We start from the raw sequence: 57,671 nt of genomic DNA, 5'->3' as shown, positions 1-57,671 counted from the left end.
TTAGAGATAATACCGTAACAAGGATAACATTCCTATAGATTAGTACTATACAAAATATGAAACTTAATAGAAAATAAAGTATTCATATGATTTTTTTAAAATCATTATATAAATGAATGTAATAAGAAGGAATGAAGATGGAAAATAAAACAGATAAAATAAAAATTTTAACAAAAGAATTAGCTGATATTAATTTGGCATTAAATGCTTCAACCATTGTAGCTATTACGGACCACCTAGGCACGATTACATTTGTAAATGATAAATTTTGTGAATTGTCTATGTACAATGAGGATGAGTTGATTGGACAAAATCATCGGATTTTAAAATCTGGTTACCATGCCAAAGAATTCTTTAGTGAAATGCGGAAAACCATAAGTAGCGGGAAAATATGGAAGGGTGAAATTCGAAATAAAGCCAAGGATGGTAGTTTTTACTGGGTAGATACGACGATCGTTCCATTCATAAACGACGAAGGTGAACCGTACCAGTATGTTAGCATTCGGACGGATATTACGAAGAGAGTTACCATGGAGATGGAATTGCAAGAGGCGATGAAAACTGATTTTATCCATACCGTGAAAAATCTTCAAAGAGAGCTTCAAGAAAATCAGCAACATTATCAACCTCTTTTTGAGCACAGTCAAGATTCCGTTTTTACATATGATAGGTCTGGAAAAATCATCAATATGAACCCTAGAGCAATAGAATTATTTGGAGACATAAATGAGACCCAAAATGAAGCAATGATTGTTAAAGAATATCTAGCTAAAAGGAATCACTGCTTTGAAATGGCGGTTAAAGGAACTCCCCAAAATTTTGAAATCGAAATGATAAATAAGAATGGACAAAGATTATTTTTTAATATTAACTTTCTACCTATATTTGTTGATAAACATATTAAAGGTGTATACTCGATTGCGAAAGATATCACCGAACAAAAGAAGATTCGAGATACGAATGCCTATTTGGCCCATCATGACGAATTAACAGGGCTTCCAAACAGAAGATGGATTGAACAAAAACTTAGTGAATCGTTAATGTTTGCAGATGAAAATAAACAGGAGCTAGCCGTTTTGTTTATTGATTTGGACCGCTTTAAATATATTAATGATACACTAGGACATTTTATTGGAGATCAACTTCTTAAACTCATCTCAGCACGACTGGTAGAGAGTATTGATAAAGATAGACATTTCGTTGCTCGGATGGGCGGAGATGAATTTATGCTTCTATGTCCTGACATCAACCATCATGAGGAAGCATCGCGTATTGCTTCAATCATTTTGCAAAATCTAACAAAACCTATTTATATTGAGGAATTTGAACTTTTTGTATCTGCCAGTATTGGAATTAGTATGTATCCAACCGCTGGGGAAAATGTTGTAGATTTAATGAAGAAAGCGGATATCGCCTTATATCGAGCAAAGGATCAAGGACGTAATACATATCAAATGTATTCTACTTCTATGGATGAAAGAAACTATCAATCGTTTCTTTTAGAAAGAAATTTAAGAAAAGCTATCATAAACAATGAGTTTATTGTTCATTTTCAACCGCAATTTGATGCGATTACTGGAAAAATAATAGGTGCTGAAGCCTTAATTAGATGGATGCACCCTGATTTAGGACTTGTTTCGCCAGGAGAATTTATTCCATTAGCTGAAGAATCTGGTCTTATTATTTCTATAGGAAAATGGATGAAAAAAAGAGTTTGTGAACAGCTAGTAACTTGGAGAGAGGCAGGTATTCCATTAATTCCGATCAGTGTTAATATAAGCTCGCAACGGTTTTTACAAAAGGATTTTCCAAATGAAGTCCGTCAGTTATTAGAAGAATACCATCTCGATGGAAAATGGATAAAATTTGAGATTACTGAAAACTCGCTTATGAAGCATGAAGAATATATCATTCAAACCATAAATGAACTAATGGACTTGGGAATCAAATTTTTTATCGATGACTTTGGAACCGGATATTCCTCGTTTAACTATTTAAAAATGTTTAAATTAGATGGTATTAAAATTGATCGTTCTTTTATTCATAATATCTCAAATGAGTCAGAAAACGCTGCTATTACAATCGCTATGATAAAAATGGCCCATCATCTAAAAATGAACGTCATTGCCGAAGGTGTCGAAACAAAAGAAGAATTTGCGTTTTTATTAGAACAGAATTGCCATTATATTCAGGGATTCTTATTCGGAAAGCCATGTGACAGTCAGGAATTTGAGCAAAAGTTCTTATGAGTGAATAAAGGCAAAAAACCTTCGATACTTTGAGTGGAGGTTTTTTGTTATTTTGCGGAACGTTAGATGCCAGCAGACAGAAAATGTAAACCATTCTATTTTTTAAATACATGTTGCCCAATAACCAGAGTAGTGACTCTTGTATCAAGCCAACGGCTGGTTGCAATGGTTGGATTGTAGAAAAATAAAGCACCTGGTGCCAATTGCCGTTGATCAGTTAAAGCTGCTGTCACTGCTAGAATGGATTCCTCATCTGCTGGTTTATTAATTTCACCATTTTTTATTGGCTGAAATTGACCGGGAGCATAGATGACTTCGTTAATAGTATCGGGAAATTGGGGACTTTCGACTCTATTAAGCACTACACAAGCGACCGCAATTTTTCCCACTAATGGCTCTGTTTGAGCCTCTGCTCTTACTAATCTCGCTAGTAAATCTATTTCTGAATCTGATAGGCTTATACTCATAGGTTCTGCTAATTTTGGTTCATTGGCCCTAATAGATTTAGTTGTATTAATGTTTTGTCCTATGTATATGAGATTAAGATTCGACACTTGTGGATTGGCATCCGTTAACTCTTGTAGTGATAAATTATGGTCTCTTGCGATTTTTGACATGGTGTCGCCTTGTTTAACGGTATAAGCAAAAGCAGGGGAAGTAAATAAAAGTGAAGCGGCCAAAGTTAATAGCATTATTAGTTTTTTCATAATTCTAGTCCTCCGAGTTGGGTTTTGGTATTTAAAACTATTACTATGAATAGAAAAAATAGATTAGTATTACAGTTAAGTTACATAGTTAAGACAATTAGAAGTCTCTATTGATTTGGAAGGTAATTCCAAGTTAGTAGAATGATAAGTGAATGTACATGAAAATGGTGCTTGGAAAAATTATGGTAAGAAAAGCATTTAAGTTTGTTTCTTTTATCCCGACTGTTACTATAGGAATGTATCCTAATGCAGAAAGGACTAATAAATTTATGCCACCATTTAACATACCTGTATCAGTTTTAAATCTAGCTCCAATTCGTCAAGGACAGAATTCACAACAAGCAATTGAAGCAATGGTAGATCTTGCTCAATCAACGGAAGAAATGGGCTATCAGCGTTACTGGATTGCCGAACACCACAATACGCCAACGCTTGTTAGTTCTGCAACGGCGATACTAATCAAGCACACCTTGGAGCATACCAAGACAATTAGGGTTGGTTCTGGCGGAATTATGTTGCCAAACCATTCTCCATTGGTCGTAGCGGAACAATTCGGAACAATGGCGACAATTTATCCCAATCGTGTAGAACTTGGTCTCGGCCGTGCACCAGGAACCGATATGATGACAGCAAGTGCTTTGAGACGTTCAAAAAATGATTCTGTTTATACTTTTCCGGATGACGTAAAGGCATTACTCACATATTTTGGACCAGAGGAGCATCAAGACTATGTAAGAGCGTATCCAGGTGTGGCAACGAATGTTCCGCTATATATTCTTGGATCCTCTACTGATTCGGCCTATTTAGCTGCTAGCTTAGGACTTCCATACGTATTTGCATCACATTTTGCACCAAAATTTATGGGACAAGCGATATCAATTTATCGGGAAAGATTCCAGCCTTCTGAGTACTTAGACAAGCCGTATATGATGGTATGTTTAAATGTAATTGCAGCAGAAACCGATGAAGAGGCCAAATTTCAACAAACAACGATGCAGCAGTTTTTCTTAAATGTCGTCCGTGGTACACGGAATCCGTTACAGCCACCGGTTGAAAGCATGGATGGGGTATGGAACCCGATGGAGGAAGAAATGTCTAAATCAATGTCTAGTGTTACTCTTTTGGGTAGTAAAGAATCCATTCGTCAGCAGTTGACTAATTTCCAAGAACATTATGCAGTAGATGAAATCATGGCAGTGTCATATATTTATGACGCTCGGAAACAAAAGCGTTCATATGAGTTATTTAAAGAAGTCATAGATGGGAAGTAATTATCCTTCTTAAAAAGGGAAAGCCATCCGGTTAGGATGGCTAGTTTTGTCTCATGACAATATAATAATGAAATGTTTCCTCAAAAGGGTTCATCTGTCACTCTATCCTTCCCTGGCTCATATACTATTTCTTTGCTGGTTCCATAGGTGGTTCACTGCGACATCTTTATATGTTTTGTTCCCACTATATGAAAGATGAATTGAACGAATATCGGGAGTTGATTATGTACATCTTCTATCCTATTTTCGCTACAGGAACTGCCGTTGTGGCTGTCACGTTAATTCAAAGTGGTATCTTGCTCATCGAGTTCGTAGACTTTGATAACACCCCATATGCCCAAATAAGCTTTGCATTTTTTGTTGGATTTGGATTCAATCGTTTTTTAAACAAACTTAACGCAGTATCTAAAAATATATTCCAAACCAATCAGCAGCAAACCACCAACACCAAAAAAGAAGAAAAACAACCAGAGTCCCTATAGAACTCTGGTTGTTAAATTTGTATATTTTTCCAAACTGTCCACCTGGGGTGGACAGTGTCCACGAGTGGTGACAGGCACCATTAGGCACTATTAAGCGTTCACAATTTTGACATATACTTTCAAATTCTTTGAAAAATAATTCGACATTAAACGCGAAGTTTATGTTTAATCCTCTTTTTACTTTACAATTTTAATTGAATGTTCAGTGAATTTTGTTAAACTAAGCCTAAATAAGTCGGACGTTTTGATTTTTCTTTAATTAATATGTTTGATAGACTGTAAATGATAACAGGGAAAATCTTATTTAAACGGGAAAACATGTAGAAATTAATAGAAATAAAAGAGTAAAAAATGTTTAATGATATCTATGGCTGTGCTAAAGCTGGAGCTACTTAAAGGAGGGCTTTATATTGTATTTCAAAGTAAAGTTCTGGAGAAGATTAACAAAAAAACAGAAATTAAGATTATTAAGACAAAGAGCTCACATAAATTCCGTTGGTAAAGGTTTTATTGCATAAGTGGAAACCTTGAATAATAGTTATAACCTTCAAAACGCCGTTGTACGGTGTTTTTTGTTTTAGTTAAGGGAAATTGGAGAGAAATAAATTTTCTTGGTATGATAGGTAAAGTGAATTAGGAAAAAAAGACGGAGGTTATCACATGTACAGCTTTAAAAATGATTATAGTGAAGGTGCACATCCTAGAATATTGAATGCATTACTTAATACCAATCTCGTCCAGGATGAAGGTTACGGGGAGGATAACTATAGCCGAAAAGCAATAGATCTGATCAAAGAAAAAATCGGAGACAATAACGTTGATATTCACTTCTTATCAGGTGGGACACAAACCAACCTAATAGCGATTTCAGCTTTCTTACGACCGCATGAAGCGGCCATCGCAGTTAGTTCCGGACATATTCTTGGGCATGAAACGGGCGCAATCGAAGCAACCGGACATAAAATCTTATCGGTAGAAGGAATAGATGGAAAAGTTACTCCGACAGATGTACAGGCTGTCCTTGATGGCCATCCCGATGAGCATATGGTGAAGCCGAAACTCGTATACATATCAAACTCTACTGAAATAGGGTCCATTTATACAAAGCAAGAACTTCAGGCTCTGCATGATTTCTGCCAACGTAACCAGCTAATTTTGTATATGGATGGTGCCAGACTTGGTTCTGCATTGCGTTCGGAAGGAAATGATCTTCAGTTAAGTGATCTTCCCAAACTAGTTGACGCTTTTTATATTGGTGGGACCAAGAATGGAGCACTGATAGGCGAAGCATTGGTGATATCCACAGATTCTTTAAAAGAAGATTTTCGTTATCATTTAAAACAAAAAGGTGCGCTTCTTGCAAAAGGACGATTGTTAGGAATACAGTTTTTTGAACTTTTCAGAGATAATTTGTTTTTTGAATTGGCTGATCATGCGAATAAGATGGCTGAGATTCTAAGAAAGGAAATTAACATTTTAAATTTTTCTTTTTTAACCCATTCTCCATCTAATCAAATATTCCCAATTTTACCAAATCCGGTAATCGCTGAACTTGAAAAAAAGTACTCCTTTCATACTTGGGAAAAAGTTGATTCAGATACTTCTGCCATTCGCCTTGTGACTTCTTGGGCAACGAATCAAGAAGAAGTAGTTGGATTCATTGAGGAACTAAAAAAGGCACTAAAATGCAGTACTGTTTGACCAATAAAAGCTCCAATACTCGCTAATTAAGTGGGTGTCGGAGTTTTTTTATTCTGCTTAGAATTTATTTTTAACAAAATCATCATAATAAATATATCGGAGGTGTAAATATGGGTTTTCTAGACAAACTATTTGGGAAACAAACGAAGGAGGAAAAAGTCATGACAACAGAAAAGTTAAACATTGGAATTATCTTAGGAAGCACACGTCAAGGACGCAATAGTCCACAAGTAGGAGAATGGGTTAAAGGGATTGCTGACAAACGCGGTGATGCTAATTATGAAATCGTGGATATCGCCGATTTCAATTTACCATTTTTAGGGACTACTGACGGTTCAGAAGGTGGACCTTGGAACGAAAAACTAGCAAATCTTGATGGATTTGTATTTATTGTTCAAGAATACAATCACAGCATTACAGGAGCTTTAAAAAATGCCTTAGACTTTGCTCGTGAAAATTGGTATAACAAAGCAGCAGGAATCGTAAGCTATGGCTCAACCGGTGGTGCACGAGCTGCTGAACATTTACGCGGGATTTGTGCGGAATTAAAAATCGCTGATGTTCGCACACACCCAACACTTTCATTATTCACAGATTTTGAAAATATGAGTGTTTTTAAACCAGCGGATTTACATCTTGACAATGTAAATGCTATGCTAGGTGAAGTGGTACAATGGGCCACAGCATTAAAAACGGTTAGATAAGATAAAGGAAAAAGACTAATAAAAGTGAAAAAGCACTTATGATGAGTGCTTTTTCTCTGTTCCAAGGAGAAACCAAAAGAAGGGATGAATGTGAGTGTATATTAATGATCTACATAAATGGGTGACCAAGCTGGGTCTAAAACCACATCCGGAGGGTGGCTATTACAAAAATACATATGTTTCTACGGAAAAGATTTCTGATAATGAGTTATCAGTGAGTTTTGACGGTCAGCGTAAGCTATATACGAGTATTTATTTTTTGTTAACGTCAGAGAATGTTTCCCATTTTCATCGGCTTAAATCAGATGAATTATGGTACTTTCATGGAGGGAGTCCTTTGACCGTTCACGTGATTCATGAAAATGGCGAATATCAAGAAATGAAATTGGGAATGAATCTTGACGAGGGAGAAGTACCACAAGTGTTAGTGAAGAAGAATGTAATCTTTGGATCTTCTGTAAAGGAAAAAGATACATTTTCCCTCGTAGGCTGTATGGTTTCCCCTGGGTTCGAATTCAAAGACTTTGAATTATTTTCACAGTCTGAACTATTGCAAAAATATCCACAGCACAAGGAAATAATTATGAAATTAGCATACAAGGAACTGCCTAACTAAGTTTTTTAATGGTTTGTTTGATCGTGGGTGATGTGAAAGCATTGTTCGAATAGCTTTGATTGGTAAGGATAGGATTATTTTTGAAGAAAGTTTATTAAATGTAGGGACTAAATTGAATCTATAAAAAAGTACAAATTGGAATCAGGACAACAATTCTAAACATAAATTCAAGCATGCAATCAACTCCTTTATATTGTATTTATATTATTAGTATAAAAGTGTTTTATTAAGCAGAAGTTTAAGTATTGTAAATTTATTGTCAATTTATACACATGCTGCCATAAATGTCATTTCTCTTCTGCCAAGTAAGTAATTTGATTTGAATATTTAGGATGAATGGTAAATCAAATTAAAGAATTTCAAGAGAAAAAAACATTTCACACGGAAAATGGCACATTTGTGTAATGTTTGTAGGCAGAAGATTAAATAGAAAACAACAAATATGATCTAAGCTTTGCTACAGAGTTTTCGAAGGAAATTGCCGAAAAGGTTGACGAGAAAAACAAGGATAAATAAACTAAAAGAGGTTTCTTTTCTATAAAAAATCAGGAAACTTGAGGGTGAAGGCAAATAGTATGGAACAAAAAGAACCTCTTTTATCATTTGAATTTGCAGATTCTAACGATAAAATAAATCCGCTTACTTTTCAAAATCCGCTACGTGTGATTACAGCTCATAAAATTGAGGATGTGTTGCCTAGTTTTCAACTTGTACAGGAGGCCGTTGAAATAGGGTATTATGCTGCTGGATTTTTATCCTATGAGAGTGCTCCTGCTTTCGATCCTGCATTTAGGGTTAAGAGTGGGAGCTCAATGCCGCTGCTTTGGTTTGGTATTTTTTCAGAGCCTAAGCACGAATATCTAAATAGTACAGGGGATTTTACAACATCAGAATGGAAACCTTCCATTACAATGGATACGTATGATCAAGCAATTAACTATATAAAACAATGTATTGAGAGCGGAGACACGTATCAAACCAACTATACAATCCGACTCCATTCGAAATTTAACGGAGATGGTTTAGCTTTTTATAATAGGTTGAAAAAAGCTCAATCCTCCCATTATTGTGCCTATATCCATACAGGTGAGCAGAGCATTTTGTCTGCATCACCGGAGTTGTTTTTCCATTTCCATAATGGGAAAATCACGACTCGCCCGATGAAAGGAACAGTTAAACGCGGGGCTTCGCATGAAGAAGATACTGCGAACGCGAATTGGCTTTATCATTCTGAAAAAGATCGCGCAGAAAATGTGATGATTGTTGATTTGCTTCGGAATGACCTAGGAATGATTGCTGAATCTGGAACCGTTACAGTAGATAAGCTTTTTGAAATCGAACAATACCCAACCGTTCATCAAATGACCTCTACGATTTCTGCTCAAGTTTCCGAAACGGCAAGTCTTGTTGATATATTTAAAGCACTTTTTCCCTGTGGGTCGATTACCGGTGCACCAAAAATTAGTACGATGAACATTATTGCAGAGTTAGAAAATGAACCACGGGAAGTTTATTGTGGGGCAATTGGATATATAACACCTAACAAAGAAGCGCTTTTTAATGTACCAATCAGGACGGTTTTAATTGATCACCGCTCTGGAGATGCTGTTTATGGAGTGGGTGGGGGAATTACCTGGGATTCCACTTCGATAGGGGAATATCACGAAATACTTGCAAAAGCAAAAGTATTGGAAGAGTCACCGGTGGAATTTGATCTGCTTGAAAGTTTATTACTAGACAATGGACAATATTTTTTACTGGAAGAACATTTGAAGCGAATGGGAAATTCAGCAGGTTATTTTGGTGTTAATTACGATGCAAAAAAAATAAAAAAAAACCTGAATGATTTTTCATATGAAAATAACTCAGGCTTGGTTAAGGTTCGCCTTCTTTTAGCAAGAAATGGAGAAGTAACGATTGAAGGCCAGCCGATTACCCAACAAGGAGCGGCAGTTGAGGTAGTCCTTGCGGGGGAAGCAGTGGATAAGAGTAATCCATTTTTATATCATAAAACAACCAATCGCGAGGTTTACACGAAGTTTCAAAAACAAATGCCTTCAGAAGCTTTTGATGTCCTGCTTTGGAATCAGGACGGTGAGTTAACCGAGTTTACAAATGGTAATGTAGTCTTGGAAATCAACGGAAAATTATGGACACCTCCTCTATCAAGCGGATTACTGGCGGGAACCTATCGGGACAGGTTAATAAAAACAGGGGAAATTTACGAAAAAACTCTTACACTCGCTGACTTAAAAATGGCCACTAAAATATTTTTTATCAATAGTGTCCGAAAATGGCGAGAGGTTCATTTACTATAATTGATAAGACAGGTACATACGAATTAATCTGTTCCACTGTTTGTGGGGCAACAAAAGGCCATGAAGCAATGAAAATCTCACTGAAAATAGTAGATTAAAATCTATATATGGAATGTTTTTAAGTGAGTTTTTTACTTAAGGTAACGTGGTATTAACCCCAAATGAAATGGCTCAGTCACATAAACTGAGCCATTTAAATTTATGAAAATTCAGGAATCATTCCAAAATTAGATGTAAAGGTTAGAACAAAAAAGAAATATAGCAATAACAGCAAAATCGCAAAAATGTACAACACCATAATGACCTTTCTTTTCGCAGTAAAGAAAGCTGGATGTTCTAGATATTTTTTCATCAGTGGATTTGATCCCATGATTTTATTCCAGATGATAGATAGCCAGTAATACATCATGAATAAATAACCGGAAAAAATAGTAACTTTTATCCAAATAGGAGGCAACAGGACAATGGCAAAGGTGGTAACATTAATCATGATAAGATACCCACTAACATACGAGTAATTTCTTAAAAAGACTTTTGTAAACAACTCGATAAAACCATTGCTTTGTGTACGTTCCTTAAATATTCGTTTAGAACGACGAAAGAAAAGTGGCTTCGTTCTTTTGGAAACAACAGGCTTTTCTATTTCAGGTGCCATCGCAAAAATAAGTTGAATATTCCCTGTCTTTCGCTTTTGTTCCATATCAATTTCATGGTCGGATGAACTCAATTTTTTTATTGCCCGAAAACTTAGATAGATTGAAACAGTCATTACAAGCGCGCCGGTAATAAAGATTGGGTACCATGTTCCTTTTATCCACAAGTAATAAATCAATTGGCTCAACCAGCTCATGATGATAAACGAGAAAATACTTAATGCAATTTTTTTCAATCTTGTTTCAATTTTCACCAACTGATACTTAACCAACATCAATCCTGTTTTTAAGGAAATGAAGTAAAATAAAAGTGCAGCTATTTGTTTCCATTCAAAATGATAATGTTTCAGAAGGAATGGGAGAAGAACGGATATCGCTCCTATCGTAATAACGGCTTGATAGAGTAATGAATAGCCAAACCCCCATTTTTTCATCCCCCAAAAGAGAGAAAATTTCTTTATTAAAAAGACTTTATCCGCACCCTCAACATATGTGCGAATGTTACCATTCCAAGAAATAAGATAGAGGAGAAAGAACAATAGAAAAAAGGGAACATTTTCAATCCAATTTGGAACATCGATCCACCATGAGCGATAAATTAATGCAAATATCGTTAAGGATGGGACAATAATGTACAACATTACGGTCCAATCGGCGATCGATTTAAACACTTTGTACTGATAAAGCCAGCTTTTAAGCAACCGTTTAATAAAAAGTTCGCTACTTCTCATTTTGATTTCCTTCTGAAATCTGATGGAAACAGTCATAAAGTGAGCCATTTTTAAGGTTACACTGTGTTCTAATTTCATCTAAGGTTCCAATTGCTTTCAGCTTTCCATTGTCAATAATAATGAATCGGTTACATACTTTTTCTGCGGTATCCAATACATGGGTAGACATAAGAATACCAGCGCCGCGAGAACGTTCTTTCTGGATAGAAGCTAGAAAAAGCTTCATCGCATTCGGGTCCAACCCAATAAATGGTTCATCAATAATATAAAAAGATGGATTTGTAATCATGGCCAAAATAAGCATCGCTTTTTGCTGCATTCCCTTTGAATACTTGATTGGAAATTCATGAGAATGATCAGCAAGATAATAAATTTCAAGCAATTCATTCGCCTTTTGTTTATATTCCTGGTCTGACAGTCCTTCAACTGCAGCGACAAAATCAAGGTGCTCCCATAGCGTTAGCTCATCATAAAAAATTGGCCGCTCCGGTATATAAGAATAGGTTTCCTTGCTGTCATATTTGACGGTTCCAACTAAATTATCTAGCAACCCTAAAATTGATTTAATGGTTGTACTTTTTCCAGCACCATTCGGACCAATCAATCCAACCAGCTCGCCTTTTTCTAATGTGAAGTTAATATCCTGAACGATTGCTATGTCTTTTTCATAGCCAGCTGATTGGATATCTACTTGTAATAAACTCATAATCATACCTCCTACACATAATCATACGATTAATCTTTGGAAAAGTTTTATGTATTTTTGGAAACACAAGAATTTTGCTGAGTGAATTTAAGTTCAGGCAGGTTTGTTTTGTGGAATGGTAGAACCGTGATAAAAGGTTCTTTTTTACATTTATCCTCTTTTTATCTTTTCGTCAATAAATGTCTACAATATTGAAATAGAAGTATATAGTTTCAAGAAGTTGAAAATGGTAAAATTAATAAATCTAGAGGAGAAAAAGAGGTCAATTAAATATGAACGAAATAGAAGTAATCGCCCGTAGAATACTAGGATGGAAATTAAATCGTTGGGATAGATGGTTTGATCCTGAGAAAAGTATTTTCATATATGATTTCCAGCCAGAGAAAAATATCCAACATGCGCTTTTAATCGTAGATAGGCTAAAAGAGTTCGGCTATACCTATACAACAAACGGAGATAAAGAGGTTTGTTTTAATGATGTTTGCGCAACTAGTGATACATTAGCACAAGCGATCACGAATGCAGCATTCTCACTAGCCGATAATAGTTCAATAGCAGAGGAATGGCTGTAGAAACTTGGGAATTTATTAAACTTATTGAAAGACAACTGTATAAAAATAAAGAACACCTCTCAAATAGCTGGAGGTGTTCTTTGCATATATATTACCTGCTTATATTCATCAATGGGTGATGGTGTGATTAAATTAACAGGTATGCACGTATAATGAAAAATTTTAGAGAAAAAAGGCTGTCGGAAAATAGTAAAAAGAGCTATCCTAGCTTAATAGACTACTTGTAAAATAAAATCAACGTATATCATTTAGGAGTGCATAGATTAATGAACCAAGAATTTCTTTATATCATCTTCATCGTTACCCTTGGGTATCTATTAAAAAGGTTTAAGATTTTACAAGAAAAAGATGGAGAAGTCATTGCAAAAATTATTTTTAAAATTACCCTACCTGCATTAGTCCTGGTTACATTCGATAAGGTGAAAATAGAAACTTCATTAATGCTGTTACCAATTATCGTCATCCTTTATGGAATCATTACAACATTTTTCGGTTTGCTATTTTTTAAAAATGAGGAAAGAGAACGGAAAGGTTCCTTTCTCATGCTATCTTCCGGATTTAATGTTGGATTATTTGCCTTTCCGCTCGTTTTTGCAATTTGGGGAATGAATGGATTAACATATTTTAGTATGTTTGATGTTGGAGCTTCCTTTATCGTCTTTGGAATCGCCTATATTTTGGGTAGTTATTTTTCGGAAGAAGGGTTAAACCTTAATCTAGTTGAAATTATTAAAAAACTTGGCAAGTCTATCCCATTAATGACCTATTTAATTGCGAGTATTTTAAATTTAAGCCAAATCCATTTACCAGAGATCTTGATTAATGTTGCCAATACACTATCAGGAGCCAATATGCCGTTATCGTTATTATTATTGGGCATTTACTTAAATTTTAATTTGGAAAAACAAAAGATTAAACCTGTATTAAAATATTTAACGTTCAGATATAGCTGTGGCTTGCTTTTTGGAATCGCCCTATTCTATTTTCTCCCCTACGATCAAATGTTTCGTTATACGGTGTTGATTGGACTATTACTACCTGCAGCAGCATCGGCAATCACCTTCGCAGTAGAATTTAAATATAGTACCGAATCTATTCGTTTAATCGCCACGATCTCAAATATCACAATCGTAATAAGTATCGTAATATTGTATATTTTTGCTAACATAATTTAATAAAATTAGTTTATTAAAAAGATGGCTTAGAGATAAATAAACTCTAAGCCATTATAAATTCAGGCTATAATCCCCAGTCTGATTTTAGTATTTCTTTCATGAATGTTACTTGTTTTTCCCCAATCTTTTCGGCGATTTTTTTTTCAATGGTTGCTTTTAGTGCCTCGTTTTTTTCAAAAAATTGCTCACCTAATAACGTTAACTGAATCCCTTTTTCTTTATTGTTATTCTTTACACTCATAATCTCAATTAATCCTTTTGACTCAAGACTTTTAATGAATTTATGAACGGCTTGCCGTGATATGTCTACATGCTTTGTTACATAGGAAATCGTTGTTTGCTTTTTATATATACGAGCCATGATAAACCATTCAGAATTTGCAATTTGAATATTACTGTTATCGTTCCACAATTCCTCAGATAATCTCCTAAGAAGAAGATGCCTCTCACTTAATAAATCAATTAAATCTAAGTTTTGTAATCCAGGATTCAAAGCTTTCACCCCAATAATCGTAATCGACTTAAATATACAAAATAGACAAAGGATTGTCAACTTAGTTGACGTAAAGATAGAGTTGTAGTAAAATTATCATAGTCAACCAAGTTGACAATTAGTAGAATGGGAGACACGATCATGTTTAATGTTGGCGACCTGATAATCTATTCATCACTTGGTATATGTCGAGTAGTTAATATATGTGAAAGAACATATAACGGAAACACTAGGAACTACTATGAAATTCAGCCGGTTGAAGATCACAATCTAACGATTCACAATCCAGTTGATAATGATAAAGTGGTCATGCTTGGCATTATTAATCGAAGCGAGGCAGAAGAAATTCTAGAATCCTTTAAACAACCTGGTATTCATTGGATAGTAAAGGGACACGACCGGACAAGAGAATATACTGAAATAGTAAAATTGGGTAACCGAAAAGAGATTTCAAAAATCGTTAACACATTAATGCGTAAGAAATATGAAGCTGATCGGAATGGGAAGAAATTTGGTGATCCGGACCGAAGACTTTTATTATCTGTTCAAAATATATTATTCAAAGAATTAGCCATCTCTTTGGATACTACGTTTGAGGAAATATTTGAAAAAACAATTAGATATATATCTGTTAAACATTGAAAAAGAAGGTAGCTGCTACTATCGCAGCTACCTTCCTTTTTTATGGTATTTTAGTAGAAAGCAGTAACTCTAGTTCCTCAATAAATAAGGCTAAAGATGGATTCTTATTAATTTTCTTCCAAGAGGCAAGAATATCCACTTTATGATCATCCCCTTCGATGTTGATAAAACGAAGAGTAGGAGATGCGGATGACTGAAAATATTTCGGAAGAATGGTTATGCCTATTCCAGCATCGACCATCATTAACACCGCTTCAATATGTGAAGCCGTATTTACTAAGTTTGGAGAAAAACCATGATTGTTACAGGCAGCCAGTAATAGGTCAAAACCTGGAGGTGATACTTCTCTTTCCAGCATGACAAAAGAATCCTTTGCCAATTCTGCGATATTGATACTCTTTCTATTAGCAAATGGGTGGTCTTGATGCATGATGATACAATGGGGCTGTGTCCATAACGTTTTATATTCCAGTCCACCAATACTTTGCAGTCCAAGTGAAAGGGTAAAAGCGATATCTAGTTGGTCGTCTTTTAATTTTTCAATGATTTTTCCAACATGATAATAGTTCAACCTAATCGTCACCTTTGGATATTTGCGTCTGAATTTTCGAATCAAAAGAGGTAAAAAATCCCTCACAGGTACGCTCAATAAGCCAATATTAATCGTACCAATTAACCCTTCCTCAGCATGATGGGCATTTTCAATAGACTCATCAAGCTTCCTTAAGACTTCCTTAGCATCCTTCAAAAAAACAGTACCAGCTTCTGTCAATTGCACGGAATGTTTCGTTCGATTGAATAGTTTTACACCTATTTTTTTTTCTAAATAGGCAATCTGTTGACTCACAGCAGGTTGTGCTACATAAAGCTGCCTCGAAGCTTCAGTGAAATTTAAATGTTCAGCAACTACAATGAAGTACCGTAATGGACGAAGGTCCATGAACATTCCCACCAATCCTATAAAAAGTTATGAATCTATTATAAAAGGAAACTCTAAAATGAACAAACGTTATAAGAAAAACCTTATTACGGAGACGGTTTTCTGATATTTCCAAAAATTTAGACGTTTTTATATGATAGTACTAACGGATGATCATATCGGAAGCGTCCAATTAACTAAACAAGGAGGTATTTATTTGAACCAAATATTGCAACAAATAACTCATGAAGAAGCTGTCGAACGTGCTCAAAAAATAGCAAACCAGATTAAACTACGGTTTAAATTAACAGAGGAAAATTGTTGTCAGCCACAAGAAACGATTTCCGACTATATCGGTGCTGGACTCATCCGTGCAATGATTCCGAAACGTTGGGGCGGACATGAGTTGGGATTTGATACATTATTTAGAACGGGAATAGAAATAGCGAAAGCCGATCCATCGGCGGGATGGTGCTACACGTTACTGGTCGTCCATTCATGGATGCTTGCCTACTTTCCGGAGGAGGCACAGCGAGAGGTTTGGGAGAAAAATCTAGATGCGACGATTGCTACTTCTTTTGCTTCGTTTCCCAAGAACGAAATTCTTTCCGTAGCAGATGGATATCAAATTAACGGTACATGGGGTTTTTCATCTGGGATTGATCATAGTGATTTTGTGATGATTCAAGGAAATATTGATGTTAATCAAGAAACCGGGTTAGCCAGAGAAGTTCTGTTGATGCTGGTATCAAAAGAAGATTTTGAAATTCAACATACATGGAAAACGATTGCTCAAAGGGGAACCGGCAGCAATAATATTTTACTTAAAAATGTATACGTTCCCAAACATCGAACCATTGATTTGGCTGCTTGGTGCCAAAGAGGGGAAGGCCCAGGAAGAGTGGAAAATACAAGTCTTCTATATAGCCACCCATTATATGCAGCGATGCCAGTCTGTTTAACATCTGCATTGCTAGGTGCTAGTATCGGTGCTTACGAACTTTGGAGAGATGGCTTGAAAAATAAAGTTAGTGCCAGAAATACAAAGGTGGCCGATTTTACCCATCAACAAATTCGGTTAACAGAAGTTTCTGGTTTATTAGCAGCTGCTGAAGCACTGTTAGAAAAAACGGTATCAAGACTTAGTACGGGGGAATCAATTGATAATTATGAAAAATTGCGTATTCGTAGAAATTACGGCTATGTGGCAAAAATGTGCAACCAAGCAGTCAAAACGATTGTAGATCATAGCGGTGCTGGCATTGTCTATGAAGGGAACCCAGTCAATCGTTATTGGAGAGATGTACAGGCATCATCTATGCATATTACTTTTAACATGGATTGGCTAGGCGAGATGTTTGGGAAGGTGGAGTTAGGCTTGCCACTTAGTCCAAAAGATTCATTAATATCATAATAATTAACAGTAAGGGGGTATTTATTTGAACCAAGTCACTGAGCAATTATCGAATGAAGAGGCAATCGAACAGGCTAGAAATTTGGCAAGTAAGATTAAACCGCGCTTTAAATTGACGGAGGAACTTTCTCGGCAGCCCGAAGAAACGATTCAGGACTTTATCGAATCCGGGTTAGTCCGTGTCATGACACCAAAACAGTGGGGTGGACATGAACTAGGTTTTCATACCCTGTCTAAAACGACCATGGAAATAGCGAAAGCCGATCCTTCGGCGGGCTGGTGTTACACGTTGCTGCTCATCCATTCATGGATGCTTGGCTACTTTCTGGAGGAGGTGCAGCGTGAGGTTTGGGAGAAAAATCCCGATGCGAGTATTGCTTCTTCTTTTAATCCCTTCCCAATGAACAAAGTGATTTCCGTAGAAGGTGGATATCAGTTGAACGGTGAATGGGGTTATTCATCCGGTATCGATCACGGGGAATGGGTCATGGTAATGGGATTTGTTGATGTAGATCCAGCTGATGGAATACCCAATGAGATATTGATGTTGATGGTACCCAAAGAAGATTTTGAAATTCAAAAAACATGGAAAACTGTTGCAACAAGGGGTACTGGCAGCAATAATATTACACTAAAAAATGTATACGTTCCCAAACATCGCGTTCTTGATATGATCGCCTGGTGTCAAAAGGGTGAGGGTCCTGGAAGAAAAACAAATAAAAGTCTACTATATAGTCACCCTTTATTTGCAGCGATGCCAGTCAGCTTATCATCGGCATTGCTAGGCGCGAGCCAGGGTGCTTATGAGCTATGGCGAGATACAATGAAAAATAAAGTAAGCGCAAAAAATGCTAAAGTAGCCGATTATACCCATCAACAAATTCGCGTGGCAGAAGTTTCTGCTATGTTAGCTGCTGCTGAAGCATTGTTAGAAAAGACGATAACAAGGCTTGGTACGGGGGAACCAATTGATACCCATGAAAAATTACGCCTTCGTCGAAATTACGGATTTATTGCAAAAATGTGCAACCAGGCAGTCAAACTGATGGTTGATTATAGTGGTGCAGGCATTATCTATGAAGCAAACCCTTTACAGCGTTATTGGCGGGATGTTCAAGGCTCCTCGATGCATTACGCATTTAACATGGATATGTTGGGAGAAATGTTTGGGAAAATGGAGTTAGGAATTACGCTTGATCCAAAAAGTATATTAATTTTATAAAATTAATCTGGAGGTTTTACTATGCGTTTAGCAACAGTAAGTGTGGAAGGTGAACAAAGGATTGCTACAGTGGTTAACGATAGCTATATCGATTTAAATAAGGCGTGCGAACTCTTATTTGAAAATAAGGGTCAAGCCCGGGCAAAGCAAATTGCAGAAGCTTACATTCCGCCTAATATGATTGGTTTTTTACAAGGCGGAGAGGATAGCCAGAATCTTGCAAAGGAAAGTATCAAATTCGTTCAAAACAATGAATTTTCCGATGAAGTAAATAGAAAGCTGTACTACAAAGGACGCCAAGTAAAGTTGGAGTCACCGATTCAAAAGCCTGAAAAAATCATTTGTGTGGGACTTAACTATCGGGAACATATTGAGGAAATGGGAAGAGAAATTCCAACCATTCCAGTTGTATTCGCAAAATATAATAATACGATTATTGCTAATGGAGATCCAATTTTAAAACCGAAAGTCTCTGACGATCTTGATCATGAGGCAGAATTGGTTGTGGTAATCGGGAAGAAAGGTAAATACATTCCTGAAGAGAACGCCATGGATTTCGTCGCAGGTTATACAATTGGCAATGAAGCTACTATTCGTGATTTCCAGAAGCGTACGAAAGAGTGGTTGCAAGGAAAAACGTTTGATACTACTCTACCATTGGGACCTCACCTTGTAACAAAAGAAAGCTTACCAAATCCACACAACTGTGATTTAGTGCTTACACTTAATGGAGAAGAACGTCAACGTTCAAATACTAAAAACCTAGTATTCAATATTCCATATCTAGTAAATTTCTTATCTAATATTATGACGCTAGAGGTGGGAGATATTATTTGTACGGGTACGCCTGGTGGAGTAGGACAGGCTAGAAAACCTGTTTCATGGATGAAGCATGGAGATATTGTACGCGTAGAAATCGAAGGTCTTGGCGTATTAGAAAATCCGATTGTTAACGAATAAATGAAAAGGGTGATGAGAAATGGCAGGTCCAGTTAAAGTTACTCCTGAAATGGATGCGTTTCATCAAGAAGTATCAAAAGATGCATTTGAACCATTATGGATGGCAGCACCTGAAGTAATGCACAGACAGCCTAAGTCGAAACCTATCCCATATATTTGGAAAAGAGAAGTAATTGAGCGCCATATGAATAAGGCGGCAGAAATAATTAATTTTAACAATGGCGGCGACCGCAGGGTATTGATGTTAATTAATCCAGGAATGAGAGATTTAGAGCCGTACGGCTGGGGAGCAACAACGCAAACATTGTCGGTATGCGTTCAGATCCTGCTGCCAGGTGAGGAAGCACCTCCTCACCGCCATACACAGACGGCACTTCGCTATATTGTAAAAGGTGAGGGTGCATACAGTGCAGTTGAAGGGGAAAAAGTGTACATGTCCGAGGGTGATTATGTTATTACACCAAAGGGTTTATGGCATGAGCACGAGCACGAAGGAACGGAACCGATGATGTGGATGGATTGTCTAGATACGCCACTAATATTCTATTTGCACGGTACGTTTTTTGAGCCACATGCACTAAAAAAGCAGCCAATAACAAGAAAACCAAGCATTAATAAATACCAGGGAGGTATGGTTAGACCACTAGCTGATCATTCACCAAGCCAGGCTCCACTGCCAGCATACAAATACAATACGACACTAGCCGCGCTCAAAGGTTTAAGCGATCATTACGATCCAGATTCCGTCGAAGGGTATGTAGTCGAATACATTAATCCATCTAATGGACAATCAGCGAATGAAAACATTGGAGCATGGCTGCAAAAGCTGCCAGTAGGCTTCCATGGGAAAGCACACCGCCATGTCAACAGCGTGGTGTACCATATTAAAGAAGGAAAAGGGTATTCGTTGATTGATGGAATACGATTTGATTGGGAAAAAGGGGACTACCTAGTCATTCCGACATGGGCTTTACATGAGCACGTAAATACATCTGATACTGAAGAGGCTATTCTGTTTTCTACAAATGATATTCCTATATTTGAAAGAATGGAACTGCAAAGAGTCGAGGAATATACAGAAAACGAAGGGTTTCAAGTGGAAGTTGGGCAATTTAGTCCTGTCCAAGTTAATGTATGAATGAAGAAATGAGGCATTCCATGAAACTTGGATATCGAATAAATCGTTCAGAACGTTATGTAAGTCCAGAAATCGTAAACGCATATGCGCAAATTCCCACCTCCATTATCAGTGATGGGATGGAAAGAATGTTTGCGATGGACAGCAGGATAAGACCTTTTCATGCTAAGCCAAGCATGGCAGGGCATGCACTAACCATACACTGTCCCCCTGGAGATAACTTGGTGCTTCAAAAAGCCATTGAAATGGCGGAGCCGGGAGACGTTTTAGTTTTGAATATGGGGGGAAATACCACACAAGCGCCTGTAGGTGAAATTGTGGTAAGCAATTGTATCAGGAGAGGTGCAGTCGGACTTGTAATCGATGGTGCAATCCGTGATAGCGATATTTTGCCAACACTCGAGATTCCCGTTTTTGCGAAAGGTGTTACCCATCGTGGCTGTTATAAAAACGGACCAGGAGAAATTAATGTACTTATCGCTTGTGGGGGTGTCGTCGTCCGACCTGGCGATATAGTGGTTGGAGATAACGATGGTGTAGTTATTGTTCCCTATGAAGAGGCAGAAGGGCTATTACCAAAATTGAGTAATTTGGTTGAAAAAGAAGTTCAAGTGCTCGAGCAAATTAAAAACAGGACTATCGATAGATCCTGGGTAGATAAAGAGCTGAAAAATAAAGGATTTACGATTTAGATGCAGAATTATTACAAGAGCTCAGGAAACTCTCCTGGGCTGTTTGTAAATATGGCGCTGTTGGAGTAGGTGATGACGATATTTGAAGTGGATCTTTACGTCCTGCTATTCATCTTGCTAGCTGGATTACTATCAGGTTTTGGAAAAACAACGGGGCTATCTGTACTAGGAATATTTACCGTTACGATGTTGAGTTTGATTTTTCCAGCGAAGGAAGCAGTGGGAATCTTGCTGCCGATTCTATTAATGGGTGACCTCATTGCTGTGACGTATTATCGAAGAACAGTAGTCTGGAAGCATTTGTTTTCCCTAGTGCCATGGATATTGGTTGGAATCGTAATCGGATATTTTGTATTGTTGAATATCGAAAATGAACAACTCAAAATCTTACTTGGATTTTTGATCATAGGTCTTAACCTATTTCAAATCATTCGAGATTTGTTTAGTTCTAGAATGGATCAGTCTTTACCAAATTCCATTTGGTTTATTGGAATGATTGGGATTCTAGCAGGCTTCGCTACCATGATTGGAAATGTTGCGGGAGCAGTGATGGCTGTTTATTTGTTATCGCGCCGGTTACCAAAGAATGAATTTGTCGGAACGGGTGCTTGGTTTTTCCTATTTGTAAACATAATTAAGATACCTTTTTATATTCAATTGGGGATGATTACTTCGGGTTCAATCTTAATCAATCTCATGGTGATTCCCGCCGTTTTAATCGGAACCTTTGTCGGTATTAAGGTGTTACCACTCATACCACAACAAATGTTCAAATCAATCATTCTCGCTCTAGGTACAATTGGAGCTATCAAATTAATTGTTCAAGATACATTTTATTTTATCTTGCTTGCAAGTGGAGTATGTCTGCTAGCAGGATTGCTTGTCATGCTTCTAAGGAACAGAAATGCGAATGTCCAGAAAAATAATCAACAAAATATTGAAGGCTAAATAAAAAGAAGAATAAATCATTAATTGGAGGAATTTTAGTATGGATGATCGTCAATTTAGAAACGCAATGGGTAAATTTGCAACTGGTGTAACTGTAATCGCAACTGAAGTGGCAGGCGAAGAGGTTCATGGTATGACTGCAAATGGGTTTATGTCCGTGTCACTGACTCCAAAGCTTGTTGTGATATCAATTGGGGATAAAGCGAAGATTCTACCGAAAATTAAAGAAAGCAACATCTTTACAGTGAATATTTTGGCAGCTAATCAACAAGAGCTTTCGATGATTTTTGCCGGACAATTAAAGGAACATAAGGAAGTAATCTTTGACCGTCTTGATGGCAAACCAGTCATTCCAGGTGCAATTGCACAGATTGCTTGTGAGGTTTCAGCTGAGCATGTTGAAGGTGATCATACACTATTTATTGGAAAAGTAACTGATATTCATCTTGAAGATGCAGAACCACTTGTTTTTTACAGCGGCCGCTACCGTTCATTAAAAGAAGACCTGCCTGTTACAGTGTAGGTGGCTGAAAGGGGTAATCGAATGCAAGTAGCTGAAGGAATAGGGATTATTGAATTACGTTCGGTCGTAAACAATCATGAAATGATTTTTCGTCCTACGGTGATTTGGGATGTTACGGATGTCATTCTAATTGATACGGGTTATCCTGGGCGGTTGAAAGCAATCAGCGACAACGTGGCAAAGCTGTCTAAGGGTAGATTAACCAAGATAATTATTACTCACCAAGATTATGATCATCTTGGCAGTTTATTTGAGATCATTAACGGTTCTAATCATAAAATTGAAGTATTTGCCCATGAGCATACCAAGCCATATATTCAAGGTGAAATAAAATTAATCAAAACGGGTGTTACTGTGCCAGGAATTCAGGTAGATCATACCCTTACAGACGGTCAGATATTGCCGTTTTGCGGTGGAATATCTGTCATTTTCACACCGGGACATACGCCAGACCATATCAGCTTGTATCATCATGCTACGAAAACCTTGATTACAGGAGATGCCCTCACTGCTGATCAAGGTCAATTACACGATCCTAATCCAATTTACACTCTAGATATGGAACAAGCCAAACAATCGATTAGTAGGTTCTTAGATTATGACATTGATAAGGTCATTTGTTTTCATGGTGGAATTTGTAAAGATCATGTTAAGGAAACTATCTCAGCGTTAGTTGAAGGGAAATAGGCACTTTAGAAATGAGGAATATGGGATGATGATTCAGGCGGTTCTCACTACACTCTACCAGGTTTTTATACCGTTATCCATCCCAGTTATTGCTGGCTGGTTACTCCAAAAATATCAAAAACTGGATACCAAACCATTTATATCACTAGCCTTATATATTTTAAGTCCTGCTCTTATTTTTGATGTCTTAACGAAATCACACGTTGCAACCGACGATACGGTGCTGACATTGGCTTTTTGTATCATTAATCTTTTGTTTCTATGGATGGCAGCCAATGTCTGGGGCCGTCTGTTAAAAATGTCATCCGCTGATTTAGCTGGACTTACATTAATTTCCTCCTTTACCAATAGTGTCAACTATGGTTTCCCGCTAGTGCTGTTAGCCTTGGGACAGTCTGGGATGGACTACGCTTCAGTTTATGTAATTATTCAAATGATCATTGTGAATATAATGGGTGTTTATTTTGCTGCACGGTCTCACTTCTCGATTAAACAAGCCATCAAGTCCGTATTTAGGCTCCCAGCGATTTATGCAGCAATTGCAGCCTTTTTGGTGCAAATGTTTGATTTTCAGGTTCCGACGGGAATAGATAAGGGGATATCACTACTGTCAGGAGCATATTCCCCTTTAGTGCTTTGTATCTTGGGCGCTCAAATGGCAAGTGTGCAGAAAGTAGGGTTGGCTCGAAATCAATTAAAAGCTTTTTGGAGCGGATTAAGCATGCGGCTGTTGATTGCGCCGCTGATAGCGTACTTTATTTTAGGTTTTTTAGACATCAAGGGAACGCAATTTTTGGTTCTTTTCATTTTGGCTTCGATGCCAGTTGCGGTTAATGCTGTTGTACTGGCAGAAAAATTCGATGCATCACCTAAAATTGTTTCTAAATGTATACTTTGGACGACATTGGCTTCCTTTATTGTTTTGCCAATCTTAATTACGATTTCAGGAAGAGGATGATGAAAGATGACAAAAGCCAGTTTCCATGTGGGAAATTGGCTTTTGTCATCGATACGGATAAGTTCTACTTTAACTTATTTTTTATTTCTTGTAGAAATTCTCTCGTTACTTTAGGCAAGTGGTTGGTTTTTGGCAGTACGCTAATTAAATAGGATTTACTATACTCTTTGTCATGATCAACATATGGAATCGTGACAATGTCTCCGTTTAACACTAATGGGTCATTCCTAATCCAAAATTCAGAATAGATACCCGTCGCAATGTTATTCGCGATTAGATTTTTAATGACGTCATGATTATTCGAATAAAAAACCACGTTTCCTTCTCCGTAATCTAAAAATAACTTATTCCAAAAACGATCGGCAAATTTTTCATTTCGTCTTACTAACGGTTGACGTATTAGTTCCTCAGGACCTACTGACGTGTTGTAAGCAAGAGGAGAATATTTACTAACGCAAACCACTAAACTAGACTGCAAAAGTACTTCATACGTTATTCTCGGATCTTCCATCTTCAATGTTTCGTCAGTCCCTAATACAAGTCCAATATCAAATAGATTACTCTTTACAGTTTCAATAATATTATGGGTATCATTTTCATGCATTTCAATTTGTACATAAGGAAAATTCTTTCTAAATGAATAAAGAAGTTCAGGAAGAAAGGTTGAAAAGTAAATGGCCGAGGCTGCAATTTTGAGATCGCCTTTTAGAAGTGTTGCTTCTTGTCCAATGGTCTTCATTTCCGCCAATTTATTCATAATCTCAAGGGATAATTTAATCACGGCTTTTCCTTCCATCGTACATTGGCTTCCAGCTCGCGAACGATTAAAGATCTTAGCACCCAGTTCAGATTCCATGTTGCCAATGGCTTGACTAATAGCAGAATGAGATACATGTAGGTTTTCCGCTGCCTTTGCAATCGTTCCCTGTTCAGATACTTCAATTATATATCGCAGATGTTCTGTATTCATTTATCAAACAACTCATTTCATTATTCTAGTAGATATTCTATTTTTATTGTAAGTTTTTCTTACGCAATTGTAAATATTCTGAACTTTATGTTTACTAAATAGTATCACATAATGTATATAAGTAGTTTAGGAAAGAAGATTACTAGAGGGGAGGGCAATCACGAATGATTACAAAAAACATTCGCATTCAATTTGTAGATACAGATCTGTCACAGCGTATCCATTACAGTTCAATATTTCGTTATTTTGAAATCATGGATCATGATTTTTTTAGACGGATTGGATACTCATATAAAAAGATTTTTCAACTAGGTTTGGATATGCCGCGTGTCCATGTGGAATGTAGTTATCTAGGAAATATAGAATACGATGACGAGTTGGAAGTGCAAGCATCGATTTCTAAAATTGGTAAGTCGTCCTACACGTTTTCATTTAGCTTTTACAAAGAAAATATTCTCGTGGCTAAGGGTGGCATTACCAACGTATTCATTGACCGTTCCACAGGAAAATCTGTCCCTATACCGGATTTTATAAGATCGGAATTACTTAAACATCATGACCCGGTTTCAGTTTAGATGGTTTTAATACTTACAATTCTATATACAGGAGGAATTCATTATGGCTAAAAGGAAAATAATTGTAACCGTTGCACCAACTAGTAACTTTCATGGGAAGGAAGCCAACCCTGCGCTTCCAGAGCAGCCAAAGGAAATTGCGGAGGATGTTTACCGCTGTTTAAATGCTGGAGCAGCGATTGCCCATATCCATGCCCGGGATATAAATGGGAGACCAACCAATGATGTGAATGTTTTTAAAGAAATTAAGGCTGAAGTCACGGCTAAAAGTAATATTATTACACAGTTTAGTACAGCACCAGCAATGGTTCCAGAAAGCCATATTGATGATGGATTACAGGTATTAGATGCCTATCCGGAAATGGCTTCACTTGATTGTGGATTGATGCAGGCATACACGGGGAAATTTATAAAACCTACTTTGTGGGATCGTGATTGGTTGATAAATGCGGCAAAAATCATGAAGGAACGCAATATTAAACCGGAATTAGAAATCTTTAACCATGCACAGCTTGAGGATGTGGTAAACATCTTTATGCCGATGGGAATCATCGATGGTCCGGCTTCTTTTAACTTTGTTTTTGGAATGCAGAAAATAAATCAGGGTTCCATTCAATTTAGTATGGAAAACTTAACCCACATGGTTCGGAAATTACCTTCTGGTGTGTTCTTTGGAGCAATGGGCATTGCAGCACAGCAGCATCAAGCGACCATTGCATCTCTACTGCTTGGCGGGAATGTCCGTGTTGGATTTGAAGATAACATTAATTTTAGAAAAGGTGAGCTAGCGACAAGCAATGCCCAGCTTGTTGAGAGAATCGTTGGCATCGCAACGGATTTAGGCTACGAGATTGCGTCTCCTGATGAAGCAAGGGAAATGTTAGGAATTAAGAAGGTTGAAGCTTCAAAAAGTATTTAAGAAGTTTACAAGAATCTTATAAATGGCAAATCGAAAGGAGGGAATTTTAAATGAAGTTATACGATTTGAGCGTTTATTGGGAAAGTAATTCTTTCGCCGAACCATGGCCACCTAAGGTTGAGTTTTCAAATAGTGCTGAAGAGGCAGTGAAGCTGGCTGACAAGCTTGATATACATCCTAGTGATTTTCAAGACGGTCTGGCGCTTGCAGTTGAGAATGTCAGCGCTCAAGTTTTTACCCATATTGGTACACACTGTGACGCTCCGATTCACTTTGGCCCGGTTACGGAGGGAAAACCCTCTCGTACGATTGATGAACTCCCCCTTGAGGAATTCTATGGCAATGGGGTGATTTTGGATATGCGCCATAAAGAACCCCGAAGCGGTATCACTGTGGAAGATGTTCAGAAAGCACTGGCAGATATGGATTATATCATTAAGCCGAGGGACATTGTATTGATTATGACCGGATTCGATAAGCACATCTATACGGAAAGTTACCTTAGGGATCAGCCAGGTATGACTGGTGAAGCTACGGAATGGCTGATTGATCAGGGGGTTAAGCTCATGGGTATTGACACGTATACCTTTGATCGACCTTTTGGTGCGATGGTGGCAGACGTAAAGGCTGGAAATAAGAGTGCTTTGTTTCCTGCTCATTTTATCGGACGTAAAAAAGAGTACTATCACATTGAGAAACTAGCAAACCTTGATAAGGTACCGGTAAAACATGGCTTTATATTTAGTGCATTTCCGATAAAAGTCAAAGGCGGTACAGCTGGTTCCGTTCGAGCAGTAGCAATTGTTGAATAAAGGTTTTGAGGAATTAATATAACTGGGAATTTTCATAAATAATATGCTAGTAAACTGTTATTTTACGAGGAGGATTTTATGGAAATTCGTCAATTACGTTATTTCATTGCTGTTGCGGAACATTTAAATTTCACAGAAGCAGCCAAAAAGCTGTTTGTAGCGCAGCCAGCGGTAAGCCAGCAAATTGCTAGTTTAGAAAAAGAAATCGGTTTTAAACTGTTTATTCGGGATAAACATTCGGTCCAATTGACCCACGCAGGCAGAGTTTTTTTAAACGATGCTTTGGAAATGTTAAATAAATCAGAAGCAGCGATTAAAAAAGCAAGAAAGGCTGCTATTGGTGAAGTTGGGCAAATAAGCATTGGTTTTTTAAATGCTCCGGTAAAAAAATTCCTTCCTGATTTAGTTAAGGAGTTTAGACGGAAGTACCCTGAGATTCAAATAAATCTTAATCATTATCAAACGGGACAAATTGTTGAAAGATTAAGAAACGCCGAAGACGATATTGCCTTTACGATGTCTTTCATTCCACAGGATAATACCGAATGGGAATTCAAAACATTATTTTCGCAGCCTTATGTTGTGTTTATGTATCAGGAACATCCTCTTGCCAGCAAAGATCGTATTTCTATCTTTGATCTTGTGGATGAACCATTTGTTATGCTTGAGAGAAAAGAAACTCCTCAAGGATATGACCATTTATTTAGGCTCTTTGCAAATCACGGATTTTTACCGAATATAGCGATCGAAAACACACGAATTGAAACCGTATTAATGATCGTTGAGGCAGGATTAGGCATAGCAGTTTTACCAAAGCACCTGGAAGTATACGCAAACCCTTCTCTTAAATATATGGAGATTGAAGAATGGAATCACACTGTGGATATTGTGGTTGCTTGGAAAAAAACAAATCTTAATCCATCTATTCCATTGTTTTTGAAAGAACTGGAATTGATGGATTGTCGGCAATAAGTGTAGCTTATAACGGAAATAAATTATTGATATTTCAAAATATTGTAAATGTAGAGTACTATATACCTAGTAAAGATGGTTTATTTTTAAAAATAATTAACAGAAAATTCTTGAAAAGTAGTGTATATTTGATAGAGTTAAACAGACTGGTTGGTATAAGAGAAGCGCTAGACAGTAATCTAAGTTCAAAAACAAATACTTATCTTTTTTAAAAAAGGGTGTGCTAAAGGACCCGTTGGAAGCGTTTCCTTTAGCGATGACCTTTCATAAGGGGACTGAAGATGAATGGGATGGTTAGAGGGGAAAGTTGCATTAATCACTGGCGGAGGCTCTGGGATCGGTCGAGCACTGATTGAGAGGTTTATTGAAGAGGGTGCCCGTATCGGTGTATTAGAACGTTCGCATGAAAAAGTAAAAGATTTGCAAGAACAGTTTGGGGATCATGTAGTGGTGGTACAAGGGGATGTAACACGAATAGAAGATAATGAAAGAGCAGTAGCAGAAACGGTCCGAGTGTTTGGTAAGATTGATACATTTATCGGCAACGCAGGCATCTTTGATTACTTTGTGACATTACTAGATTTGCCTAAGGAAAAGCTTGATAAATCATTTGATGAGCTTTTTGGCGTTAATGTAAAAGGCCCTCTTTACGGTGCGAAAGCCGTACTTCCTGAATTACTTAAAACACAAGGAAATATCATTTTTACTGTATCGAATGCAGGATTTTATCCTGCAGGCGGTGGCCCGCTTTACACGGCATCCAAACATGCTGTAGTAGGGCTGATCCGAGAATTAGCATATGAACTATCACCAAAAATTCGTGTTAATGGGGTTGCTCCTGGCGGTACGCTTACGGATTTAAGAGGGCCGGCTGCATTAGGTCAAGAAAGCCAAACGCAATCAAAAGTAGATAATATCGAGGATCTAATGAAGACAACGAATCCATTACATGTCGTACCTTCACCTAAACAACATACAAGTGCATATGTCTTGCTGGCATCTAACAAGGATTCAATGGCGATGACAGGTGTTATCATCAACAGCGATGGCGGGTTAGGCGTTCGGGGATTACACTCTGCTGCCGGGGGAGAGCATCTTTAAAAAAATGAAAGCGATTTCGAGCAAGGTTCTTCATAATTTTGGATTCAAATCTTTTCATAAAAAATTTAAAAAGGAGTTGTTTTTAGTGATCAATAAGGCTCTCAAAGAAACACAGCTCAGTGACGGCACAAAAATTAGTGATTTAGTGGATGCTGAAAAAGGTATAATCTCACCAAGAATCTTTTCAGACCAAGAAATTTATGATCTTGAACAGGAAAAAATATTTTCGAAGGTCTGGAATTTTGTCGCCCATGAAACGGAAATCCCGAACGTAGGTGACTATGTTACACGATTTGTTGCCAATGATCCAGTCATTGTGGTTCGTGAAGATGAGAATAAAATCAATGTACTATTAAATGTTTGTATGCATAAAGGGATGCACCTTTGCCGAACGGATAGTGGGAATACAAAGTCGTTCCGTTGCATCTACCATGGCTGGACCTACAAGGCTGATGGGGCCGTAATGGGAGCGCCTGCAGCAAAGGAAGCGTATAAAGGCGCTTTTGACAGAAATCAATTTAAATTGGTTAACGCCCGCGTAGAAAGATACGCAGGCCTGATTTTCGCCACTTTTAACCAAGATGCTCCATCATTAGATGAATATCTCGGCGATATGAAATGGTATATTGATTTGTATTTTAATCGTACACCACTAGGGATGGAAGTCATTGGAGAACCGGCACGCTGGATCATTAAAGCAAACTGGAAATCTGCTGCTGACAATTTTGCTTCAGATTCCTATCACACTGTCATGACACATTACTCTGGAGTGGAGTTAGGTCAGTTGCCACCGAATCCTATGTTTGCGAGTTTTGGTGTGCAGGTTGCAATGGAAAATGGTCATGGAATTGGGGTTATTGGTTCTCCTCCTAATTTTACATTACCTGAGTATTTAGCTTTACCACAGGAAATTGTCGAAGCAGCACACGCCAAGCTGACAGAACCACAATTGGAGGCATTAAGAAGATCGAATTTTGTTCCGGGAAATGTATTCCCCAATTTTTCTTTGCTAAATGTTATGCAGCTTCCTGGCTTGGAAGAAAACGAATACCCGATTCCATTTATGTCCATGCGGGTATGGCAGCCAAAAGGACCAAATGAAATTGAACTTCTCAGCTGGTTCCTTGTTGAAAAAGAAGCTCCTCAAGAGTTTAAAGATGCTAGCAGAGACAATTATATTCGTAATTTTGGTGCGAGTGGAATGTTTGAAGCGGATGATGCGGAAGTATGGAGTGGTATTGCCAGGGTTACAAAAGGGGTAACCGCGAAAAAAGAGTTAAAACTCCATTATATTATGGGATTGGATGCAGAACATGAACCAGGGAATTGGCCAGGACCAGGGAAAAAAATTGCTCAAACCACCTATACGGAGCAAAATTCACGCAATTTCTTCGGCTACTGGGCGCAATTGATGTCAAAGGAATCTTAAAATACCGATTTGCAGGAGGAGGGGTATAAATGAGCGGTCAAGTAAAAGCGAGCAGTATGTTTATTAATTTTAATGATCCTATCTATTTAGAAATCTACGGTTTTTTATTAACAGAGGCAGCTTTGTTAGATGGCAATCAATTTAGGGAATGGACAACACTGTTAAGTGAAGATTTACATTATACCATGCCAGTTCGGTCAACTCGTGAGAACTTTATTAAAACGCATTTTTCAAAAGAGATGTTTCATTTTAATGAAAACTATAAATCAATGATCCTACGTGTTAGACGTATGGAAACAGACTATGCATGGGCAGAAGACCCAGCCTCAAGAGCACGCCGATTCATTACAAATGTTCGTGTTTCAAGATTGGATGATAACCGCTTTGATGTAAAGAGTTATATCCTGATGACGCGGAACCGACTTGAAGCTGTAGAATATCAGCTCCTTTCAGCTGAACGGTGCGATATTATCGAAAAAACAGAAGATGGGCTGAAATTGGTGAAGCGGGAAATATTAGCAGATTCAACGATCATTGGAATGAAAAATCTGCAGCTTTTCCTATAAATTTTAGAATCTATGAATATAAGGCTGTTAGGTAATCGCTGTATTGATAGGGAGTGTTTTTAATGAGTCAACAACCTTTAGTAAGAAAAACTTTAGTAGGAACAAATGAGATCAATCAAATTTGCTTTGTTGTCAAGGATATTGAAGCATCTTCTAAATCATGGGCAAAGTTACTAGGTACTGTGGTTCCACAACCGTTTGTAACTGGCCCACAGGAATTTTCACAGGTTAAATATTATGGGGAGCCTTCCCCGGCAAGAAACAAATTGGTATTTTTTGAAACACCAGGTGTCCAAATTGAGCTTGTTGAGCCTGATTCCGTCCCAAATCTAATGCACGAGTGTCTAGAAAAGGATGGGCAAGGCTATAATCATTTTGCCTTTGATGTTGATAAAATCTCAGAAACATTAGAAACAATGGAGGAAAAGTATATCGTCGCTCAATCAGGTGAGTTTTATCCTGATAAAGGGCGATATGCCTTCCTAGAAACACGCGAGAAGTACAAAACGTTAATTGAACTGTTAGAGCATGAAGGACCAAAGCCAGATGGATCACTGTCACCACTAACAGGTGACAGACAATTTGAAGGAAAACCGTTACTTGGAACAAGCAAAATTGTTCAAATGGCATTTGTTGTGAAAGATGTGAAAGAGGCACAAAAGGCTTGGTGTAATATGCTTGGCGTCGAGCCATCGACCATTTTTCATTCAGGCTTTGAGGCTGTTAACAAAGTGGCGACCTACAAAGGAAAGCCTACTGCAGGTAGAAGCCACTTTACTTTTATCCAAACGCCGCTTATTCAAGTTGAATTAGTTCAACCAGATCAAGATTCCCCAAGTACATGGCTTGAACACTTGGAAAGGCATGGAGAAGGGCTGCACCATATTGCCTTCTTTGTTGAAAGTCTCGATGAGAAACGAGATTTGTTGAATAAGCTTGGTTTTCCCACTATTCAAGAAGGACTTTTCTATGATGGTTCAGGCAAATATGCCTATATGGATACAACCTCTGAATATTCAGTAGTCATCGAACTATTGGAAATGTTCAAATCGTAAAGGAGAAATAAAAATGGCAATCGAAAAATTAGCTCACGCTGAGCTCAGGGTACCCGATATTGAAAAGGCAATTGATTATAATGTCAATGTGTTTGGTCTAAAAGAAATGGGCAGAATTGGCGAAACATTCTATCTTGGTTGCGGGTTTGATAATAACTACGATTTAGCATTAACACCAGGTGGAGCGGGAATTGCTCATTTTGCATTTCAAGTAAAAAATGATGATGATTTAAAATTTTATAAAAAACGGGTTGAAGACTATGGAATTAAAGTAGAAGAGCGTACCGATGCGGAGCCAAGTGAAAAAAAATGCATCGCTTTTGATTTGCCTGCTACGAATATTCCGATTCGCATGGAATTGATAACGGTAGAGGATCGTCCGGCCTATTTCAATCCAGCCTTTAGTCCAAATAGAACTTTAAAAGGAGCAGGTCCTCATGACCTCGATCATTTAGGTCTAAAGGTAGCCAATCCAAAAATATTGGCGCAGTTTTTAGAAAGCGCTTTGGATTTTAAAATGTCTGATATCTTCATGCCAGCTCCGGGCGTTTATGGCGCTGTTTGGTCTCGGGTACAGGAATACCACCACGAATTAGCTTTCATGGGTGGGGTAGGTGGTCCGACAGAATCGTTAGATCATATTGCCTTCCTTTTTGAAAATATCGACCATATGAAAAGAGCATTGGATATGCTTGCACTGCATGATTTAAAACTAGAATTTGGAGTGGGAAGGCATGCACTCGGAGCAAATCTATACGCATATTATTGGGCGTGTGGAAATCGTTATGAATTGAGTGCCGAAATGCCACGCGTTGTCGATGATCAAGCAGAAACCTTGATTTGGAATGATATCACCAAATCAATGAGTTCATGGGGTGTACAGATGCCAGCTTCTTTTAAAAATGGATCGTGATAAGGAAGGGTGATTAGTAGATGGAAAAACGTGGGTTTTGGAATTATGAGAATAAATTAGTAACAATCTTTTTCTTTTCAATTGGGTTTGTATTCTTTGATCGATTAGCACTTAATTATCTTGTTCCATTTATACAGAAGGATTTTGCGCTTACTAATACCCAAATCGGGTTACTTGGCTCGGCGCTAGCGATCACGTGGGCAATCTCCGGGCCATTGGGAGGATATCTGTCAGACAGGGTTAAAAACCAAAAATTAGTCTTGGCTTTTTTCATCTTTGCCTTTTCTTTAGTGTCTCTATTGCAAGGATTAGCTGGTTCTTTCGCCATGCTGTTTATTTTGCGCTTGATTATGGGGGTACTTGAGGGCCCTGTTACACCGATTACTCAAGGAATGTTGGCAGTGGAATCTTCAGAGAAGCGTCGCGGCTTCAACGTGGGATTCACAATGAATACAGGGAACGCGATTTTCGGAAGTTTTCTGGCGCCACTAATCCTTGTCGGCATAGCCAATGCATTTGATTGGCGGACATCTTTTTATTTGACAATCATCCCAGGCCTTATTTTAACATTTTTCATCATGAAGACCCTAAGAAATCCGCAAAAAGAAGCTGTTTCTGCCAAATCATCTACTGCTTCAAGTGAAAAAGTAAGCTTTAGAGAAGTAATGAAACACCGGAATATCTGGCTATCCATCGTAACGTTTAGTTTTTTTATGATTTATGTAATGGCTTTCCAAATATTTGGTCCAGTCTATCTTGTTAATTCTAAACAATTTACAACAGGCACAATGAGTATCGTAATGGCAGCGTTTGGAGCAGGATTCGCTATCTTTGGAGTGTTAGTTCCAGCCATTTCCGATCGTATTGGCCGAAAGCCAACATCACTTATATTCGGCATTCTTTCCATCTTTACTCCGCTTGCTGTCGTGTACTTAGATTCCGTGGGGTTAATCGTTGCCTTGGTTTTCCTGTTCTCATCTGGTATGGGTGTAGGAGCATTATTGATGTCTGTCATACCAACAGAATCGGTCCCATTAAAGTATGCTGGAGTAACAGTAGGATTGACAATTGGTATCGGTGAGCTCTTTGGAGGCGTACTAAACCCAATCCTTAGCGGCATTGCAGCTGATGCTTTTGGTCTTTCAGCTCCACTATTGATTAGCTCTGCAGCAGCGTTATTTTGTTTTATATTCTCGCTATTTTTCCAAGAAACAGCCCCAGTTAAGGTTAGGGTGAACAAAGAAATCGACATTGTTGTATAAGTCATTTTCGTTTGAAGTTTTTCTAAATAAGGTTGCCTCTTTAATGTAAAGTCTCTCGTCAGGGAGGCTTTTATATTGGTAATAAGAAATTCTTATTACCAATATAATTTTTAGATATTTCAAATTATTATCGTAATCTAGTAACCTACAGTTATTAAAGCGTTTCTACAACTTTTTGAAGGAGAGAAAAATAAAATGGCAATGTATTCAAGACAAGAATCTAGAAAATGGGCGAAAGAAAATTTACATGGACTTGCCAACGTTGTGATCCCATCATTTACACAAGATTTGAAAGGATTAAACGAAACCGGCATCAGGCATGATGTAAAAAGATCAATTGAGTTGGGGTTTACTGGTACATTACTAGTAGCAGAAACGGCTACTACCCTAGATGAGTATATCCAATTTACAAAAATCGCTGTAGATGAGGCACAAGGGAAACTGACCATCATTCATCATGCAAGTTTTCATACTTTAGAAGAGAATATTGTAGCTGTTCAAGCGGCTGAAAAAGCTGGAGCCCAGCTAGTTCTGCTATCATACCCAGCGAATTTTTATCCGAAAGATAGTCAAGAAATCTATGAATATACGAAAGTATTCTGTGAGGCGACAAACTTGGGTGTAATTCTTTTCCCTGTTCCGCTCTGGAACTTTGAACGTCTTCATCCGGCAGCTATTGATCCGAAAATTATTAGACAACTCCTTGATGACGTTCCAAACATCGTGGCGATTAAAGCAGAGGGAGGAATGCCATTAATTGCCGGCTTCACTCAATGTTATCAACTTTTTAATGATGATGTAATTGTGACAACTCCATTAGAAAAAGATGCATTTGCACTTGGTAACTTAGTTCCTATTCAATGGATGGGTACGAGTAACTATGAAATGTACGGAGATGTTTTACCAAAATTATTTAATTTAATGAAAGAAGGAAGATTTGAAGAAGTATATGAACAATATTGGAAATTAACCCCTGCTAGATCGACGATCGGAAGATTTATGGCATCAACGGATGGCGCAGGTTTAGTGAACCGGATGCTATGGAAATATGCATCTTGGCTTACAGGCTTTAATGGCGGACCATTACGTCAACCAACTATGAAAATAAACCAGACTCAGATGAGTGCTATCCGTCAAGCTCTCATAAAATCGGGAATTGATGTTACGAACGATGATGATAGTCAATTCTTCATCGGTCGAAATCCAGAAGTAAACGTGAAAAGTGAAAGCGATTTGCTGAAGCAAAGTTAATATGCGGCTTCTACTAATCGATCAAATTATCAAGTAAGGGTGATAACGATGACATTAATTTTAAATTTAAAAGATGTTGAGCAGGCCATTAACATGCGTACAATTATTGAGCAAATTGAAAAGGGACTTGTAGAGGAATATAACGGTGGCGTGATCATGCCACCACGAATGAATATGTCCACGAATAACCAAGGTTTTTTTCGATTAATGCCTGCAGTTATGAATGATAGTGGTTATATGGGATTTAAAGCTTTTTTTAAGAGTAAAGATCAGGTTCGATATTTAATCGGAATCATTGATCAAAATGATAACAATTTGGAAGCCATGATGGATTCCTCCTATTTAACAGCAGTTCGAACAGGTGCAACGACCGGATTAGCAACCAAATATTTGGCTAGAGAAAATGCCAGGACTGTTGGCGTGATTGGTTCAGGGCTAGAAGCTCGTACGAATCTAGAGGCAGTCTGTGCGGTAAGAGAGATTGAATACGTAAGAGTATTTAGTCCGAATCCTCAACGCAGGGAACTTTTTGCAGCGGAAATGAGCGCAAAGCTGGGAATACAAGTAGAAGCCGTTGCTTCACCGTTAATGGCAGTAGAAGGTGCAGACATTGTGAATGTATGTACCAATACGTCCACAAAAGGAAACGGTGTTGCTTTTGAAGGTAAATGGATGAGTAACAGCATGCATGTGAACTCGATTGGCTCAACCATGCCTATTATGAGAGAAATTGATACAGACACATTTGAGAAGGCAGATGGCATTGTCATTGATACGGTCCATCTTGAAAATGAATCTGGTGATGTGTTACAGGCGATTAAAAGTGGACAATATGATCGTTCTAAAGTAGTCGAACTGAAAGAATTGGTAGCAGGCCGTCAAGTTCGAACCAATGACGAACAAATAACTCTTTTCAAATCGGTTGGAACGGCAGTTCAGGATATTATGGCAGCACGGGCTGTTTATGAAGAAGCCAAAAAGCTAAAGGTAGGAACAGATGTCGGTGAGTTTTTGGAAGCAAAACTGTTTAATTAGGAGGGTGAGGAAAAATGAGTGATGTGTTTTCGGTAACTCAACATGGTACTGGACTTTATATTAACGGGGAATGGCTGGAGTCCAATGAAACGATGAAGGTATACGACAAGTTTTCCGACGAGGTAATCGGTGAAGTTGCTGTTGCCGGGGAACAAGATATAGATGCAGCCATTCAAGCTGCCAATGATGCAATGAATAATCGTCCTTTAGCTGCCCATGAAAGATTTGAAATCCTGAGACGAACTGCGGAACTCGTTAAGATAAATGCGGATGAGATTGCTAAATTAATCGCAAGGGAAGGCGGAAAGCCTTTAAAGGATGCGCTAGCTGAAGTAAATCGTGGTGTTGCTGTCATCACGACTGCTGCAGAAGAGGCAAAAAGAATTCACGGTGAAACGGTTCCTCTTGATGCTGTACCAGGTTCAGAAAATCGAATGGGCTTGTATATTCGCGTACCTGTTGGTGTCATTGCAGCCGTTACACCATTTAACTTCCCAATAAATCTAGTTGTTCATAAAGTAGCACCTGCCATAGCTGCAGGTTGTGCAGTCGTACTTAAACCTGCATCAATGACACCGCTGTCTGCCATTTACTTATGTAAATTGTTAGAAGAAGCAGGATTGCCTAAGGGGTATATAAATTTAGTTGTTGGTTCAGGCCGTACGGTAGGAGATTATTTAGTTGCACATCCTGGTAAAAAAATGGTTACTTTCACTGGAAGCCCATCTGTTGGCTTGCGAATTAAGAAAAATAGCGGGTTTAACCGAGTGACATTAGAACTTGGAAATAATTCAGGAAATATTGTTCATGACGATGCTGACATTGATTTAGCTGCGGATTTATTGGCTAAAAGAGCTTTTGGTTCTGCAGGTCAATTTTGTGTATCTGTTCAACGTATTTACGTTCAGGAAAATATCTTAGAATATTTCACCCAAAAAATGATCGAAGCCACAAATCTTCTCGTAGTGGGAAACCCATTAGAGGAAGCTACGGATGTAGGGCCGATGATTAGCTTGAAAGAGGCTGAAAGGGTTGAAGAGTGGGTACGGGAAGCAGTTCAAGAGGGTGCAGAGGTCGTAGTCGGTGGAAATCGAGAGGGAGCTATGATGTACCCAACGATCCTTAAAAATGTAAACTCTAAAATGAAGGTTGTATGTGAGGAAGTATTTGGTCCACTTGCATCGATTATTCCTTATAAAACGTTTGATGAAGCCATTGAATACGTAAACGACTCTGAATACGGTTTACAAGCGGGTGTATTCACAAACAATATCGAATTAGCATGGAAAGCAGCAAAAACGATTAGAACAGGGGGAGTAATCATTAATGATACCTCTGCATACCGCGCAGACATAATGCCATACGGTGGAATCGATAAAAGTGGTACCGGCAGAGAAGGCCCAAAGTTTGCGGTAGAAGAAATGACAGAAGTTAGAATGGTTGTTTTCAATCTTCAAAAATAGCACAACTTGATAGATTTATGAATGGTAGTTGGATCCCTGAAAATAACAGGGACCAACTTTTTTTGTTGGTTGTAAAACGATTAAATTATTCAAGAAATAGTAATAATTTACTGGTTTCATACGGTGATGCTGAAAATTTCATAGGTTATGGAAATGTAAATAGTATATTAGTAATATAATATTCAATTAATTTTGAAAAATAGAAAAAATGTTTTGACTTTGGTATAACAATATTATAATATCTTGCTAAGGGATAAGCGTTTACATCATTGATTTATTAATGAAGGAAGCGATTACAATTAGGAAAGTTTTAAAAGTTTGTTCGTGCTAAACCAACCGGTCTGTTTGAAGGAAATGCGGAATTAACGAACTGACTGGTCTGTTTAAACCATTATATTTTACCTTCATCTTTGCCTTTAACAACTTAAAGGTAAGGATATATAAATTGATAGGAGGTTTTACAATGCTAGAAAATTTACAAGAAAAAAGTTCATCTGTTGTTCGTACGGTTCTCGGACTAGTACCAGCTGAAGAATTAGGTGTAGTGCTCATTCATGAATCACTACTTTCTGTTTTCCCGGGTGCAGAATATGCGCCAGAGATTCACATGGACAAGAGCGAGATCTTTGACGTCTTAAAAAGAAAGCTTACTGATTTCCTCCGAGCTGGAGGAAAAACAATTGTCGATTACAGCGGTATGTTCCATGGCCGCGATGTGAAACTTTACGAAACACTATCTAAGACAACTGGTGTACATATCATAGCATCAACAGGATTAGGTCCAGAGCCGATGTTAAGCGGTTACTTTGTTACACCACAAAAAAATCCGCCTACACCATGGTCTGCAGAACAATTTGCTGATTTATTCGCTAAAGAGGTAACAGAAGGAATCGTTGTACCACGAATTGAACGTTCCGGTCTAGCAGGAATAGTGACATCAATCGCAAGTCAAAGTGGGATTACAGAAAAAGAAACAAATCTTTTCCGTGGTACTGCACAAGCAGCTCTCTCAACAGGAGTACCTGTATCCATACAATATGGCGCAGATGCTGTTAATGATCTTGAAATTTTATTAGCTGAAGGCATTGAACCAAACCGAGTCATTATCGGAGGACTTGACCGACTTGATGCGGTAGAACGTAAAGAAGTATTCGGTGTAGCGCGTCAAGGTGCTTTTGTTGCATTAGACCATGTTGGCTGGGCTACACACGAAGGTTATGTTAATGATGAACAACGTGTTCAATTAATTGTCCAACTATTTAAAGAAGGTCTTGGCGGTCGTGTACTCATTTCAACAAATGCCGTAGGTGTTGCCAAAGGTCATGCTGCAAAAGATGTCAGCTATGATTACTTACTGAAAACATTCGTACCAATGTTAAAGAAAGCCGGAGTTTCGGACGAACAAGTTCGTACTTTGTTAGAAGATAACCCACAACGTGTCCTAACTGTTGCGTCATCAGTAACGATGGAAAAAGAATCCGTTAAAAACTAACTGTGAGGAGTGAATAGATATATGGCTAAGGTAAATACGGTTTTAGGTCCAATTCCAGTAGAAGATTTAGGAATCATCGCTGTCCATGAACATATTGGATTTGGTCTCCCAGGATGTGACTTAGACACACAATGGTGGAAAAAACCTGAAGAAGCGTTTGAAGTGACAATTGAAAAGCTACGTCGTTTCCGTGAGCATGGCGGAAAAACATTCGTAGATTGCACAGGAATTGGAAACGGACGCGATGTTGAATATTTCCAAGTACTTTCTCGTAGAACGGGCGTTCATATTATTGCTGTAACTGGCTTTGTTGCAGGAGATTCTGCTTTACCATATTTCCGTGACAAATCAGTCGAGTATTTGATGGATTTATTCATCCATGAAATTACGGTTGGTATTGACGGGACTGGCGCAAAAGCGGGTGCGATTAAAGTAGGTGTCAGCCGCGGAGGAAAACTAAGCGAACTTGATAAACGCATTTATCGTGCAGCAGCACGAGCGGCATTAAAAACAGGTGTTCCAATCATTACACATTTATGCGTGGATGCTGAAACAGCCATTGCCATCTTCGATGAAGAGGGCTTATCACTTGATCGCGTACTGATGGGTCATGCGGATGATGGCGGCTATCTCGATGAAAACCGTGATAACCTGATTGCAGATCTTGGTGGTTGGGTTGGCTTCGATACGATCGGTTATGACAGTGAGATGGTAGGTTCACCATATTGGTCTCGTCCACGACAAGATCGCGTTGAACATTTCCTTCGTTTCCTTGATAAAGGTTATGTTGACCGTGCCCTTATATCGGCTGATGCCAATTGTTGTGCTCTAGGATGGCCAGGATTAAAAGGACATTCAGTAAACTACCTGTTTGAAGAATTCTTACCGGATCTTCGGAAAGCTGGTGTAGGTGAAGAAGTATTTGAACAACTTTTAGTCCACAATCCAACGAAATTCCTAACGATGCAGGAGCCTAAAGAAATCAATCCTGCAAAAAGACAAACCGTGCAAGAATCACGTTAATAAGAATAACGGAAGCTTTTTATCACGGGAGGTTAAAATAGATGACGATTAAAGGTATGGCTTATATTGCTGGGGCGTTTGAACATCCAACACGTAAGGCTCCGGATAAATCCGTAGCAGCCTTACATGCTGAATGTGCGAAAGGCGCCCTAGAAGATGCAGGACTTACATTAGCAGATGTAGATGGTTATTTTTGTGCCGGTGACGCTCCAGGGGGTGTGCTGTCAATGGTCGATTATTTAGGATTAAATGTACGACACGTAGACGGTACAGACACTGGCGGCTCATCATACATTGCTCACGTTTCCCACGCTGCTCAAGCAATCGCAGCAGGAAAATGCAATGTCGCATTAATCACCATGGCAGGTCGTCCACGCTCTGAAGGCAGGAGTGGTGTTAAACAGAAACTAGTTGGTGCAAATGTTCCAGATACACCTTTCGAACTTCCTTTTGGACCTACGGCTGTGAATGAATATGCAATGGCGACGATGCGTCATATGTATGAATACGGCACGACGAGCGAGCAATTAGCCTGGGTAAAAGTGGCAGCTTCCCATCATGCACAATACAATCCATATGCAATGCTGAAGGATCTAGTGACAGTGGAAGACGTACTTTCATCCACAATGATTGCTGACCCATTACATAAATTGGATTGCTGTGTGGTAAGCGATGGCGGCGGTGCCTTAGTGATTGTAAAACCAGAAATAGCAAAAAGTTTGAAACGGCCACTTGTCCGGGTGCTGGGTGCAGGTGAAGCAGCAAAAGGATTACGTGGGGGCAAAACGGATCTTACTTATTCAGGCGCTGTATGGTCAGGACCAAGAGCTTTTGAGGAAGCGGGAGTTACACCTTCAGATATTAAATATGCGTCCATATATGATAGCTTCACCATTACTGTGTTAATGCAGCTTGAAGATTTAGGTTTTTGTAAAAAGGGTGAAGGCGGCAAGTTTGTCGCTGATGGGAACCTAATTTCGGGAATCGGCAGGCTTCCAATTAATACAGATGGTGGCGGGTTAAATAACAATCATCCTGCTAGTCGAGGCGGTATCGTAAAGGTAATCGAGGCTGTCCGTCAACTGCGTGGTGAGGCACACCCAAAAGTACAGGTTGAAAATTGTGATATCGCGTTAGCCCACGGTACTGGCGGCGGACTAGCAAGCCGTCACGGTAGTGCAACTCTTATTATGGAGAGGGTGTAAAGAATGGGAACTACCTATCAAGAAAGAACGATGACAATCCCTGAGATTTATCCGGAACATAAAGAATATTGGGATACTGCCGCAGAAGGAAAGCTGCTGGTAAAACAGTGTAATTCCTGTGGAGAGTATCATTATTATCCTCGTGTGCTCTGTCCGCACTGCATGAGTGACAAGACAAGCTGGGTGGAAGCAAAGGGAACGGGAAGTATTTACACATATAGCGTAATGCGACGAGGCGTTCCTTATGCAATTGCCTTTGTTGAACTCGATGAAGGCCCGAGAATGATGACAAATATCGTTAATTGTGACTTAGATACAGTACACATCAACCAAAGAGTTAAAGTGGTATTTAAGCAAAGTGGCGAGCAAGCTAATCCGGGTCCTTATATACCATGCTTCACACCGATTGTGGACCTATAAGGATATTGATAAATCAATACAAACTATAAGAGTATCGGATTGTTACAACTAAGATTAATAGACAATAGTTTTTTGGAGCCCAAAACTTGATGAAAACCAAGAAAGTGGTCGCCAATAGAGCTCATTGGAGCCCAAAACTTGATGAAAACCGAGAAAGTGGTCGCCAATAGAGCTCATTGGAGCCCAAAACTTGATGAAAATCGAGAAAGTGGTCACCAATAGAGCTCATTGGAGCCCAAAACTTGATGGAAAACAAGAAAGTGGTCACCAATGGAGTTTACTAGGCGGATTTTATGAATCTATAAAAATCTAATCATAAAGATTCATTACTACTTAGAAGGACGAAGAAGAGGAGTGGATTTAGATGATAATCAAAAAGAATGTAAGCATTCCCATGCGGGACGGCGTACATATCGCTGCTGATATCTACCTTCCTGATGGAGTAGAAAAAGTACCAGCATTACTTGCACTTAGCCCGTATGGGAAGGAACTGCAAGCACAAGCGTTAACATTACCTCCACAAGCACGTCCAAGTCATCTTTGGAACGGCGCAATTGAGGCAGGCGATATCCGTGCTGTTGTCAAGCAAGGCTATGCGCATATCATCGCTGACGTTCGCGGTACTGGCCACTCTGAAGGTGAAATGTGCGGTAACTATAATTCAGGTGGTCATGGCGACGGTAAGGATATTTATGACCTCGTTGAATGGATGGCTGAGCAAGATTGGTGCGATGGCAATATCGGGATGATCGGAATTTCATACTTTGCTTCTGTTCAAATCTTAGGTGCAGCAGAGCAGCCGCCACACTTAAAAGCAATCTTTGCAAACGGTGGTCACTTCGATCTATATGAACTTTGCTACCATGGCGGCATCATGTGGTTAATGCCTCGTGCTTCTCGTGAAGGACGTGGCGGTGACAGCGGTAACGCATTCAATAACGTAGCTAGTAAAACATCGAAAGTGTTTACCCCAGAAGAGATTAAAGAAAAAACACAAGAACGATTAAATGACCCAGATATCGCACATTGGTCGGATTTCGTTCACCTCTTACATTATCAAGACCGTCACGAATTATGGATGGATTACTTGTTAAATCCACTAGATGGACCATTTTGGCAAAAAGACAGTGCGATCGAAGTCGCTCATAAAGTAAACATCCCAACTTACTTCCAAGCAAAATGGGGCCGCGGTTGGAATGTTGAAGGGACAATTGAGTGCTTCCACAAAGTATCAGGCATTAAAAAACTAGATATCCAAGCATTACCGCCTATGTTAGAGCGCCCATTCCATGAAAGTCATGATGAAATGTTCCGCTGGTATGATTACTGGTTAAAAGGGATTGATAATGGCATTATGGATGAACCAACCGTGCAATTCTCTGTAGAAGGTTCTTACAAATGGCGCAAAGAGGATCATTGGCCATTACAATATGAAGAAAAGAAAGAGTTTTACTTACGTCCTCGCCACAAAATTAGCGAGAAACCAGAACCGTTAACATCGCAATATGCCCATCCAGATGGCTTTTACCAAGCACCATTAACCGTAACAACCACATCAGAAAAGATTAAATGGACGAGTGATAAATTCTGTGAGTCTGTAGAAATGACAGGTACAGGAGCATTATATATTCATGCAGAAATCGATACAGACGATACAAACTTCATTGCCAAGCTACATGATGTGGATCCAAGCGGTAAACGTACTTTAATGACATCAGGTTATTTAAAAGCATCTCATCGCGAATTAAATGAAGAAAAATCAACCTACGGTGAGCCATGGCACCCACATAACCGTGTGGTACCAGTAACTCCTGGAGAAATTAACGAGTATGCGATCCGTTTATATCCATTCTCATTCTTAATTAAACCAGGACATCGGATTGAATTAGAACTTGCATGTAACGAACCACTTGATGGAGAAGATGCAAAATTACTGCCGCCAGATAGCTACCATTTACCAAGTGGGCGTGCAACCACTCATAGAATCTATCGTGATACAGATCATCAATCACGTTTAGTGCTGCCAGTTATTCCTAAGGAATACGACGTCACCAATCAGTAAAACAAGCGGACCTACCAAACATCAAGCGATGCGTAGCGGTCAGGTCCGCATAATAGGGTAAAGGGGTGAACAACATGACTAGTTCAGTACGTGTAATACCAATTGAATGTAAATTTGGTCCAATTTCCGCCTTTGCATACTACGTGGATGCACCCGAACCGGCCATTATTGATACCGGCGTGAATGTCTCTGCATTACAAGACATTGAGCCGACATTAGCTAAACATGGAATCCGCATAGAAGATATTCGTTGGATTTTACTGACGCATGGTCATGTCGATCACCTCGGGGGTGCTTATGCAGTATGGGAAAAAACAGGAAGAACCGCAAAAGTAGTGATACCCAAAAAAGAAGCTCGACTTTTACGTGATAAGAAGGAACAAATTGTTGATTACATGTCTCTTCAAGGAAAATTTATCACCGATCCAGTATTACAAGAAAAACATATCACCATGTTAACAACAGATATTGGTGGTACGATCGAACCGGACTTGGAGGTTGTTGAGGGTGATTCCATCCAACTTGGAAAAGATATCACATTAAAAGTGATTGAAACTCCAGGACATTCAATTGGTTCTGTGACATTTGTTTTGGATAGATTAAATTGGGCATTTGCAGCGGATGCTGTTCAAATGTATGGCGGTTTTAGTGGGTTACCAACGATTGAAAAACCGAGCTTATATCGAAAAAGTGTCCAGCGGTTGTTGGAAGATGTTCGTCCTAACAGATTGTTCTTAGGTCATCCATTCCGAAATAACATCGGCGAAATGGTAAGTGCGCAAATCGATGGTGAACAAGTTGCATCCGTCTTACAAGCCAGCCTTGATATGGATGCCAAATTGAGTGACTTGGTGAAACGTACTTTACCAGATGGACATTCTGCACAAACGCATGAATTGTACGGACCATTCGCCGCACTTGCTGCCGAAATAGGCTATACAGGTGATCCACGGAACCTACCGTGCGCATTTTTTGTAACGATGAATGGTTACCATGAAGAACTAGTAAGCTCACATGTAAAATGAGAGGAGGAAAATGGACATGATCCAAAAGAAGTTTGAAAGTACAGCTAAGGCTGTGGCTGATATACATGATGGAGCAACATTGCTTATTGGTGGATTTGGGGGAAGCGGACTACCTTCCCATCTCATTGCAGCCCTTGTTAAGCAGGGAGCGAAGAATCTAACAGTTGTATCAAATAATATTGGAGCAGTAAGCGATGGCGTTGCAGCATTAATCAGCAACAATCAAGTAAAAAAGATTATCTGCTCTTTCCCTGTTGGTCCACACGCTGACGATTTGATTGCGCGGCTTCAGGAAGGCACAATCGAGTTGGAAATTGCCCCTCAAGGAACTTTAGCAGAGCGGATCCGTGCAGGTGGTGCAGGGATTCCAGCCTTTTACACACCGACTGCTGCGCACACTGAACTTGGAGAAGGCAAGGAAACACGTGTTTTTAATGGACGTGTGCATGTCTTAGAAAATGCCATAGTTGGTGACTTTGCTTTTATTAAGGGATATCGAGCAGATCGTTGGGGAAATCTTGTTTACAATAAAACACAACGTAATTTTAACCCGGTAATGGCGACAGCAGCACGTATTACCATTGCCGAGGTAGATGAAATTGTAGAAGTCGGGGAGTTGGATCCAGAGAATATAGCGACGCAGAGTGTCTACGTCCACCGTTTAGTAAAATTGGAAAATGAACATGAAGGGAGGGTGTTAGTAAATGGTTAAAGACGAACTGAAGGTTGGATGGTCAAAGATAGAGTTAGCAACCAGAGTTGCTCAAGATTTGGAAGATGGATGGTTCGTAAATCTTGGTATTGGTATACCCACACTTGTGGCTGATGTGATTCCTGAAGGTCGGGAAATTATTCTTCATAGTGAGAATGGTCTTCTTGGGCTGGGTCCAAAACCTGAACCAGGAAATGAGGATATGGACCTTGTTAATGCTGGTAAGGAACCAATCACATTAAAACCGGGTGGCAGCTTTTTCTCACAATCAGACTCATTCGCCATGATCCGTGGTGGTCACCTTGATGCAGCGGTACTTGGCGCATTCCAAGTCTCGATGTATGGTGACCTTGCAAGTTGGAAGGTACCGAACGATCCTCTTGGAAGAGTTGGAGGTGCAATGGATTTAACGGTCGGTGCAAAACGTATTTTCCTTTGCATGCAGCATACGAGTAAGGGTACGCCGAAAATCGTAGAGGAATGCACATATCCCCTTACTGCCCCGCGCTGTGTAGATCGAATCTATACAAATCTTGCGGTGATTGAAGTGACTGATGATGGCCTTGTCGTCCAAGAACTTGCGCCAGGCGTTACATTCGAATACTTGCAGGAACGTACTGCAGCTCCACTTAAAATCCATGCCAAAGGGCTTGCACAAGGAGACGTTGGAAAATAATGGTTATATATTCGATTAAACACACCATTGATCGCGGCTCATCGGTGCCGCTTTATAAACAAATTAAAGAAATATTGATAAAGGAGATACAGGCAGCTGTTGGTGAAACGGATCGCCCCATCAACACCGAGTATGAACTTGTTCAGCGCTTCCATGTCAGTCGTGCGCCTGTTCGCCAGGCACTGAAGGAGCTTGCCGATGAAGGGTACGTTTATCGAGAGCGGGCGAAGGGAACCTTCCCTGTTCAGGAACTCCCAGTACGACCACCAGGGTTAGAGTTAGGAGGACTCGTTGGATTCCTTCGGGACCAGGGTTTAGAGTGCTCATCGAAAATATTAAGTGTTGACCGTGTGTTATCTTCAAAGAAACTGTGCGCAATTCTTGGTCTTACCCCGAGTGATAAGGTTCTGAGAATATCCCGTTTAATCTTTCTCAAAGGGAAACCACTGGTATGGACGCAGACCTATTTGAACATCCCGGAGGATATCAAACTGGGTAAACGAGAGGTTGAGAAGGTCGATAGTGTCTTCAGGCTTCTCGAGAATGAACAAGGCATTTATGTTTCACGAGGTGATCACCAAATTAGTGCGTCAGGTGCTAACAGCATGGAGGCAGAGCTTTTGGGGATCAAGATCGGGAATCCTATTCTCGTAATTGAGACAAAGTTGTACACGCGTAATGATAGACTCATAGGCTGGAGAAGGGCTGTTCATAAAGCCGATGACTACAAGTTTTCCTTTACGGTAAATCGTTGAGATTTTTGCCTTTCCTGTTTAATTATGAAAGCGATTAAATTAAAAATTTAGGAGGGAAATATATATGAAATCAAAATCTACTTTAAGAATTGCAATTCTCGGTGCAGGTATTGGTGGGGCGTCAGCAGCGGTAGCTTTACGTCATGCAGGATTTAATGTCGAAGTCTATGAGCAAGCAGCAGCTATAAAAGAGGTAGGAGCAGGTATCGGTTTACGTCCGCCATCCATCCATTACATCACGAAATGGGGACTTCAAGAAGAAATTGAAAGAGTAACCCATAAAAGCCTCCAAATAGAGATCCTTTCAGATCAAGCAGAAGTGTTACTAAAGGAACAATGGCCAACTTTAACAGATGACCCGAATGAAAAATGGGCGAGATTAATTCATCGCGCAGACTGTCTGGACACGCTAATCAATGCCATACCATCTGAATACCTACATTTGAATCATAAGTGTAAAAACATCGTTCGCCATGGCGATTATGCAGAGATTGAGTTTGAAAACGGCGTCAAAGTGGAAGTGGATTTGGTCATTGGTGCAGATGGTATTCGTTCCCTTACCCGAAATCTATTTTTTAGTCAAGCTGACCCTGTTTTCCACAGCTATCATGCCTATCGTGCTCTTGTTAATGTGGATGAAACATATGGGTTGGCAACTGGTGACACACTCCGAATTGTCGCAAATGATAAAGTCAATTTATATCTGCTGCCATTAAAATATCGGAATCAAGTTTCCGTCGATATTACCGTACCACACCATGACCGAACTGGTAGACCAAACGTGCCGAAAGAAGACATGCTCAATGAATTAAAGAACTTCCATCCTGATTTCCAGAAGATTGCGGAAAATGTTAATCATTGGGATGTTCGCGCACTATATGATATCGATCCAGTTCAACAATGGAGCAATGAATGCATCACGTTGCTAGGGGATGCTGCTCATTCAATGCTTCATAACCAAGGTCAAGGGGCAAATATGGCTATTCAAGATGCCGGGGTATTGGCTGAATGTTTACTAGAATCTGATTCCGTTGCGGAAGCTTTACAAAAGTATGAGACTCAAAGAAAACCAGTTTGCCATTTATTTCAAAATTTATCACGTCAGTTCCACAATGATAAGGAAGATACCTTTTTCCCTGAAAAAGAATTCTTTGAAAATTCTGCTGAATAAGGAAGTTTTTTGACAATAACTTTCAAAAATATTAACCATGATAGGAATATTCTGTGCTTATTCAACCAAGTAAGCGACGGATTGAAATACGGAGGTTTTGCAAATGCCTGTACATCCTGAGATAAAGAAAATATTGGATTTTGTTCCAAAATCCGATACTAAGCCAAAAATCATTCCAGAAAGTCATAGAAAAATGTTCGATGCACCTGTTTTACCAGTTGAACAACGTGTGCAAGTTTATTCGGTAGAAGAAAGATCAATTGCGACTACTGAAGCAGATATACCAGTAAGAATTTATACACCAAAGGAAGCAGATTCTTATCCAATACTCATGTATTTCCATGGTGGCGCTTTTATGTCGGGAAATTTAGAGAGTCATGATGAAGTAGTTCGCCCGATTTGTATGGAATCAGGATATAAAGTTGTTTCTGTTGGGTATCGACTTGCTCCTGAACACCCATTTCCTGCTGCATTAGTAGATTCCTATAATGTAACAAAATGGGCAACCGAACATAAAGACGAATTAAAATGGGATGGGAAGAACCTAGCTATCGCAGGGGATAGTTCTGGCGGTAACTTAGTCGCTGCGGTTTCTCTAATGGCTCGGGATAAAAAGGAATTTACCATTACGAAGCAAGTATTATTTTATCCATCCCTAGACCTCGACTTTAGTGAATTCCGTTATCCATCATTAGTGGAAAATGGTAAGGGCTATTTCGTAGAGAGTGAACAATTAGCAGAAATTAATTCCTTCTATTTATTAGGGAATGTGGATACAGATAATCCGCTTGTTTCACCGATTCGAGAAGAAAATTTAGAAAACCTTCCAGCAGCTCTTGTCATCACAGCAGAGTATGATCCATTTCGAGATGAAGGAGAACTTTTTGCTGAGAACCTAAAAAATTGTGGTGTATCCGTTGAAGTAAAACGCTATGAAGGTGTAACACATGGTTTCTTAGGCAAATTTACGCATCTTGATGAATATAAAGACGTCTATAAAAGGACAGCCGACTTTTTAGCAAGGTAGGATAAAAGTTACTTACACGGAAGTAATCACCCGCGATTCAGCCAAAGTCAATGCGCTTGATTACTTCCGTTTAGCACGATAAAAATATTCTCAATATTCAGAACCAAAACATCTTTGTATCAACGTATTTCATGATTCATTTTAAAAACTGTAACAATACGTGATTGTAAGGAAGGATGTTTTATTTAATGGAAAAGAAAAAGTTTTGGACATATGAAAACAAGTTAGTAGTAATCGTCTTCTTCACAATCGGATTCGTATTCTTTGACCGTTTAGCGATTAACTACCTATTTCCAATGATTTCTGTTGATTTAGGTTTAAACTACACGCAATTAGGATTACTTGGAGCTGCTCTTGCATTAACTTGGTCAGTTTCTGGTCCATTAGGTGGATTTATTTCAGATAAAGTAAAAAGTAAGAAATCAATGTTAGCGGTTTTAGTATTGGCATTCTCGGTGGTGTCATTAATGCATGGTTTAGCACAGTCATTTGCCATGTTATTCGTACTGCGTCTAATAATGGGTATCGTAGAAGGTCCACTGATTCCGCAAACACAATCGATTTTAGCGATGGAATCATCAGAGCGTCGTAAAGGATTTAACTTAGGTTTTACTATGAACACAAGTAACGCTTTATTCGGAAGCATTTTAGCACCAGTAGTAATCGTTGCATTAGCAACAAATTTTGACTGGCATACGGCATTCTATTTAACTATTATTCCAGGAATTATTTTAAGTTTTGTCATCTTCAAACAAGTTAAAAATCCAGATCCAGAGAAATTCCATGCTATGCATGCTATAAAATCGACTGAAAAAATTAAAGTTAAAGATGTACTTAAGCATCGCAATATTTGGTTATCTGTTGTTATATTCAGTTTAGTGATGACAACACTTATGGCATTTCAAATTTTTGGGCCAACCTATTTGGTACAAGCAAAAGGTTTATCGGAAACAACAATGAGTTTCGTCATGGCTTCATTCGGGGTGGGGTATGCAATTTTTGGTTTCTTAATTCCGACACTTTCGGAGCGCACTGGTCGTAAACCTGCTTCATTAGTTTCTGGCTTTTTGTTAATTCTGATTCCACTTTCCATCGTTTTAGTGGATTCAATTCCATTAATGATGCTTCTTTTATTCATCGGTTCGGCTGGTTCAGGTGTCATAGGTATGTCGATGTCCGTTATTCCAGTTGAGTCTGTTCCATTACAATACTCAGGGCTTGCCATCGGTTTAACGATCGGTATTGGTGAGTTAATTGGTGGATTCTTAAATCCAATGGTGAATGGTGCTTTAGCTGACATCTATGGTATTCAAACACCATTATACGTAGCTGCAGCTGCAGGCGCTCTTGCATTCCTATTCTGTTTTCTGTATAAAGAAACAGCACCAGCTAAAGTTCAAATTACCCGAGAGCATGACATCAAAACAAATTTCCAAGGTTAATAGGTAATAACTAAGCCCGCTTCTTCTCCAAAGATGTGGGCTTAGTTATACTTTATTTTAGAGGCGGTGAATGACGATGTTTAAAAAGAACAATATGGAGGTATATCCTGTTATAGTTCCTACTTCCAATAAATTAAGTAGTATTAACTTTTTCTTATTTAAACAAGCAAATTCCTTAACGTTAATTGATGCTGGATTGAACAATGATGATTGCTGGAATGCTTTACAAATGATTTTAAATGATCATAATTATTCATTAACTGATATCACAACAATTTTACTAACGCATAACCACATCGACCATATTGGCTTAGTCAACCGCGTTCTAGCCTCTCATTCCATTCCCGTATATGCACATCCTTATGCCAAACTAGTACTGAATAGAGACCCACAATATATGAAAATGAGGATAGAATTTTTTAGAAAGCTATACCAAGAGATGGGCTGCGGTGTGTTTGGGGAGAAACAAGTAGCTGATTTACGTAATCCTATTATTCTAAAAAAGAATAAAAAAATAGATTGTGAAATTCAAGAAATCACTCATAACCATCTTTTGGGTTTTGATATAATTGAAATTCCAGGGCATGCTCCTGACCAGTTGGCTTTTTATCATAAGGAGTGTAAATGGCTATTTGCGGGTGACTTATTAATGGAACATATACCAAGCAATGCTATGGTTGAACCAGATTTTGATGGGACACGGACAAAATCCTTGTTACAACAAAAGCAGTCACTAGAAAAATGTATATCACTACAGGCAGAACTTATTTTTTCTGGGCACGGTAGCATAATAGAAAATACTATTGATTTAATTAAAGAGAGAATAAAAGAAATAGACGAGAGAGCCAACAAATACATAAACTTGATACAATTGGGAATGTCAACCGCAAGTGAATTAGCTCAATGGTTATATAAAGAAAAGTATGAAAAGAAGTTTTTCCATACAATGTCTAAAATTATTGGAACGTTAGATTATCTTGAATTACAAGGAAAAATAAGTAAGGAAATGAAGAAGGGAATTTGGTATTATTATTGCAACTAGATATGGTGGAGGCTTACTACGGAAATGGATACAAAATCAATGATGATCGACATTTCAAAAAAGCTGTTTCAACAAAAAGGATATATAGGTGTTGGTTTAACAGAAATCTTAAAAGTTGGTAATTTTTCAAAAGGCTCCCTTTATCATCATTTTCCAAATGGCAAAGAAGAATTACTTATTGCCTGCCTTCAGTCAATGAGTGAAGATATGACCAATGATATTGAGGATATATTTGAACGGTATCCGACAACTATTGAAGCCACAACTGCCATGATTGAACAGTTAATGGTTAATTTTGAATTGGAAGGAACGATATCTGCTTACACGTTTAGTAGTATCATTAGCGAAATGGCATTACTAAGTGATCCGGTTCGAAATGCCTGTTCAAACTTATACATAAAAATGCAACGCATCTATTCGAACAAGCTATTAGTAGACGGCTTCTCGGAAGAATCGGCCAAGTCCATTGCTGTTATGATGACGGCTTCACTAGAAGGTGCTATTTTGCTCTGTTTAACACAAAAAACAAGTAATCCCCTAAAAGTTATGGTGGATGTATTACCTACACTATTGAGTAATAAAATGGAGAAATGAGGTGGAAAATGAATCTGTTTTTTGAAAAATTAACGAACCCCAGTATTTCACATGTTGAGGTATTAAATCGCTGGGACAACGATCTAGTGTTAATTCCATTGACTCGTCCTAATCAAACTAAGGAAGCACTGGAACGACGCGAAAGCATGACACTGGATGATCTAATACAACGCCTGGTTCATCATCATACCTATCTTATTTATCTTAATGACAAATTAGTAGGTGAAATGAACTTTACGGTAGATCCGAGTCACCTATATAAAAAAGACCCTGGTACCGCTTGGATTGGGATTGCAATTGGGGAGCCAGAGGCCAGGGGGAAAGGGATCGGATATAAGGCAATTCAATTCTTAGAGGAAGAAATTAAGAAGTACGGTTTACATCGAATTGAATTGGGCGTATTTGAATTTAACACACAGGCTCAAAAACTCTATCGTAAACTTGGCTATGAGGAAATCGGTCGTATCGAGAATTTCACCTATTGGCAGGATAAAATGTGGAAGGATATCCGGATGGAGAAATACTTAAGATAAAAATAAGTGTATATACAATTAAGCGAGCGAGTCCATAATAAAAATTGGACCTGATTTTTTCAATGAAGCTGAATAGATGGGAATAATGTTCCTCCCATTTTGATATTGTGGAATAAAATTTTACTTTTAATAAAAGTTCGTATTGAAATCTATTTCTAAACGTTAGAATTTCTTTGTAAAGATGTTATGATGGTAGAGAATAAGTCGAATACTTTACATATGGTTATTATTGGTTTTAATTGATTTACTGTAAGAATTTTAGATATAATCAGGAGGAAAACAGATGTTTAATGAAGAATATGAATTATTACTAAAAAAATCGACGGAGGTTGCTCCGGAGTGGCTAATAAATGACATTGAAGGAATTATCGGTAAAGCAGGGAAACATGTAGGAGTGAGTTATGTCATATCGGAACTTCACGAAGGATATACTTTTAATCTTAAACACATCATGTCAGCCATCAATTTTTCTGATGAATGGACAAAGGTTTCAAGAGAACGACTTAATTTTATTGATAATAATATTGAGATTATTGTTGCTCTTTATAATGAGATAAGAAATAAACTGTAATCCTCAATGATTTTGAATAATTTGAGATGCTAAGCAAAAACTTTTGGTTTTCCTTTTTAACAAAAACAGAGGCGATTCTTGATTAACCAAGAGTCGCTTTTTATTGTTCCAGTATTAATCCAAACTTTCCCATTTGTTAAGGAAAAATGATAAAATACTATAATATCAGTTAGATATAGTCAAAAAGAGGATGTGAGCAGAGGGAGAATTTCCCCATCATATGAAAATCAAAGTTTTAATCGCGGATGATAACTCATTTATTCGAGAAGGTTTGAAAATTATTCTATCTACATACGCGGAGTTTGAAGTATTGGACACAGTGAATGATGGAAAAGAGGCGGTAGATTATTGCTTAAAGCATGAAGTTGATATTGCTTTGCTCGATGTTCGCATGCCCAATATGAATGGTGTCGAAGCAACGAAACTGATTTGCAAACAAACCAACACCAAGCCCATCATCCTAACAACATTTGATGATGATGAATACATTCTGGATGCCATCAAAAACGGCGCAAAAGGATATCTATTAAAAAATAATGATCCGGAACAAATAAGAGATGCGATGAAGAGTGTCATGAATGGTAATAGTATTATTCAAGATGTTATTTTAGATAAAATTAAGAGTAGTCTATCGGAAACGAATGCAACAGATACGAAAATCGATCTGAAGCAGTTTACTGAAAGAGAACGAGAAATTATGTCCCTTATTGCTAGAGGATTTTCAAATAAGGGTATATCAAAGGAATTATTTATTTCAGAAGGTACAATTGCCAACTACATCACCTCCATTCTGGGCAAGACCGGGCTCGAGCATAGAACACAAATTGCGATTTACTATATCACTGGGAAAGTGGAATAAAATGGACTTTTGGATTCTTTTTACCAAGCTATTATTGATCATTTTTATTGCTTTCAATTTTGTTCAGGTAAACATAAGTGATATCGCTTGGATTGTTCTCGCGTTACTTCTATATTTTAGTGTCAATATCAGCAAACATATTTTTAAAGTGAACACGGTCAGTGTGATTCTCCTATTACTGTCGATGGGTATTTCAGTGGTATCCTATTACTTTCTGCATCCCTTGTTCAGTTTACTTTTACCGTTGTCAATTGTGGAATTGGCCGCAAAATTTATCGATAAGAAAATGCCCATTTTGATTCTATCACTTATCCCGATTTTGTATCTACATGAGCAAATTCAGCCCATATATGGATTAGTGGCCATTTTTTGTTTAATGATTTTTTCCATCACGTCTATTTCAAGTGAGAAGCTAGAAAAGAATGAAATGCAAATAGATGCCATGCGTAAATCACTTCAAAAATTAACGAAAAACATAAATGATAATACAGAATACATAAGGCAATCAGAATACACCTTTAAATTAGAAGAACGGAATCGAATATCACAGGAAATCCATGATAAAATTGGTCATTCATTGACAGGAGCCTTATTTCAAATGGAGGCAGCCAAAAGGTTGATGGAATCTGATTCCCAAAAAGCAACGGAACTGCTGCAAAATGCGATCAATATTTCAAAAGATGGAATAGAAAATATCCGGATGACATTAAAAAATATGAAGCCGCCAACGGAACAAGTAGGAATAAATCGGATGAAGTTGTTAATGGATGAATTTAATTCGAAAGAACAAATAAAAGCAATACTCACCTATGAAGGGAATTTAGAAATCATTACCCCGATTCAATGGAAGGTCATTCATGAAAATGTCACAGAGGCATTAACAAACGCCATGAAGTATTCGCACGCGACCCAAATATCAGTCGAAATGAAGATATTGAATAGGATGATCAGGGTTGAGGTTAAGGATAATGGGTTAGGAACAGATATGATTAAAAAAGGTCTGGGAATTATTGGAATGGAAGAAAGGACAGCGTCTGTAAATGGAAAAATCATTGTGGACAGTTCACATAGTTTTTCCGTTACTACGCTCCTGCCGATTCAATCATGAGTTTCTCATGCTCACAATATGAATATCTTCATGTGAAAAGAATGAACGATTGCACTACTTGCGTTCATTCTTTTTTTTTATAATTTACTTATACAATCGATTAGGAGTGATGAGATGAACGTGTTAGAAATTAAGAACTTAACGAAAAAATTCGCAGATTTTATTGCGGTTGATAATATGTCCTTATCCGTTAGGGAGGGGGAAATCTTTGGTTTTCTAGGAGCCAATGGAGCAGGGAAAAGCACGACCATCAATATGATTGCAGGGCTTTTGCGCTGTAATGATGGAAGTATTAGTATCCTTGGGAAAAATAGTGCGAAGCATAGCCGTTTTGCGAAAATGAATCTTGGTATGGTTCCACAGGAATTGGCTATTTATGAAGATATGACTGCCTATGAAAATGTGAAATTCTTTGCTGGGCTCTACGGATTGCGCGGTTCTGAATTAAATGAAAGAGTGGAAGAAGCATTAAACTTTGTCGGACTACAAGATAAACACAAAAGTTACCCAAAAAATTTTTCAGGCGGGATGAAGAGAAGGTTAAACATTGCCTGTGCGATTGCACATCGTCCTAAATTAATTATTATGGATGAACCAACTGTGGGGATTGATCCACAGTCTAGGAACTATATCCTTACTTCAGTAAGAAGGCTAAACGAGATGGGATGTACCATCATTTACACAAGCCACTACATGGAGGAAGTGGAGGAAATCTGTTCACGGATTGCCATCATTGACCATGGAAAAATCATTGCTGAAGGGACGAAGGAACAGCTTAAATCAATTATTACTAATACGAAGGATGTATGGATTGAGGTCAAATCAACGCAAAATCTGGACCTAGAGTCGATAAGAGAAATTAATGGCGTTGAAGCAGTTTTAGTAGAAGAAAATTTTGTAAAAATCAACTCTGATACGGGAGTCAATAACTTAAACAAAATCATTGAGCATTTCATGAGCAGTCACATTGAAATTCGATCCTTACAAGAAAAGGCACCAAATTTGGAGACCGTATTTCTAACATTAACAGGAAGAAAACTACGCGATCAATAAGAAAGGAGCATTCCTGTTAGAAGGATTTTCGGGGACTTGAACAATAAAGAGCCCTCTTGGTATGATACGGGGTGTCAAATCGTGGCGAAATGACCCC

At 38.4% G+C, this 57,671-nt stretch carries 58 protein-coding genes; 52 read left to right on the top strand and 6 right to left on the bottom strand.

Translation table 11 applies throughout. From position 1 onward, the window contains the following. Positions 1–137 precede the first annotated feature (137 nt). Positions 138–2,249 (top strand): sensor domain-containing protein, encoded by a 2,112-nt coding sequence (locus tag BLR86_RS06590; RefSeq protein WP_175492809.1) that lies wholly within the window; start codon positions 138–140, stop codon positions 2,247–2,249. A 95-nt stretch (positions 2,250–2,344) separates the two neighbouring features. Here the strand turns inward: BLR86_RS06590 and BLR86_RS06585 are convergent, their stop codons facing one another. After that, positions 2,345–2,941 carry a cell wall hydrolase gene (locus tag BLR86_RS06585; RefSeq protein ID WP_254782250.1) on the bottom strand — a complete coding sequence of 199 codons (597 nt, stop codon included), beginning with the start codon at positions 2,939–2,941 and terminating at the stop codon, positions 2,345–2,347. 284 nt (positions 2,942–3,225) lie between these two features. On the opposite strand from BLR86_RS06585, the gene BLR86_RS06580 reads away from it, so the two are divergent. The 6 genes from BLR86_RS06580 to pabB all read left to right on the top strand — a co-directional run bounded on the left by BLR86_RS06580 (position 3,226) and on the right by pabB (position 10,048). After that, complete coding sequence (locus BLR86_RS06580; protein ID WP_090760336.1) at positions 3,226–4,227, top strand: LLM class flavin-dependent oxidoreductase; 1,002 nt, start codon at positions 3,226–3,228, stop codon at positions 4,225–4,227. A 224-nt stretch (positions 4,228–4,451) separates the two neighbouring features. Further along, on the top strand, positions 4,452–4,709 hold the full coding sequence (locus BLR86_RS06575) for a hypothetical protein (RefSeq protein ID WP_090759563.1): 258 nt from the start codon (positions 4,452–4,454) through the stop codon (positions 4,707–4,709). A gap of 660 nt (positions 4,710–5,369) precedes the next feature. Further along, on the top strand, positions 5,370–6,410 hold the full coding sequence (locus BLR86_RS06570) for a threonine aldolase family protein (protein WP_090759561.1): 1,041 nt from the start codon (positions 5,370–5,372) through the stop codon (positions 6,408–6,410). A gap of 110 nt (positions 6,411–6,520) precedes the next feature. Continuing rightward, complete coding sequence (locus BLR86_RS06565) at positions 6,521–7,114, top strand: NADPH-dependent FMN reductase (RefSeq protein ID WP_090759559.1); 594 nt, start codon at positions 6,521–6,523, stop codon at positions 7,112–7,114. Between the two features lie 94 nt (positions 7,115–7,208). Further along, the gene (locus BLR86_RS06560; RefSeq protein WP_090759557.1) at positions 7,209–7,730 is read left to right on the top strand and encodes a cupin domain-containing protein; all 522 of its coding nucleotides are present in this window, start codon (positions 7,209–7,211) and stop codon (positions 7,728–7,730) included. A 575-nt stretch (positions 7,731–8,305) separates the two neighbouring features. Further along, entirely contained in the window at positions 8,306–10,048 is a 1,743-nt protein-coding gene (gene pabB / locus BLR86_RS06555) for an aminodeoxychorismate synthase component I (RefSeq protein WP_090760334.1), read from the top strand. A 199-nt stretch (positions 10,049–10,247) separates the two neighbouring features. Here pabB and BLR86_RS06550 read toward each other — a convergent pair whose 3' ends face one another. Continuing rightward, positions 10,248–11,432, bottom strand: coding sequence for an ABC transporter permease (locus BLR86_RS06550; RefSeq protein ID WP_175492808.1), 1,185 nt, complete (start codon positions 11,430–11,432; stop codon positions 10,248–10,250). Beyond that, the gene (locus tag BLR86_RS06545) at positions 11,422–12,138 is read right to left on the bottom strand and encodes an ABC transporter ATP-binding protein (protein ID WP_090759553.1); all 717 of its coding nucleotides are present in this window, start codon (positions 12,136–12,138) and stop codon (positions 11,422–11,424) included. Before BLR86_RS06545 ends, BLR86_RS06550 begins: the two co-directional genes overlap by 11 nt. 272 nt (positions 12,139–12,410) lie before the next feature. Between BLR86_RS06545 and BLR86_RS06540 the strand changes: the two genes are divergently transcribed. Beyond that, a complete protein-coding gene (locus tag BLR86_RS06540) occupies positions 12,411–12,710 on the top strand; it encodes a BC1872 family protein (RefSeq protein ID WP_090759551.1) in 300 nt (99 codons plus the stop codon). 266 nt (positions 12,711–12,976) lie between these two features. Beyond that, positions 12,977–13,885 (top strand): AEC family transporter, encoded by a 909-nt coding sequence (locus BLR86_RS06535; protein WP_090759549.1) that lies wholly within the window; start codon positions 12,977–12,979, stop codon positions 13,883–13,885. Between the two features lie 64 nt (positions 13,886–13,949). Here the strand turns inward: BLR86_RS06535 and BLR86_RS06530 are convergent, their stop codons facing one another. Continuing rightward, positions 13,950–14,378, bottom strand: a complete 429-nt coding sequence (locus BLR86_RS06530) for a helix-turn-helix domain-containing protein (RefSeq protein ID WP_090759547.1) — start codon at positions 14,376–14,378, stop codon at positions 13,950–13,952. Positions 14,379–14,519: 141 nt separating this feature from the next. Between BLR86_RS06530 and BLR86_RS06525 the strand changes: the two genes are divergently transcribed. Beyond that, positions 14,520–15,020, top strand: a complete 501-nt coding sequence (locus tag BLR86_RS06525; protein WP_090759545.1) for a CarD family transcriptional regulator — start codon at positions 14,520–14,522, stop codon at positions 15,018–15,020. A 40-nt stretch (positions 15,021–15,060) separates the two neighbouring features. Here the strand turns inward: BLR86_RS06525 and BLR86_RS06520 are convergent, their stop codons facing one another. After that, the gene (locus BLR86_RS06520; RefSeq protein WP_175492807.1) at positions 15,061–15,960 is read right to left on the bottom strand and encodes a LysR family transcriptional regulator; all 900 of its coding nucleotides are present in this window, start codon (positions 15,958–15,960) and stop codon (positions 15,061–15,063) included. A gap of 196 nt (positions 15,961–16,156) precedes the next feature. Here BLR86_RS06520 and BLR86_RS06515 point away from each other — a divergent pair, with 196 nt between their 5' ends. The 9 genes from BLR86_RS06515 to BLR86_RS06475 all read left to right on the top strand — a co-directional run bounded on the left by BLR86_RS06515 (position 16,157) and on the right by BLR86_RS06475 (position 24,481). Further along, positions 16,157–17,353 carry an acyl-CoA dehydrogenase family protein gene (locus BLR86_RS06515; protein ID WP_175492806.1) on the top strand — a complete coding sequence of 399 codons (1,197 nt, stop codon included), beginning with the start codon at positions 16,157–16,159 and terminating at the stop codon, positions 17,351–17,353. A gap of 25 nt (positions 17,354–17,378) precedes the next feature. After that, a complete protein-coding gene (locus tag BLR86_RS06510) occupies positions 17,379–18,575 on the top strand; it encodes an acyl-CoA dehydrogenase family protein (RefSeq protein WP_090759539.1) in 1,197 nt (398 codons plus the stop codon). 21 nt (positions 18,576–18,596) lie between these two features. Further along, on the top strand, positions 18,597–19,535 hold the full coding sequence (locus BLR86_RS06505; RefSeq protein WP_090759537.1) for a fumarylacetoacetate hydrolase family protein: 939 nt from the start codon (positions 18,597–18,599) through the stop codon (positions 19,533–19,535). Between the two features lie 19 nt (positions 19,536–19,554). Next, entirely contained in the window at positions 19,555–20,673 is a 1,119-nt protein-coding gene (locus tag BLR86_RS06500) for a cupin domain-containing protein (RefSeq protein ID WP_090759535.1), read from the top strand. Between the two features lie 20 nt (positions 20,674–20,693). Then, positions 20,694–21,365: an RraA family protein gene (locus BLR86_RS06495; RefSeq protein ID WP_090759533.1), complete on the top strand. Its 672-nt coding sequence runs from the start codon at positions 20,694–20,696 to the stop codon at positions 21,363–21,365. A gap of 72 nt (positions 21,366–21,437) precedes the next feature. After that, complete coding sequence (locus BLR86_RS06490; protein ID WP_090759531.1) at positions 21,438–22,313, top strand: sulfite exporter TauE/SafE family protein; 876 nt, start codon at positions 21,438–21,440, stop codon at positions 22,311–22,313. A gap of 40 nt (positions 22,314–22,353) precedes the next feature. Beyond that, complete coding sequence (locus tag BLR86_RS06485) at positions 22,354–22,836, top strand: flavin reductase family protein (RefSeq protein ID WP_090759529.1); 483 nt, start codon at positions 22,354–22,356, stop codon at positions 22,834–22,836. A 21-nt stretch (positions 22,837–22,857) separates the two neighbouring features. Next, a complete protein-coding gene (locus tag BLR86_RS06480) occupies positions 22,858–23,523 on the top strand; it encodes an MBL fold metallo-hydrolase (RefSeq protein ID WP_090759526.1) in 666 nt (221 codons plus the stop codon). A 28-nt stretch (positions 23,524–23,551) separates the two neighbouring features. Beyond that, positions 23,552–24,481, top strand: a complete 930-nt coding sequence (locus BLR86_RS06475) for an AEC family transporter (RefSeq protein WP_090760332.1) — start codon at positions 23,552–23,554, stop codon at positions 24,479–24,481. 64 nt (positions 24,482–24,545) lie between these two features. Here BLR86_RS06475 and BLR86_RS06470 read toward each other — a convergent pair whose 3' ends face one another. Beyond that, positions 24,546–25,451 (bottom strand): LysR family transcriptional regulator, encoded by a 906-nt coding sequence (locus BLR86_RS06470; protein WP_090759524.1) that lies wholly within the window; start codon positions 25,449–25,451, stop codon positions 24,546–24,548. Between the two features lie 164 nt (positions 25,452–25,615). Between BLR86_RS06470 and BLR86_RS06465 the strand changes: the two genes are divergently transcribed. The 33 genes from BLR86_RS06465 (at position 25,616) to BLR86_RS06310 (ending at position 57,574) form a co-directional block, all read left to right on the top strand. Beyond that, positions 25,616–26,026, top strand: coding sequence for an acyl-CoA thioesterase (locus tag BLR86_RS06465; RefSeq protein ID WP_090759522.1), 411 nt, complete (start codon positions 25,616–25,618; stop codon positions 26,024–26,026). 43 nt (positions 26,027–26,069) lie between these two features. Then, positions 26,070–26,945, top strand: coding sequence for a beta-keto acid cleavage family enzyme (locus BLR86_RS06460; protein WP_090759520.1), 876 nt, complete (start codon positions 26,070–26,072; stop codon positions 26,943–26,945). A 50-nt stretch (positions 26,946–26,995) separates the two neighbouring features. Further along, positions 26,996–27,757 (top strand): cyclase family protein, encoded by a 762-nt coding sequence (locus BLR86_RS06455; protein WP_090759518.1) that lies wholly within the window; start codon positions 26,996–26,998, stop codon positions 27,755–27,757. A 78-nt stretch (positions 27,758–27,835) separates the two neighbouring features. Then, entirely contained in the window at positions 27,836–28,729 is an 894-nt protein-coding gene (locus BLR86_RS06450) for a LysR family transcriptional regulator (protein ID WP_090759517.1), read from the top strand. A gap of 285 nt (positions 28,730–29,014) precedes the next feature. After that, positions 29,015–29,830, top strand: coding sequence for a 3-(cis-5,6-dihydroxycyclohexa-1,3-dien-1-yl)propanoate dehydrogenase (hcaB, locus tag BLR86_RS06445; RefSeq protein ID WP_090759515.1), 816 nt, complete (start codon positions 29,015–29,017; stop codon positions 29,828–29,830). Between the two features lie 85 nt (positions 29,831–29,915). Then, positions 29,916–31,259: an aromatic ring-hydroxylating oxygenase subunit alpha gene (locus BLR86_RS06440; protein ID WP_175492805.1), complete on the top strand. Its 1,344-nt coding sequence runs from the start codon at positions 29,916–29,918 to the stop codon at positions 31,257–31,259. A 29-nt stretch (positions 31,260–31,288) separates the two neighbouring features. Continuing rightward, complete coding sequence (locus BLR86_RS06435; protein ID WP_090759510.1) at positions 31,289–31,825, top strand: aromatic-ring-hydroxylating dioxygenase subunit beta; 537 nt, start codon at positions 31,289–31,291, stop codon at positions 31,823–31,825. Positions 31,826–31,887: 62 nt separating this feature from the next. After that, a complete protein-coding gene (locus tag BLR86_RS06430) occupies positions 31,888–32,880 on the top strand; it encodes a VOC family protein (protein ID WP_090759508.1) in 993 nt (330 codons plus the stop codon). A gap of 13 nt (positions 32,881–32,893) precedes the next feature. Further along, on the top strand, positions 32,894–33,793 hold the full coding sequence (locus BLR86_RS06425; protein ID WP_090759506.1) for a VOC family protein: 900 nt from the start codon (positions 32,894–32,896) through the stop codon (positions 33,791–33,793). A gap of 20 nt (positions 33,794–33,813) precedes the next feature. Continuing rightward, positions 33,814–35,055 carry an MFS transporter gene (locus BLR86_RS06420; RefSeq protein WP_090759504.1) on the top strand — a complete coding sequence of 414 codons (1,242 nt, stop codon included), beginning with the start codon at positions 33,814–33,816 and terminating at the stop codon, positions 35,053–35,055. A gap of 195 nt (positions 35,056–35,250) precedes the next feature. Beyond that, on the top strand, positions 35,251–36,306 hold the full coding sequence (locus tag BLR86_RS06415) for a dihydrodipicolinate synthase family protein (RefSeq protein WP_090759502.1): 1,056 nt from the start codon (positions 35,251–35,253) through the stop codon (positions 36,304–36,306). Positions 36,307–36,354: 48 nt separating this feature from the next. Further along, complete coding sequence (locus BLR86_RS06410) at positions 36,355–37,341, top strand: ornithine cyclodeaminase family protein (RefSeq protein WP_090759500.1); 987 nt, start codon at positions 36,355–36,357, stop codon at positions 37,339–37,341. A 14-nt stretch (positions 37,342–37,355) separates the two neighbouring features. Beyond that, entirely contained in the window at positions 37,356–38,804 is a 1,449-nt protein-coding gene (locus BLR86_RS06405) for an aldehyde dehydrogenase family protein (protein WP_090759498.1), read from the top strand. A 463-nt stretch (positions 38,805–39,267) separates the two neighbouring features. Then, positions 39,268–40,296, top strand: coding sequence for a phosphotriesterase family protein (locus tag BLR86_RS06400; protein WP_090759496.1), 1,029 nt, complete (start codon positions 39,268–39,270; stop codon positions 40,294–40,296). 21 nt (positions 40,297–40,317) lie between these two features. Then, the gene (locus BLR86_RS06395) at positions 40,318–41,319 is read left to right on the top strand and encodes a phosphotriesterase family protein (RefSeq protein ID WP_090759494.1); all 1,002 of its coding nucleotides are present in this window, start codon (positions 40,318–40,320) and stop codon (positions 41,317–41,319) included. A 41-nt stretch (positions 41,320–41,360) separates the two neighbouring features. After that, positions 41,361–42,524 (top strand): thiolase domain-containing protein, encoded by a 1,164-nt coding sequence (locus BLR86_RS06390; protein WP_090759492.1) that lies wholly within the window; start codon positions 41,361–41,363, stop codon positions 42,522–42,524. Between the two features lie 3 nt (positions 42,525–42,527). Then, positions 42,528–42,944 carry a Zn-ribbon domain-containing OB-fold protein gene (locus tag BLR86_RS06385; RefSeq protein WP_090759490.1) on the top strand — a complete coding sequence of 139 codons (417 nt, stop codon included), beginning with the start codon at positions 42,528–42,530 and terminating at the stop codon, positions 42,942–42,944. 190 nt (positions 42,945–43,134) lie between these two features. Beyond that, positions 43,135–43,257 carry a hypothetical protein gene (locus BLR86_RS26755; protein WP_302847207.1) on the top strand — a complete coding sequence of 41 codons (123 nt, stop codon included), beginning with the start codon at positions 43,135–43,137 and terminating at the stop codon, positions 43,255–43,257. 51 nt (positions 43,258–43,308) lie between these two features. Next, positions 43,309–45,006 (top strand): CocE/NonD family hydrolase, encoded by a 1,698-nt coding sequence (locus BLR86_RS06380; protein ID WP_090759488.1) that lies wholly within the window; start codon positions 43,309–43,311, stop codon positions 45,004–45,006. Between the two features lie 74 nt (positions 45,007–45,080). Then, entirely contained in the window at positions 45,081–46,031 is a 951-nt protein-coding gene (locus BLR86_RS06375; protein ID WP_090759486.1) for an MBL fold metallo-hydrolase, read from the top strand. 16 nt (positions 46,032–46,047) lie between these two features. Continuing rightward, positions 46,048–46,743, top strand: a complete 696-nt coding sequence (locus BLR86_RS06370) for a 3-oxoacid CoA-transferase subunit A (RefSeq protein WP_090759484.1) — start codon at positions 46,048–46,050, stop codon at positions 46,741–46,743. After that, positions 46,736–47,419, top strand: coding sequence for a 3-oxoacid CoA-transferase subunit B (locus BLR86_RS06365; RefSeq protein WP_090759481.1), 684 nt, complete (start codon positions 46,736–46,738; stop codon positions 47,417–47,419). The genes BLR86_RS06370 and BLR86_RS06365 overlap by 8 nt, the downstream gene beginning before the upstream one ends. Beyond that, a complete protein-coding gene (locus BLR86_RS06360; protein WP_090759479.1) occupies positions 47,419–48,174 on the top strand; it encodes a GntR family transcriptional regulator in 756 nt (251 codons plus the stop codon). Before BLR86_RS06365 ends, BLR86_RS06360 begins: the two co-directional genes overlap by 1 nt. A gap of 64 nt (positions 48,175–48,238) precedes the next feature. Then, positions 48,239–49,345: an FAD-dependent oxidoreductase gene (locus BLR86_RS06355; RefSeq protein WP_090759477.1), complete on the top strand. Its 1,107-nt coding sequence runs from the start codon at positions 48,239–48,241 to the stop codon at positions 49,343–49,345. A gap of 103 nt (positions 49,346–49,448) precedes the next feature. Then, positions 49,449–50,372 (top strand): alpha/beta hydrolase, encoded by a 924-nt coding sequence (locus tag BLR86_RS06350; RefSeq protein WP_090759475.1) that lies wholly within the window; start codon positions 49,449–49,451, stop codon positions 50,370–50,372. 188 nt (positions 50,373–50,560) lie between these two features. Beyond that, a complete protein-coding gene (locus tag BLR86_RS06345; RefSeq protein ID WP_090759473.1) occupies positions 50,561–51,814 on the top strand; it encodes an MFS transporter in 1,254 nt (417 codons plus the stop codon). A gap of 70 nt (positions 51,815–51,884) precedes the next feature. Next, positions 51,885–52,856, top strand: coding sequence for an MBL fold metallo-hydrolase (locus BLR86_RS06340; RefSeq protein WP_254782249.1), 972 nt, complete (start codon positions 51,885–51,887; stop codon positions 52,854–52,856). 24 nt (positions 52,857–52,880) lie between these two features. Continuing rightward, entirely contained in the window at positions 52,881–53,450 is a 570-nt protein-coding gene (locus BLR86_RS06335; RefSeq protein WP_090759469.1) for a TetR/AcrR family transcriptional regulator, read from the top strand. An 8-nt stretch (positions 53,451–53,458) separates the two neighbouring features. Then, positions 53,459–53,983, top strand: a complete 525-nt coding sequence (locus BLR86_RS06330; RefSeq protein WP_090759467.1) for a GNAT family N-acetyltransferase — start codon at positions 53,459–53,461, stop codon at positions 53,981–53,983. Between the two features lie 283 nt (positions 53,984–54,266). Beyond that, on the top strand, positions 54,267–54,554 hold the full coding sequence (locus BLR86_RS06325; RefSeq protein ID WP_090759465.1) for a hypothetical protein: 288 nt from the start codon (positions 54,267–54,269) through the stop codon (positions 54,552–54,554). Positions 54,555–54,774: 220 nt separating this feature from the next. Continuing rightward, positions 54,775–55,413: a response regulator gene (locus BLR86_RS06320; protein ID WP_090759463.1), complete on the top strand. Its 639-nt coding sequence runs from the start codon at positions 54,775–54,777 to the stop codon at positions 55,411–55,413. Position 55,414: 1 nt separating this feature from the next. Continuing rightward, on the top strand, positions 55,415–56,521 hold the full coding sequence (locus BLR86_RS06315; protein WP_090759461.1) for a sensor histidine kinase: 1,107 nt from the start codon (positions 55,415–55,417) through the stop codon (positions 56,519–56,521). A gap of 114 nt (positions 56,522–56,635) precedes the next feature. Further along, on the top strand, positions 56,636–57,574 hold the full coding sequence (locus BLR86_RS06310) for an ABC transporter ATP-binding protein (RefSeq protein ID WP_090759459.1): 939 nt from the start codon (positions 56,636–56,638) through the stop codon (positions 57,572–57,574). The last annotated feature ends 97 nt before the right edge of the window (positions 57,575–57,671 follow it).

The organism is Bacillus sp. OK048, from assembly GCF_900103525.1.
Classification (GTDB): domain Bacteria; phylum Bacillota; class Bacilli; order Bacillales; family Cytobacillaceae; genus Neobacillus.
This window is presented reverse-complemented; position numbering and strand designations above follow the sequence as displayed.

Bases quoted from the DNA above. Each gene is read 5' to 3' on its own strand.
- BLR86_RS06590 (WP_175492809.1), top strand. From the start codon at position 138: ATGGAAAATAAAACAGATAAAATAAAAATTTTAACAAAAGAATTAGCT.
- BLR86_RS06585 (WP_254782250.1), bottom strand. From the start codon at position 2,941: ATGCTATTAACTTTGGCCGCTTCACTTTTATTTACTTCCCCTGCTTTT.
- BLR86_RS06580 (WP_090760336.1), top strand. From the start codon at position 3,226: ATGCCACCATTTAACATACCTGTATCAGTTTTAAATCTAGCTCCAATT.
- BLR86_RS06575 (WP_090759563.1), top strand. From the start codon at position 4,452: ATGTACATCTTCTATCCTATTTTCGCTACAGGAACTGCCGTTGTGGCT.
- BLR86_RS06570 (WP_090759561.1), top strand. From the start codon at position 5,370: ATGTACAGCTTTAAAAATGATTATAGTGAAGGTGCACATCCTAGAATA.
- BLR86_RS06565 (WP_090759559.1), top strand. From the start codon at position 6,521: ATGGGTTTTCTAGACAAACTATTTGGGAAACAAACGAAGGAGGAAAAA.
- pabB (WP_090760334.1), top strand. From the start codon at position 8,306: ATGGAACAAAAAGAACCTCTTTTATCATTTGAATTTGCAGATTCTAAC.
- BLR86_RS06550 (WP_175492808.1), bottom strand. From the start codon at position 11,432: ATGAGAAGTAGCGAACTTTTTATTAAACGGTTGCTTAAAAGCTGGCTT.
- BLR86_RS06545 (WP_090759553.1), bottom strand. From the start codon at position 12,138: ATGAGTTTATTACAAGTAGATATCCAATCAGCTGGCTATGAAAAAGAC.
- BLR86_RS06540 (WP_090759551.1), top strand. From the start codon at position 12,411: ATGAACGAAATAGAAGTAATCGCCCGTAGAATACTAGGATGGAAATTA.
- BLR86_RS06535 (WP_090759549.1), top strand. From the start codon at position 12,977: ATGAACCAAGAATTTCTTTATATCATCTTCATCGTTACCCTTGGGTAT.
- BLR86_RS06525 (WP_090759545.1), top strand. From the start codon at position 14,520: ATGTTTAATGTTGGCGACCTGATAATCTATTCATCACTTGGTATATGT.
- BLR86_RS06520 (WP_175492807.1), bottom strand. From the start codon at position 15,960: ATGGACCTTCGTCCATTACGGTACTTCATTGTAGTTGCTGAACATTTA.
- BLR86_RS06505 (WP_090759537.1), top strand. From the start codon at position 18,597: ATGCGTTTAGCAACAGTAAGTGTGGAAGGTGAACAAAGGATTGCTACA.
- BLR86_RS06500 (WP_090759535.1), top strand. From the start codon at position 19,555: ATGGCAGGTCCAGTTAAAGTTACTCCTGAAATGGATGCGTTTCATCAA.
- BLR86_RS06495 (WP_090759533.1), top strand. From the start codon at position 20,694: ATGAAACTTGGATATCGAATAAATCGTTCAGAACGTTATGTAAGTCCA.
- BLR86_RS06490 (WP_090759531.1), top strand. From the start codon at position 21,438: ATGACGATATTTGAAGTGGATCTTTACGTCCTGCTATTCATCTTGCTA.
- BLR86_RS06485 (WP_090759529.1), top strand. From the start codon at position 22,354: ATGGATGATCGTCAATTTAGAAACGCAATGGGTAAATTTGCAACTGGT.
- BLR86_RS06480 (WP_090759526.1), top strand. From the start codon at position 22,858: ATGCAAGTAGCTGAAGGAATAGGGATTATTGAATTACGTTCGGTCGTA.
- BLR86_RS06475 (WP_090760332.1), top strand. From the start codon at position 23,552: ATGATTCAGGCGGTTCTCACTACACTCTACCAGGTTTTTATACCGTTA.
- BLR86_RS06470 (WP_090759524.1), bottom strand. From the start codon at position 25,451: ATGAATACAGAACATCTGCGATATATAATTGAAGTATCTGAACAGGGA.
- BLR86_RS06465 (WP_090759522.1), top strand. From the start codon at position 25,616: ATGATTACAAAAAACATTCGCATTCAATTTGTAGATACAGATCTGTCA.
- BLR86_RS06460 (WP_090759520.1), top strand. From the start codon at position 26,070: ATGGCTAAAAGGAAAATAATTGTAACCGTTGCACCAACTAGTAACTTT.
- BLR86_RS06455 (WP_090759518.1), top strand. From the start codon at position 26,996: ATGAAGTTATACGATTTGAGCGTTTATTGGGAAAGTAATTCTTTCGCC.
- BLR86_RS06450 (WP_090759517.1), top strand. From the start codon at position 27,836: ATGGAAATTCGTCAATTACGTTATTTCATTGCTGTTGCGGAACATTTA.
- hcaB (WP_090759515.1), top strand. From the start codon at position 29,015: ATGGGATGGTTAGAGGGGAAAGTTGCATTAATCACTGGCGGAGGCTCT.
- BLR86_RS06435 (WP_090759510.1), top strand. From the start codon at position 31,289: ATGAGCGGTCAAGTAAAAGCGAGCAGTATGTTTATTAATTTTAATGAT.
- BLR86_RS06430 (WP_090759508.1), top strand. From the start codon at position 31,888: ATGAGTCAACAACCTTTAGTAAGAAAAACTTTAGTAGGAACAAATGAG.
- BLR86_RS06425 (WP_090759506.1), top strand. From the start codon at position 32,894: ATGGCAATCGAAAAATTAGCTCACGCTGAGCTCAGGGTACCCGATATT.
- BLR86_RS06420 (WP_090759504.1), top strand. From the start codon at position 33,814: ATGGAAAAACGTGGGTTTTGGAATTATGAGAATAAATTAGTAACAATC.
- BLR86_RS06415 (WP_090759502.1), top strand. From the start codon at position 35,251: ATGGCAATGTATTCAAGACAAGAATCTAGAAAATGGGCGAAAGAAAAT.
- BLR86_RS06410 (WP_090759500.1), top strand. From the start codon at position 36,355: ATGACATTAATTTTAAATTTAAAAGATGTTGAGCAGGCCATTAACATG.
- BLR86_RS06405 (WP_090759498.1), top strand. From the start codon at position 37,356: ATGAGTGATGTGTTTTCGGTAACTCAACATGGTACTGGACTTTATATT.
- BLR86_RS06400 (WP_090759496.1), top strand. From the start codon at position 39,268: ATGCTAGAAAATTTACAAGAAAAAAGTTCATCTGTTGTTCGTACGGTT.
- BLR86_RS06395 (WP_090759494.1), top strand. From the start codon at position 40,318: ATGGCTAAGGTAAATACGGTTTTAGGTCCAATTCCAGTAGAAGATTTA.
- BLR86_RS06390 (WP_090759492.1), top strand. From the start codon at position 41,361: ATGACGATTAAAGGTATGGCTTATATTGCTGGGGCGTTTGAACATCCA.
- BLR86_RS06385 (WP_090759490.1), top strand. From the start codon at position 42,528: ATGGGAACTACCTATCAAGAAAGAACGATGACAATCCCTGAGATTTAT.
- BLR86_RS06380 (WP_090759488.1), top strand. From the start codon at position 43,309: ATGATAATCAAAAAGAATGTAAGCATTCCCATGCGGGACGGCGTACAT.
- BLR86_RS06375 (WP_090759486.1), top strand. From the start codon at position 45,081: ATGACTAGTTCAGTACGTGTAATACCAATTGAATGTAAATTTGGTCCA.
- BLR86_RS06370 (WP_090759484.1), top strand. From the start codon at position 46,048: ATGATCCAAAAGAAGTTTGAAAGTACAGCTAAGGCTGTGGCTGATATA.
- BLR86_RS06365 (WP_090759481.1), top strand. From the start codon at position 46,736: ATGGTTAAAGACGAACTGAAGGTTGGATGGTCAAAGATAGAGTTAGCA.
- BLR86_RS06360 (WP_090759479.1), top strand. From the start codon at position 47,419: ATGGTTATATATTCGATTAAACACACCATTGATCGCGGCTCATCGGTG.
- BLR86_RS06355 (WP_090759477.1), top strand. From the start codon at position 48,239: ATGAAATCAAAATCTACTTTAAGAATTGCAATTCTCGGTGCAGGTATT.
- BLR86_RS06350 (WP_090759475.1), top strand. From the start codon at position 49,449: ATGCCTGTACATCCTGAGATAAAGAAAATATTGGATTTTGTTCCAAAA.
- BLR86_RS06345 (WP_090759473.1), top strand. From the start codon at position 50,561: ATGGAAAAGAAAAAGTTTTGGACATATGAAAACAAGTTAGTAGTAATC.
- BLR86_RS06340 (WP_254782249.1), top strand. From the start codon at position 51,885: ATGACGATGTTTAAAAAGAACAATATGGAGGTATATCCTGTTATAGTT.
- BLR86_RS06335 (WP_090759469.1), top strand. From the start codon at position 52,881: ATGGATACAAAATCAATGATGATCGACATTTCAAAAAAGCTGTTTCAA.
- BLR86_RS06330 (WP_090759467.1), top strand. From the start codon at position 53,459: ATGAATCTGTTTTTTGAAAAATTAACGAACCCCAGTATTTCACATGTT.
- BLR86_RS06325 (WP_090759465.1), top strand. From the start codon at position 54,267: ATGTTTAATGAAGAATATGAATTATTACTAAAAAAATCGACGGAGGTT.
- BLR86_RS06320 (WP_090759463.1), top strand. From the start codon at position 54,775: ATGAAAATCAAAGTTTTAATCGCGGATGATAACTCATTTATTCGAGAA.
- BLR86_RS06315 (WP_090759461.1), top strand. From the start codon at position 55,415: ATGGACTTTTGGATTCTTTTTACCAAGCTATTATTGATCATTTTTATT.
- BLR86_RS06310 (WP_090759459.1), top strand. From the start codon at position 56,636: ATGAACGTGTTAGAAATTAAGAACTTAACGAAAAAATTCGCAGATTTT.